The sequence below is a fragment of the Labrys sp. KB_33_2 genome (assembly GCF_052114505.1).
Classification (GTDB): domain Bacteria; phylum Pseudomonadota; class Alphaproteobacteria; order Rhizobiales; family Labraceae; genus Labrys.
Genome location: NZ_JBFREW010000014.1, coordinates 113,043 through 169,423 on the forward strand (window position 1 = coordinate 113,043; position 56,381 = coordinate 169,423).

Sequence of the window (56,381 nt, forward strand, 5' to 3'; positions counted from 1 at the left end):
ATGGGTACGCGGCAGGATGCCGGCTTCGGCGACGATGGTGCGGACCGTCTTCACGTCGCGGCCGTCGATGCGCACGCCCTTGTCGAGAATGTTCCAGCGCACGACCTTGGCCTGCAGGTCATGGAAGACCTCGGCGACGACCTGCTTGGAATAAGCCGGGTTCTCGGCGCCCTCAGGCAGGAAGTGGGCGAACACCTTGGCCTTGGCGGCATCCACGGCAGCATAACGCTGCTGCTTGGCGGTGATGGAATAGGCAGCGCGCAGCTCGGTCTCGATCACGGCGAGCATCGCCTTCTCGAGTTCCGAATTGTCGGCGGGCTGGAAGTCGCGCGGTTCCTTGGCGGCCTTCTCGGCCAGGCGGATGATCGCCTCGATCACCGGCTGGAAGCCCTTGTGGCCGAGCATGACGGCCTCGAGCATGGTCTGCTCGGAGAGTTCCTTGGCTTCCGATTCCACCATCAGCACGGCGTCGGCGGTACCGGCGACCACGAGCTCGAGGGAGGATTCCTTCATCTCGTCGAGGGTGGGGTTGAGCTTGAGCTCGCCATTGACGAAACCGACGCTGGCGGCGCCCACCGGACCCATGAAGGGCACGCCCGACAGGGTCAGCGCAGCGGAGGCGGCGACCATCGCGAGGACGTCGGTGTCGTTGATCAGGTCATGCGACAGCACGGTGACGACGACCTGGGTGTCATGGCGATAGCCATCTACGAAAAGCGGGCGGATCGGACGGTCGATCAGGCGGGAGATCAGGGTCTCGCGCTCGGACGGGCGGCCTTCACGCTTGAAGTAGCCACCAGGGATGCGACCGGCCGCAAAGGCCTTTTCCTGGTAGTTGACGGTGAGCGGGAAGAAATCGATGCCGGCTTTCGGCTCCTTGGCCGAAACCACCGTGGCCAGCACGGTCGAGTCGCCATAGGAAGCAAGCACGGCGCCGTCGGCTTGGCGGGCGATCTTGCCGGTTTCGAGGGTCAGCTTACGGCCGGCCCATTCCAGCTCTTCGCGATAAATTGTGAACATTAAGGATCAATCCTGTTGTGTGGATCGACCGGACGAGGCAGGGCGTCTACCAACGGCGCCTGAAACAAAAGCAGCCATCGCAAGATGGCGGGAAGCATCCTCACATACAACGTTCGAGGCTTGCTTCCTGCGATCCTGCCATGGCCTGCTGCCTATCCGGTCTGTGGGCTTTCGCGCCGGCCCCATGCCGCCGCGTCCCGGTCTTGAAATGGAACAGCCCGAAAGGCATGGAGCCTTCCGGGCTTGATCGGTCTTAGCGGCGGATGCCGAGACGCGCGATGATCGACTTGTAGCGCTCTTCGTCGCGCGACCTGATGTAGTCGAGCAGCGAGCGGCGCAGAGCCACCATCTTGAGAAGGCCACGACGGGAGTGGTTGTCCTTCACATGCGACTTGAAATGGCCGGTCAGATTGGTGATGCGCTCGGTGAGGATCGCGATCTGCACTTCCGAAGAACCGGTATCGCCGGCCTTGGCGCCATATTCCTTGATGAGCGCGGTCTTGCGCTCTTGCGAGATCGACATCGATAGTCCTTTCATAGGCCTTCGCGGCGCGAGGCGCGCGATTGCCGGTACCGTCTTGCGACGAAGGAGGCCTGTCTGGCCAGGATCGCCGTCCACCAAGGCCCGGCCGGGATGTCGTCCAGCGGGGTCGGCGGAGGCGGGTAAAATCCGGCACATCCGCGCCGGGATGCGGCCCTATAGTCGAAGCGCAGCCAAAAAGCCAGAAAAAAGCAATGGGACGTTGCCCGACCCGTGGACTTCTCAGCGAGATGCTTGCATGTCGCGATGTCCGCTCTTGGAAACACCGCGCTTGGTGAGTTGGCAAGAGGCGGACCGGAAGTCCGCGCTCCAAAGCCGCCCTCGCAAGCAGCCTCTGGCGAGCCTTGCCAAATTCCTTTAAGGCAATGGCGTGTCCAGTTCCTCTTCCATCAGCCCCCAGCCCGGCAACAGGCCCGGCCGTTTCGGACTGTCGGCCCGCCTGCTCGTCCTCACCATCCTCTTCGGCCTGCTGGCCGAAGTGCTGGTCTACCTGCCGGTGGTGGCCAATTATCGCCGAAACTGGCTCTCCAATCGCATCGCCTCCGCCATCACCGCGGCGCTGGTGCTGGAAGCGGCGCCCGACGGCATGGTTTCCGATGATCTCGCCCGGCAGATCCTCGCCTCGGTGGGCGCCAAGATGGTGGCGTTGAAGACCGACGACAGCAAGCGACTGCTCGCCTCCTCCGACATGCCGCCCACCGTCGCCATCGCCACGGACCTGCGCAGCCTCACGGCGATGGAGGCGATCAGCGACGCGCTCGATACGCTGCTGGCTCCCAGGGGGCGCTTCATCCGCGTGATCGGCGATGCCCCCATGCATGGGCAATATGTCGAGATCGTCGTCGACGAGACGCCGCTCCAACAGGGCATGTACGATTTCGCCCGGCGCTGGCTCGCCATCACGCTCGCCATTTCAACCATCACCGCCGGCCTGATCTATCTCACCCTCAGCCTGTTCATCGTGCGCCCGATGCGCCGGCTCACCGGCGCCATGATGCGCTTTGCCGCCGATCCCGAGGATGAAGCGGGCGTGATCCGCACCTCCGGCCGCAACGACGAAATCGGTGTGGCGGAGCGCGAATTCGCCACCATGCAGCGCCAACTCCATGGCATGCTGCAGCAAAAGAGCCGGCTGGCGGCGCTCGGCCTCGCCGTTTCCAAGATCAATCACGACCTGCGCAACATGCTGGCCGCCGCGCAGCTGTTTTCCGACCGCCTGACCGAGACCGACGATCCCATCGTGCAGCGGCTGGCGCCCAAACTGATTCAGACCATCGGCCGGGCCATCGCCTTCTGCCAGTCCTCGCTTTCCTATGGGCTCGCCTCCGAGCCCACCCCCGCACGCCGTCGGATGGCACTCGCGCCCGTCGTCTCCGATACCCGCGAACTCCTCGGCCTCGGCGAGGCGAACGACAAGCTGATCTGGACGGAGAAGCTCGAGCCCGGCCTGCAGATCGACGCTGACCCCGACCAGCTTTCGCGCATCCTGCTCAATCTTTGCCGCAACGCAGCGCAGGCCCTCGACGGCTATGCCGCGCCTGACGGCTCACCCAACACAATCGGCATCAGCGGATGGCGGGCCGGCACCGTCGTAACCATCGATGTCGCCGACAATGGTCCGGGCGTCTCGAAAAAGGCCGGCCTGAAGCTGTTCGAGGCTTTTTCCGGCTCGACGCGCCCCGGCGGTTCCGGCCTCGGCCTTGCGATTGCCGCCGAACTCGCCCGGGCGCATGGCGGCACGCTTACCTTGCTCGGCCAGGAGGCGGATCAAGGCGGCGCCACGTTCCGGATCACCATCCCCGACCGCCCGGCCTGAAGAGCATTGCGGCTTTTGCACGGCGTAGGACGTGGACGCAGGCGCTTGCGCGAAGTAGTGTCATGACATTCTCATGTCGAGAATCTTGCATTTGGCGTGATGCCGGGGCGCAGGTCCCACGCGGGCCGGCACCTCAATCGAGTGGCTACATGAACAATACAAAGGGCAGCGGCAATATCGGCAATGCCATCGACATCAATGCCGTGCAGACCATACGCCGGATCGTCCTCGGCTTGCTGGGCGTGCTCGGTTTCGCGGTGCTGCTGTTCACCGACTCCCTGTGGCAGGACGATGCCGGCCACGGCTTCCACGAAACCATCGAAAGCGTCGGGCTGGTCCTGATCGTGATCGCCATCGTCGGACGGACCTGGTGCTCCCTCTATATCGGCGGGCGCAAGAAGCAGCTCATCGTCGAGGACGGCCCCTATTCGATCTGCCGCAATCCGCTTTACGTTTTCTCCTTCATCGGCGCCGCTGGCGCCGGGGCCCAGTTCGGCACCATCACCACGGCAGCGTTGGTCTTCACCATCACCGTGGTGATCTTCAGCATCGTGACGCATAAGGAGGAGCAGTTCCTCCACGCCAAGTTCGGCGCCGTCTACGACGCCTATTGCGCCCGCGTGCCTCGTTTCCTGCCGAATTTCTCGCTCTGGCGCTCGGTGCCGACCCTGGAGATCCAGACCTCGCTGGTGACACGCACCTTCCTGGACGCCTGCCTGTTCCTGGCCGCCTTCCCGGTGGCCGAACTGGTCGAATTGCTGCAGGACAAGGGCTATCTGCCGATCTATCTGCTGGTCCCCTAAGCAGATTCTTCTTGGTCGAGCCACGGCCACGATCAAGAAGAATCTGCAAGATATCAAACGTTTGCAGCGTTTCCCGGCGAGGCCCATCGGTGCGCCTCGCCGGGAAACGCTGCTTGGAACAAGGCGCTTTAGGTCTGGCACAAAGAGCCATTCGGCCTCTTTATCGGATTGGGCGTTGCACAGGGGCCAAGTCCTGCGATATCGCTGGGATTTGGCGGCAGCCGGACGGTCCGGCCTCCCATAGGTGTTTTCCATGCGTATCCTGGCCATCGACACAGCCCTCGAAGCCTGCTCGGCCAGCGTGTTCGATTCCGATGATGGCGCCATCGCCTCGCAGACCTTGCCGATGGCGCGCGGCCAGGCCGAGGCGTTGATCCCGCTGGTGCGCGACGTCGTCGAGCGTTCCGGCGGCTTCTCCCTGATCGACCGTATCGCCACCACTGTCGGACCGGGTTCCTTCACCGGACTGCGCGTCGCCATCTCGGCCGCACGGGCCTTTGCCCTGTCGCTGCGGGTGCCCTGTGTCGGCATCTCCACGCTGGCGGCGATCGCCGCGCCTCATATCGACGAGAATGATGGCCAGCACGTCGCCGTCGCCATCGATGCCCGCCATGGCAACGTCTATTTCGAACTGTTCTCCAATCGCGGCCGCAGCATCGTCGAGGCCAGTTGCATCCCGCTGCGCGAGGCCGCGCGCGTCCTCGGGCCGACGACGGTGAAGATGGCGGGGCCGGCCGCGCCACTGTTGTTCGAGGAAGCCAAGGCCGCCGGCACGGCAGGTCATATCGTCGATGCGAGTCCCGCCCCGGACATCGACTGGGTGGCCAGGCTCGGCCTGCTCGCTGATCCCGCCGACTCGCCGCCCAAGCCGACCTATCTCAAGCCCGCCGACGCGACGCCGCAGCAGAACGGCCAGATCGCGCGGCAATGAGGGCGTGGGCATGAGCTGGTTCGGCCGCAAACAGCCTCCCGTAATCGCCGATGCAAAGGCCGGCGACGCGGTGGGCCTTGCCGCCATCCATGCTTCCGGCTTCGAACGGGGCTGGGATGCGCATGAATTCGAACGCATGCTGGCCGACCGCCTGACGATCGCCCATCTCGCCCGCCCGGGCGGCAAGGGAGCGCCGACGGGATTTGCCCTGTCCCGGGTGGTGGTCGATGAAGCCGAGATCCTCACCGTCGCCGTGGCGCCCGCGTCCCGCCGCGCCGGACTGGCGACATTGTTGCTGCAGCACCATCTCGGCCGTCTCGCCGCGGCAGGCGCCCACAAGGTCTTCCTGGAGGTCGCCGAGGACAATGTCGCGGCTATCAGCCTCTATCGGCGCCACGGTTTCAACGAGATCGCAAGACGCCAAGCCTATTATGCCCAGGCCAAGGGGGCGCCGGCGACGGCAATCATCATGGAGCGAGCGTTGCGGTAATACGAGGTGCGGCAGTCACGTCTGAGGCAGGGCCCATCCATGAACGGATGGGACGCCCAAAGGCACGAGGACAACGGTCGAGCGAGATGGTAGACGCAACGAAGGAGCGCGACGATAGGGCCCCTCGCCCTGCGAAGCGGGGGGAAGGGCTAGCTGTCGTTTCGCCATTCACACGATCCCAGTGCCTATGCCCGGACATTCGAGCGCCCGGCAGACAAGGAGTTCACCATGGCCGACATGCGGCTCGTCGTAGCAGGCGCCTCCGGGCGCATGGGGCAGACCCTGATCCGCATGATCGCGGAGACGCCGGGCGTCGTGCTCGCCGGTGCCGTCGAGCGGACCGGATCGTCAACCATTGGCCAGGACGCCGGCCGCCTTGCCGGCCTGGATGCCAATGGTGTCATCGTCACCGACGATCCTCTCAGCCTGCTGACCTCGGCTGAAGGCATCATCGACTTCACAGCGCCAGCCGCCACCGTCGAGCTGGCTGCTCTGGCCGCGCAGATGCGCATCGTGCATGTGATCGGCACCACCGGCCTGTCGAAGGAGGATTTCGCCCGCCTCCGGGCGGCGGCGCGCCATGCGGTGATCGTGCAGTCCGGCAATATGAGCCTGGGCGTCAACCTGCTGGCGGCCGTGGTCAAGCGCGTCGCCAAGAGCCTGGATGCGGATTTCGACATCGAGGTCCTGGAAATGCATCACAACCGCAAGGTCGACGCGCCCTCCGGCACCGCCCTGATGCTGGGCCAGGCCGCCGCCGCGGGCCGCGGCATCGATCTCGACGCCAATGCCGACCGGGTGCGCGACGGCCATCCCGGCGCTCGCGAGAAGGGCCATATCGGCTTTGCGACCTTGCGGGGCGGCACCGTGGTCGGGGAGCACAGCGTGATCTTCGCAGGGGAGAACGAGCGCCTGGAATTCTCGCACAAGGCCGAAAGCCGCACGATGTTCGCCAGGGGCGCCCTCAAGGCCGTGCTCTGGGGCTTCGGCCGCAAGCCGGGCTATTATTCCATGGCTGATGTATTGGGGCTTGGGGACTTCTGAGCCGGAGGCTGGCTACGCGGTGTGTCGGTCTTCAGACCGGCCATCGCCTCCCGACATAGGCCGAGGTCCCCTGCCGGTCCCGCTCCATCTCTCGATGGAGCTGAGAAGGCCGGCACACCGAGACCCTCAGGCGGCGTGTGACGCCGGCTCCTCGCACAGGATCGAATAGAGACCCGCCGCATCACTGGTCGCCCTCAGCTTCTGCACGATGCTGGGATCGCGCAGCATGCGGGCAATGCGCGACAAGGCTCGCAAATGGTCGGCGCCGGCACTTTCGGGCGCCAGCAGCAGGAAGATGACGTCGACCGGCTGGCCATCCAGGGCCTCGAAGTCGATCGGCCGCTCCAGGCGGGCAAACAAACCGAAGATCCGGTTGAACTTGGCAAGCTTGCCATGGGGGATGGCAATGCCGTTGCCGACGCCGGTCGATCCCAGGCGTTCTCTCTGAAGCAGCGTATCGAAGATTTCTCGCTCGCCCAGGCCGGTCAGTGCAGCGGCACGTTCGGCAATTTCCTGCAGAGCCTGCTTTTTCGAGTTTACTCTCAGCGCCGGAAGCACAGCATCCTGCGGCAGCAGATCACTCAAAGGCATCGCATTCCTCGTGGGGGTTCGAGCCGGGAGCCCATGCGAAAGGGCCGGCTCAATAGCTTGGCGCCCGCCCCTTCAGAAATGTTCTTGGGAGGCGGGCGCTCGATCTGGTGGGCCTGTCAGGTCGACTCTGCCGTTGTCTGCGGCAGGTCGATCCAGCCAATATGGCCGTCGGGGCGGCGGTAAACCACGTTCACGCGGCCATGTCCAGCGTGGCGAAAAACGAGGGCGGCCGCACCGGTCAAATCGAGGTCGACAACGGCCTCGCTCACCGAAAGGCGCTTCATCTTGGTGGTGTTCTCGGCCACGATCACCGGCGTGAACTCCTCGGGAGATCCCTCCTCCTCGTTCGGCGCCGTGATGACGTAGTCGGTCGACTCGGCCGCGGTCGCGGTGTCCGGGCCGGCGTGATAGTCCTTGATGCGATGCTTGTAGCGCTTGAGACGCTTGGTCAGGCGTTCCGTCGCCAGATCGACGCTGGCGTGCGGGTCATGCGCCATCGATTCGGTCTGCAGGGTAAGCCCGGTGGGAAGGTGGATACGGCAATCGGTTCGGAAACCGGTGCCTTCCTTCTTCACGGTGACTTGGCCGGTGTAGGATTGGTCAAAATATTTCGACAGGCTCTCGGCAACCCTCGCCTGAACGTGGGTCCGCAATGCATCGCCAATGTCGAGATTTTGTCCTGAGACACGCAGCGTCATGCTTCGCTCCGCTTCTTGAGACACGCAGGCCGAAGGGCCGGCATCCGGGTGGTACCCCCTTGGACGTGTCGTCAGTTATGGCTTCCGTCAAACCCGAAGCMATAACTGACGACACACCCTGAGGTCGCCCCCAATTAGGTAAGACCGTATGGCGGCGGCGTCAACGTTACATTATTTTCACGACGTCGCCCGCGAGCAGAAATGCCCTTCCGCAAATAAAGTTCCAATCTCCGAATTTTCCTAGCGATATGAGTGCGTTATGAAGAATCGGAGGCGGTTTGCGGATCAATAATGCCGGGCGGCGTCCACAGGTGCCTCGAAGGGCAGCCCTCGCTCGTGACGCTCGATCTGGCGCAGCACGAAACGTCCCACCGCGTCTTCATCCGATATCGCCGAGTTGTGGGGCGTAATCGTCACGCGCGGATGCTCCCAGAGCGGGTTATCCACCGGAAGAGGCTCGGTCTCGAAGACATCGAGCGTCGCGGCCCGCAACACACCCTCGTCGAGCGCCGAGATGATGTCGGCCTCCACCTGCAGGCCGCCGCGGCCGGCATTCATCAGGATGGGCGCGCCGAGCACGCCATCATGGGCGAGCTTCTCGAACAGGGCCCGGTTGAGAATACCCTTGGTGGCCGGTGTCAGCGGCAGCAGGCTGACCAGCAGGTCGGTGCGGCCCAGGAAGGCATCGAGTTCGTCGCCGGCATAGGTCTTCACGCCTTCGATATGCTTGGGCGTCCGGCTCCAGCCGGCGACGTCGAAGCCCATGGTCTTGAGCTTGCCGAGGGCATCGACACCGAGCACGCCCAGGCCCATCACGCCCACCCGCAATTCATGGGCGGCCGGCGAGGGCATCACCTCGCGCCACAGTTTCTGGCGCTGCAGCAGATAGTAATCGCTCTGGTTGCGCAGATGGATGAGGGCATGCATCACCACCCATTCACTCATCCGGCCGGTGAGATTGTCGTCCACCACGCGGCCGAGCGGCACATTGGGAAGGGTCGGATCGGACAGGACGTGATCGACTCCCGCACCGAGCGAAACGATGCCCTTCAGATTGGGCAGACCAGCCAGCAGGCCCGGAGGCTGCTTCCACACGGCCGCATAGGTGATGTCGGCGGGATTGCCGACATCGGGCCAAGCCCTGATGTCGCGATCCGGCGCCAGGCGGCGCAGCCGCTCGAGCCAGGGCTCGACCTCCCACTGGGTGATGCACAAAAGTAGGGCCATGGGAGCGAGTCTCCTGGAGCAAAGCGCGTGTTTGCGATTCTTGCCGTTTCCGGCAAATCCCAAAAACGCCTTGGAAGAAAGGGTCCGCCTCTCATTACAGAGCAAGCGAGGCCCTGCAAAGCCAAAGACTCGATACGTGTTTGGAGCGCCTCATGGAATGGTGCAACCCTTGTCATTGCGCGGCTTGATCCGGCAATCCTGCCTTCCCTTTCAACAGGGGCGCGACGAAGAGCTGGATGCCCGGGTCAAGCCCGGGCATGACACGGGTCGGTGCCTTTATCGTTTTCGATCAAGCGCGCGGTCACGCCGTCAATCATGAGGTGCTGCTCCAGGCGATCAGTTCCAGCGGCGCTCGTGCTCGATCAGCCAGCGCTTGCGCCAGATGCCGCCGCCATAGCCGGTGAGCGCGCCGTCGGAGCCGACCAGGCGGTGGCAGGGCACGACGATGGCGAACGGATTGGCGCCATTGGCCCGCGCCACGGCCCGGAAGGCGGAGGGTCGCTCCAATCGCCCGGCGAGGGCGGCATAGGAAAGGCAGATCCCGGCCGGAATCTGCCTCAGCTCCTGCCAGACCTGCCTGGTGAAGTCCGAACCATGCAAGGCGAGCGGCGTGGCGAAAACCGGCGAGCGGCCGGCGAAATAGTCGGCGAGCTCGGCCTCGATTTTGTCGATCGCCGCCGACCGCCCGAAGGCGATGGCCGAGCGGGCCGCCTTGCGCAGGCGCGCGAGCTCACCCGGCAGGGCCTTGCGGTCGAAGAACTCGACGAGATGCAGGGCATGGCGATCGCCGACCGCCAGCATGGCGCCGATGGGTGTGTCGATCCAGTCCGCCTTGAGCAGGTCGCGCCCCTTGAGTTGGGGAGGGGTCTCCTCCACTGCGCGAATCAAGGCTTCGCGCACCTCCTGTTGGCGCATCGAGCCCGCCTCGGCCCAGCCACCCTCCTCGCTCCACGCATGCATGCCAAACAGTCCTGCCTCGAAAGATGCGAGAATGGGTTGCCGGCCTGGTGCCGGCAACCCGATTCCTGCGGCGATTACAGGGACTGCCCGACATCGATGCGGTTGCCGTCCGGATCCTCGAAGACGAAGGCCCGCAGGCCGTAATCCTTGTCCTGCAGGCGCTTGACGATCCGCCGGCCGTCGGCCTCGCACAGGGCATGGAGGGCATCGGCATCATCGACCATCAGATGCGCCACGTTGAAGGGTGCCGCCTTGTGGCCCGGCTGCAGCGTCAGATGCAGCTCGGCGCCTTCCCGCTTGAGGATCATGAAGCCGACCGGATTGCCGTTTTCGAAGGTCTTGGCGAACCCGAGGACGCCGACATAGAAATCGTGGGCGCGCTGGATGTCCTTGACAGGCAAGGTGGCGGCGATCCGCCCGAAGCGAATGCCGTGTGGGGCGATGTCATTCATCGCTCAACCTCGATCTTTGGAGCGTGCGGAACCCTTCGCGGACGGTGCCGGAACGACCCCACGCTCCCATGTTGAAATCGGTGAGGCGGTGCCCACGCGCTCATCATAACGACGGCGTTCCCGACGTTGTAGAGCCTTCCTCGTCGTCACCGAGAAAACGTATCATCAGCGCCTCGTCGACATAGCCGTTCCCGGTCTTGAGCGCGCGTGGCTCGACGCCATAGATCTCGAAGCCGAGCCGGAGGTAGAGCGCCAGGGCATCGTCATTGCCTTGCACGACAGCCAGGAGCAATTGTTCCACCTCGCCACGCGCGGCCCCGATCACCGCCTGCATCAGCGCACCGGCAATGCCCTGCCCCCGCCACTGCGGCTCGACATAGACGCCCCAGACACTGCCCTTGTGCTTGTCCTTGAGGCCGTCATGGCGCCGATAGCCGGCCATGCCGACGATTTGACCATCCCTATGGGCTCCGAACACTGCGGCCTGGGACAGCCGTTCGGCGAAGGCCGCTGCCGGCCTGACGACCTCGGCCGCATAGGTGCTGCCGAAGGCATCCGGCGCCGTGGCAAGCGCGGCGAGGCGAATGGTGCGATAGTCGTCGCCATCGGCGGGGCCGAGACGTCGGATGATGACGGACATTCAGAGTGCTTCCTTCCAGATTGCTTCCTTCTCCGCCACTTCCAGGAAACGCCGCAAGGCCGGTGCGCGATCTTCGAGACGCCAGGCGAGCCCGGTCTCGATCACCGGCGCGGCATCCCGCAGGGCCAGATAGCGCACGCCCTGGCGCTGCAGGCGTTGCAGCGATCGCGGCACCAGCGCCAGCCCCATGCCGGCGGCGACGAGGCTGATGATCGTCTGCATCTGGATCGCCTCCTGCTTGACCGGCAGGGTCGCGCCATGCGCGGCATAATAACCGGAGACGATGTCATGGAAAGAAGGGGCGCTGCGTCGCGGAAACAGGATCAGGGGTGCCGCCACCAGGGCGTCGATCGGCAGCCCCTGCCCCGTAAAACCGGCTCGTCCCTGCTCGATCCAGGCCTCGGGCACGGCCGCGACCAGCGGTTCGCGCAGCAGCGGCCGGTAATCGAGTGCCCCGGGCAGGCTGGTGCGCGAAGAGGCGATCACCATGCCGACATCGACCTTGTCTTCCAGCAGCGCCTCGATCTGGAGGTCGCTGGTCATTTCCGTGAGTGCCAGTTCCACGGCCGGGTACCGTTCCCGGAACGCGCTGACCAGGCCCGGCAGCAGGCTGTAATCGGCGGTGCTGACGAAAGCGAGCCGCAACAGACCCGCTTCCCCGCGCGACAGGCGGCGGGCCATGTCGGGCAGGCCATTGGCGTCCTCCAGCACCCGCCGGGCATGAACCTGCCATGCACGCCCGACCGGTGTGAGCGCGACATGGCGCTTGGTGCGGGCGAACAGCTTGACTCCGAGCTCCGCCTCCAGCGCCTGGATGGCCTGACTGAGCGGCGGCTGCGTCATTGCCAGCCGCTCGGCGGCACGGCCGAAATGCAGCTCTTCCGCCACGGTCAGGAAATAGCGCAGCTGCCGCAGATCCATGCGGGCTCCTTCTATCGGTTTGGTCCCTTGCCCCCTTGCGGGATCTGGCACTTCCAAGGGAAGTGCCTTAGGTGGCGGCAGCCGGATGAGGGGTTTTCACCACGCCTATCCAAGAAGCGCCGACTCCCCTCATCCGCCCCATTCTCGTCGCTGCTTTTTCATATCTTTTACGACCTAATATAGCCAGAAACATATATTTTACCAACGATTGGAACGGCTCTAGCATGGGCGGGATTTTGAATGCGGGCCTTGCCCCGCCAATGGAGGATCCCATGCCGATCAACGAGCGCTCCCGGCACATCACGGAAGGCGTCGCCCGCTCCCCCAACCGGGCCATGTATTATGCTCTAGGCTACGAAAAGGCCGATTTCGACAAGCCGATGATTGGCATCGCCAACGGCCATTCCACCATCACGCCCTGCAATGCCGGCCTGCAGCCACTGGCCGATGCCGCTGTGGCCGCCATCAAGGCTGCCGGCGGCAATCCGCAGCTCTTTGGCACCCCAACCATCTCGGACGGCATGTCGATGGGCACCGAAGGCATGAAATATTCGCTGGTCTCGCGCGAGGTCATCGCCGATTGCGTCGAAACCTCGGTGCAGGGCCAGTGGATGGACGGCGTGCTGGTGCTCGGGGGCTGCGACAAGAACATGCCAGGCGGCATGATCGGCATCCTGCGTGCCAATGCCCCGGCGATCTATGTCTATGGCGGCACCATCAAGCCGGGCCGCTGGAAGGGCCAGGACCTTTCGATCGTCTCCGCCTTCGAGGCGGTGGGCTCCTTCATGGCGGGTACGATGAGCCAGGAGGATTTCGACGGCATCGAGCGCAATGCCTGCCCGTCCACGGGCTCCTGCGGCGGCATGTATACCGCCAACACCATGAGCTCGTCCTTCGAGGCGCTCGGCATGTCGCTGCTCAATTCGGCCAATATGGCCAACCCTGATCGGGAAAAGCTCGACAGCGCCGCCGAATCCGGCCGCGTGCTGGTCGAGGCGGTGAGAAAGGGCATCAAGCCGCGCGACATCGTCACGCGCAAGGCCATCGAGAACGCCGTGGCGCTGATCATGGCGACCGGCGGCTCGACCAATGCCGTGCTGCATTTTCTCGCCATCGCCCATGCCGCTGAAGTGGAATGGACGCTCGACGATTTCGAGCGCATGCGCCGCAAGGTGCCGGTGATCTGCGACCTCAAGCCCTCGGGCAAATATATGGCCGTCGATCTGCACAAGGCCGGCGGCGTGCCGCAGGTGCTCAAGCTCCTGCTCAATGCCGGTCTCATCCATGGCGACTGCCTCACCATCACCGGCCGTACCCTGGCCGAGGAATTGGCGCAGGTGCCGGACGCGCCGCGCGCCGACCAGGACGTCATCCGCCCGATCGACAAGGCGATCTATCGTGAAGGCCACCTCGCCATCCTCAAGGGCAATCTCGCGGAGGGCGGCGCCGTCGCCAAGATCACCGGCCTGAAGAGCCCCTATATCAGCGGGCCGGCGCGCGTGTTCGACGACGAGAAGTCGGCTATGGACGCGATTCTATCGGACGCGATCAAACCCGGCGATGTCGTGGTGCTGCGCTATCTCGGCCCCAAGGGCGGGCCCGGCATGCCGGAAATGCTGGCGCCGACCTCGGCCATCATCGGCCGTGGCCTCGGCGACAGCGTCGGCCTGATCACCGATGGCCGTTTTTCGGGAGGCACCTGGGGCATGGTGGTCGGTCATGTCACGCCGGAAGCCTATGAGGGCGGCACCATCGCCCTCGTCCAGGAAGGCGACACCATCACCATCGACGCCCGCCGCCAGAGCCTGGAACTGGAAGTCGACGACGCCGAACTCGCCAGGCGCCGCGCCGCCTGGCGCCAGCCCGCCCCCCGCTATACGCGCGGCGTGCTCGCCAAGTTCGCGGCACTCGCCCGGCCGGCCAGCGAAGGGGCGGTCACGGGCTGAAGCGGGAAGAGGCGGACTGGAAGTCCGCTCTTTTCATGAAATGACTTGATTAGGAAACGGTCATTTCCTAATCTCGCCGCATGTCCATTCCCCTTCCCGCTCCCCAGCGCCAGGCCGGCCGCCCCCGGGAGTTCGATCTCGAGGCCGCGCTCGACAAGGCCATTGTCGCCTTTCGCGAGCGTGGCTATCACGCCGCCTCGATCGCCGATCTCGGCAAGGCGATGGATCTGACCGCGGGCAGCCTCTACAAGGCCTTCAAGGACAAGCGCTCCCTCTTCGTGGCGGCGCTCGAACGCTATACCTCACTGCGCAATATCGGCCTGCGCGCCCGCATCGCGGGACTGGCCACCGGGCGCGAAAAGTTGCGTGCCGTGCTCGATTTCTATGTCGATTCCGCCCATGACCTCGAAGGGCGCCGCGGCTGCCTGGTCGTCGGCAGCGCCGTCGAACTGGTGACCCTCGACGAGGATCTCGCCGACCTGGTCTCGCTGGCCCTGCGCCGCAACGAGGCGCTGCTGATCGAGCTGATCCGGCAGGGGCAGGCGGATCGCTCCGTCAATCCGTATCTCGGCGCCCATCAGGCGGCTCGCACCATCCTGTGCATCCTGCTCGGCATGCGCGTGGTCGGCAAGACCGGCCGCCGGCATGGCGACATGGCGGATATCGTGGATCTCGCGCTGAAAGTGCTCGACTGATTTTTTTAGCCAATTCGGAAACGATCATTTCCAATTAAGGAGTTCTCGATCATGCAAGTCGGTTTTCTCGGTCTGGGTACCATGGGCTTCCCCATGGCCGCCAATCTGGTCAAGGCGGGCAACCGCGTGCGGGCATGGAATCGTTCGCAGGAGCCGGTTGCCCGCCTCGCGGCGCTGGGGGCCGAACGGGCCGCCTCGCCGGCCGATGCGGCTGATGGCGCCGAGGTGCTGATCGCCATGCTGGCCGATGACGAGGCGAGCCGGGACGTCCTGCTCGGCCAAGGCGCGCTGGACGCCCTCGGCAAGGGCGCCGTCGTCGTGAACATGGCGACCGTCTCCGTCGCCTTTACCCAAGACATCGCCGTCGAGCACGCAGCCCGCGGCCTCTCTTACATCGCCGCTCCGGTGCTCGGGCGCGTGAACGTGGCGGAGGCCGGCCAGCTCAACATCCTCGCGGCCGGCGATACCGACCAGCTCGACCGGGTCCAGCCCTTGTTCGACGTGCTGGGCCAGAAGACCTGGCGTTTCGGCGACCGGCCGGAACAGGCGGCCGCGGTAAAGCTGGCCGCCAATTTCATGATCGCCAGCGCCATCGAGACCATGGCCGAGGCGGCCACGCTGGCAACGGGGCACGGCGTCGCCAAGGCTGCCTTCCTGGAGATGCTGACCTCCACCATCTTCGCCGCGCCGCCCTATAAGGGCTATGGCGCCGCCATCGCGGAGGAGCGCTTCGAGCCCGCCGGCTTCAAGCTGTCGCTCGGCCTGAAGGATGTGCGTCTGGCCCTGGCGGCGGCTGATGCCGTCAACGTGCCGCTGCCCTTCGCCGGCGTGCTGCGCGACAACCATCTCGACGCCCTCGCCCATGGCGAAGGCCATCTCGACTGGGCCGCACTCTCACGCGTCGCCGAACGGCGTGCCGCGCAACGCTGACCCGCCTGCGATCAGGCCGCGGCGGCGGAAGTCAGCGCCGCCGCGGCCCGCTGCACGATCTCGGCCTTGAGTCCATCGGCGTCCGCCGCCTTGGCCCAGGCCTGCACCGCCACGTCGACGCCCTTGTCTGTGAAGCCGGACAGCACGATCGAGGCCGCGGGCAGCGGCAGCACGCGGCTGTCGCGGCTGAGGAAATCGCGGATCGCGCCCGAAACCGCCTCGGCATTGCCGCCATAGGGCACGGGCACCTTCACATTGACGCTGCGGGTGGGATAGGCCGAGACATTGGTGATCGGCGAGCCCCAGACCTGCCCGTTCGGAATGAGAACCTGCACATTGTCGCCGCTGGCGAGCTCGGTCATGAACAGATTGAGGTTCTTGACCGTGCCGGCCTTGCCGGCCACCTCGATGCTGTCGCCGAGCTGGAAGGGACGGAACAACAGCAGCATCACGCCGGCCGCCATGTTGGAGAGCGTGCCCTGCAGGGCCAGGCCGATGGCCAGCGAAGCAGCGCCCAGCACGGCCACCAGGCTGGTGGCCTGGATGCCGATAACCTGCAGGATCAGGATGAAGACCAGCAGCAGCACGCCATAGCGCACCAGGCTCGACAGGAAGGCCGTGACGATCGGATCCATGCGCGAGGTCGCCGTCAGGGTCCTGGCGGTCAGGCGCTCCAGCATGCCGGCGGCCCACCAGCCGATCAGCGTGATCACCAGCGCCCCCAGGCAGTTGATGCCATAGAGGATGAACAGGTTTCCTAATCCATTGAGATCGATCGGCAAGGATAGCCTCCTGGGGTGGGCAGCGGGGGCACCCCGATAGCACAACGGTGCGACAGGCCTAAAGCGTTTTGCGATTTACCGGCATCGGCCGTACTTACCAAGACCCGCCGAAACAAGGCTCGGAGCATGTATTCGGGCTCTCTTTGCGCCAGGCCGATGGTCATGGAATCATTGCAGTCACCGTCTCAACCGACATGCGGGCGAGGTCTGGAAACAAGGCCGTGATTCGGGTAGCAGGCCTCGCCGGGTCGTTTGGATACAACCACAGGTCGCAGACATCCTGACAACCTAATACCGTTGACTATCATGGCAATGCAAATCTCGGCGCCTGGATAACTAACAAGTATTAAGTCGCGGCTTTCATTCGCTAATCCGTCTGGTCAACTTCCAGAGGTAGGAAATTACGGAGTATGCTGCCGGACAGATAAGTTCGAATCATCTCTCAAGCTTACGGGGGAATACTATGCGTTTCCTGTTCCTTCCCCGAGTCACGAGAACACATTATCCGTTCCTCGAAGAATTATTGTCCTTGCATATACCTTATGCGGAGTGGCTGCGCCTGGTGGCTGACTGGCGGGAGGCAGGCAAGGCGCAAAGCTTTACCGTCCGCTACATGACGGTTAATCCCTATGAATTGCGCCGCTGGCTGCCGGCTGGCCCGGCACCCGCCACCCTCGCTCAATTGCTGCAATTCACCGACTGGGTCGGCAATGGCCGGCTGGGCGACCCCTTCGCCTCCGCAACGGTGCCCGGCAATCTGGACACGCGGCATCCCGGCGGCACGCCTCGATCGGGCGGCCCGTCCGGCCCTTCGTGGGAAGCTCGTGAGGAAAACCGGATCCCGCTGCGGGTCGCCACTCCCTGACGCACTGCGCTGCTGCATGCAAGCCGTCAGGCCTTGAGCCAAGCTGGCTCAGGCCCGGGGCTTTGCTTCGTCCAGAATCCAGTCCAGCACGGCCTGCTCATGCGGTGCAAGCGCCCGGCCGGCCGGGCTGGTAATGAAATGGCCGCGCTCGCCGGCGAGTTCGAGGTCCGACAGCGGCTGGAGCCGGCCTTCCGCAAGCGCCGTATCCGCCAGCGGCCGCGAGGCCAGCACCACGCCGGCACCGGCCTTGGCCGCCTCCAGCGCCACCACGAAACTGTCGAAGACCAGGGCGGGCCGACCGGGCGCCACGATGCCGGCTCGCGCGAACCAGTCCGACCACATTTCGCGGCCACCGGCGACCGAGAGCAGAGGCAGCTGTGGCCACTGCCCCGGGTCGGCCAGCCCGGCCAGCACAGCAGGTGCCGCCGCCGGCACCAGGCGTTCCCAAATCAGGCGATGGCTGTCGCGCCCTTCGAACGCGCCGATGCCGAAGCGGATGTCGAAGCCTTCGCGGTCATCCGCATAGTCGGCGGGGACATGCACCGTCGATAGGGCCAGGCGGATCTGCGGAAAAGCAGCGGCAAAGGCCGGAATGCGCGGCGCCAGCCAAAGCAGGGCAAAGGAGATCGGGCAGCGCAGGCCGACACTCTGCCCGGCTCGCCGCCCGAACAATTCGGTGGTGCTGCGGGCCAGCGAGCGAAAGACACCCTGGATATGGGGCAGGTAGGCACCGGCCTCCGCCGTCAGTTCCACGCCCCGCCGCTGGCGGATGAACAGCGCGGCGCCGAGTTCGGCCTCCAGATTGCGGATATGCTGGCTGACGGCGGCCTGGGTCAGGCCGAGCTCCTCGCCGGCCGCCGTGAAATTGAGATGGCGGGCGCAAGCCTCGAAGGTGCGCAGCCAGACGAGCGGCGGAAGACGAGACGATTCTGCCATAATTGAAACGATGTCAACTGCACAGTTTTCATTGTTTGTACGATGACAGAGGCTTTCGCACAATAGCCGCCATCGAGACGGGAGACCATGCGATGAAGGCGGAAACACTTGAGATCCTGGACGCGGGCCGTGCCCTGCGCGTCAATTGGGGCAATGGCGAAAGCCACCGCTTCCACGCGATCTGGCTGCGCGACAATGCCCTCGATCCGCGCACCCGCAGCAGTACCAATGGCCAGCGCCTGATCACGGTACTCGACATTCCGGCTGATACCGTGATCGCTTCCGCCGTGCTTGCCGCACAGGGCGATGTCAGCATCACCTTCGCGCCTGAGCAGCACGAGGCCGTCTTTCCGGGCAGTTGGCTTCACGAACGCCGCTACGACAAGCCGGCGCCCGGCGCACCGGGCTGGCTCGGCCCGCGAATCGAGCCCTGGGACGCCGCCCTGCAAGGCCAGGTTCCGACCGCCTCCTATGACCGCCTGCGCCAGGACCGGGCTGCGCTCGGCACTTGGCTCGGCGCGGTCGAGCGCCATGGCTTTGCCGTGGTCACGGGCATGCCCATCGATTCGGGCAGGCTGTGCGAGGTCGCCGAACTGTTCGGCTATGTGCGCGAGACCAATTACGGCCGCTTGTTCGAGGTGCGCGCCGAGGTCAACCCCACCAATCTCGCCTATACCAATCTCGGTCTGCAGGCCCATACCGACAATCCCTATCGCGATCCCGTGCCGACGCTGCAATTGCTGGCCTGCCTGGAGAACTCAGTCGAGGGTGGCGATTCCATCGTGGTCGACGGCTTTGCCGCTGCCAGGCGCCTGCAGGCCGAAGATCCGAAAGCCTTCGATCTCCTCAGCCGCCATGCCGTGCGCTTCGAATATGTCGGTTCGTCCGGGGTGTGCCTGCGCTCCAAGCGCCCCTTCATCGAACTGGGGCCGGATGGCGAGATGATCGCCATCCGGTTCAACAACCGCTCGGCAGCCGCCTTCACCGACGTGCCCTATGCGGAGATGGCCGCCTTCTATGCTGCCTATCGACGTTTTGCCGAAATCCTGGAGGATCCCGCCATGGAAGTGAGCTTCAAGCTCAAGCCTGGCGAGCTCTTCATCGTCGACAACACCCGGGTCATGCATGCGCGCAAAGCCTTTTCGGGCAGCGGCAAGCGCTGGCTCCAGGGCTGCTATGCCGACAAGGACGGCCTGCTTTCCACCCTTGCGGCCATTCGGACCGAAACCCGCCTGGAGGCCGCCGAATGACGACGCCAGTTCTCGACACTACCACCATCGTGCCCTTCCTCGCCGGCATCTTCGAACGGCGCGGTGCCGAGGAATATCTCGGCGAGCCCGTGACCATGGCCGAGCATATGCTGCAAGGCGCCTGGTTCGCCGAACAGGATGGCGCCAGTGACGAGTTGGTCGCCGCCGCTTTGCTGCACGATGTCGGCCATTTCACCAGCGAGTTCGGCGCCTACTCCCCCGACGACACCGAGGACAAGCATCACGACGATGCTGGCGCCGAGGTGCTGGCACCATTCTTCCCGCCGGTGATCACCGAATGCGTGCGGCTGCATGTGGCGGCCAAGCGCTATCTGTGCGCAACCGATCCGAGCTACGACGCCAAGCTCTCTCCCGCCTCGCGCCATACGCTGTCGCTGCAGGGCGGCCCGATGAACGAGGCGGAGATTGCGCAATTCCGTTCCAGCCCCTTCTACAAGGAGGCCGTGCGGGTCCGGCTCTGGGACGAGGCGGGCAAGGTCGCCGGTCTGAAGACCCGCAGCTTCGGCGACTATGCCCCGCTATTGCAGCGCGTGGTCGACCGCTTCCTGGCCGCATCCTGAGCTGCTCGGTTCTTCCAGATACGCTCGAATTGAGCGACGATGGAGAGGCGAGGCCGTGCATTTTGGGGCATGTCAGGTTCGATCGGGAGAAACTGCATAACGAGCTATCTCAAGCTCCTTCCGATCAGAGAAATCAGAAAGAACGACAAGATACAGTAGAGCAAAAAATAAGATGACAAGGTCATTCCTTACCCTCACTGGTTGTTATTCCTGATTGCCACGGCAATGCTGCCACGACAAAGCTTTGAGCCTATCAACCCGCATTCATTACCAAGACTTGAGATCAATCAAGGCCTCCTGCGAGCTGACCGAAGCACCCGGAATTACAAAGACATGTCGAAACGAAGAGTGAGGGCAATGGAGCGCTCAACTGTGAACGCTCATTGCTTCGAAGCACGCTTGTCTTTTACTCCGGGCGACACGGCATAAAGCCGCTCCGGGCGGCGCTTACCAGCGGTAACGCAAACCCGCGGTACCCTTGAGGGTGTAGTTGTCGCCCCCCTTGCCGGACAGGGCCATGGCATAGGAGGCCTCGCCATAGGCGCTCCAGTTCTTGCTCCAGGCATAGGTTGCGCCGGCGCCGACCTCGCCCCACAGGCGGCGATTGCTCTGCACCAGCGAGGCTCCGGACACCTTCACGCTCCTGCCCTTCAGGAACTCGTAGGTGAGGTTGGCGATGCCGTAGAACTGCAGGCGCGCCGTCTGGCCATTGGCATCCTGCCAGCTCGACAAATGTTCCAGCCGGATGCCGGCGCGGCCCTGGAGGCTGTCGCCCCGGCCGAGCGCGATGCGGTTGCCCAGATTGTCGGTGAAGCTGGAGAAATCGACATGGGTCCAGGCGAGCTGCGCCTGCGGCACCACTGCCCAGCCCGAGCCGAGCTCGTAGCGCTTGCCAACTTCCAGGCTCGCCGCACTCGACCAGCCCTGGTTGCGGCCGTTCTTGTTCGACAGGCTCGAATCGTACCAGGTGAACTGGCCGATGGCGTCGGCATAGAGACCGTCATGACCGAGCCAGGTCAGGTTGGCGCCGATGCCATAGCCGTGCGTGGTGATCCGGCCCTTGGCCCGGGCTGCGCCCGTCACCGGGTCGTTGCTTACATCGATGCGGGCCGTCGAGGTGCCGATGATCGCATAGGCGCCGATGGTGAGGTCGCCCGCCGCGGTCTCCTTGGCCACGCCTTCATAGCCGGCCTGCAGGAAGCCGATGCTCTGATTGTAGGCCGAGCCCGTCCTGGGCGCGAAGGAGGAATACTGCCCTCCCATCCGCCCCCAGGCACCCTGGCCGATCAGCGCCGGCCCGCCCTTGGCATAGGCCATGGCTCCAGCGGGCGGCAGATTGGCCGCAACCGCGGCCGTACCATCGGGCCAGATGCGGTTGCCGGTGCGCTGCTGCAGGGTGCCGAGCGTCGCCTGCGCGAAGTTCGACAGCACGTCCGCATAGGGCAGGGCCGTCTGGCTGTTGGGCGATAGCTTACCGGTCGAGCGCAGATACCAGTTCTGATTGCCCGCATCGGCGCCCACGCCGCCGAGATAGAGGTTGTAATCATAGGCGCCCGCCGCCACGGCAGCGCCGAGGCTGAAGGCGCCGGCCTGCGAGGTGCCGCCGACCTGGATGACCTCGATGCCGTTGGCCGTGGTCGCCGCGCCGGGGCCGGCGGGGCTGGTGGTGTTGTGGATATTGAGCGTCGTCGTCCCAGAGACATTGCCGTTGACGATCAATTTGTCGGTCGGGGAATTGTCCGAGGCCAGATAGGTGTTGAGCTCGAGCGTACCGCCATTGCCAACATAATCTCCGGCCACCGTCAGGGTTGTGCCTGCCAGACCGCCTTTCAGATTGGTAGCGACAATGCCGGCATTGGTCAGTGACTTCACGGTCTGGTTGAAGCCATTGGCATCCAGCGTGGCGGCCGTGACATTGACGTCGGAATTCGGGCTGAAGGCATTGGCGGCCCCCGCCTGCAGCATGCCGGCCGAAACGGTGGTCAGGCCGTAATAGCTGCTCTGCCCCGTCAGGACGGTGGTGCCGCTGTTCATCTGGTTGACGGCGAGCTTGTAGTCCGGCGAGGCGCTGGTCATCGCCGGCGTGAAGGTGATGTCGTCGGTGTGGTTGAAGTTGATCGTCGCGCCAGTCTGGGAATAGCTGGTGACCTTGCCGGCCGTCAGGTTCCCGGCGAGGCCGCCCGTGCCGATATTGATGGTGCCGGTGCCATTGGGCGAGAAGCCGCCGCCGACGCCGACCGTGCCCGTGACGGAGGCAAGACCGCCATCGGTGAGGTTGACGACGCCGGTGGCGCCGCTATTGCCGACCGACATGTCGCCGGTCACGGCCAGGGACGAGCCCGTGCCGGTGACGGTGACGGTACCGTCGGAGCCGTCAAAGCGGGCGATCGTGGTGTTGCCGCTGGTGACCTTGGCGCCGTCCTCGATCGTCAGGCCGGCCTTGCCATTGTCGCCGACGACGAGGGTGCCGGTATTCTCCCAGCTGGAGCCCGCGCCGGAGACCTTGACCGTGCCGTTGGAGGCGACGCCCGTGTTGCTGACCAACTGGCCAAGCGTCGCGGAGGCACTCTTCAGCTTGCCGCCATCCTCGACCGTGAGGCTTGCGGTGCCGAGGCGTCCGACGATCAACTCGCCGGTCGTCGTCCAGCTCGAGCCCGTGCCGCTCACCGTGGCGGTGGTGTCGGAGCCTTCGTAATAGCTCAGATGGGTGATGCCGCTCTCGATCGCGCCGCCCGCCGTCACATCGACGGTGGTTGTGCCGTACAAGATCGAGAGCTGGTTCGACGCCACGAGCTTGGAGCCCTCGCCCGTGACGTTGATCGCGCTCGGCCCGTAGCCATTGTAGCAATTGACACAGAAGAAGCCGGTTTCGGCCTGGCCACCATCCTCGAGGTTGAGTGTACTCGATTCCATCGTCAGGCCACTGGTGGCGGTCCATTTGGAGCCGGTGCCAGTGATGGTCACGAGCGAGGGCGTGCCGGCGTAGCCGATGGAGCCGGACGTGGTGTTGACCTGGCCGGCGTCTTCGATGAGGAGCGATGCCTGGCCGCCCGGCGGGCCATTGGGATTGTAGTATTCTCCGCCGACCGTCACGCTGTAGGAATCCCAGGCCGAACCCGCGCCGGTCACGACCATCGTCGAACCGGTGGCGCCGGGGCTGTTGGCGATCGTGACGAAGGAGGAACTCGAGGCCTTGGCGCCATTCTCGATGCGCAGCGAGCCCTGGCCGGCATCGCCGACGAACAGATAGGTACCGGCATCGAAGCTCGAGCCGCTTCCCGTCACCACCACCGAGCCGTTCGAACCGGCCTGCTGGCCTATGGTCGTCTGGGCAGGGGTATTCGGCGGATTAGCATTGGTGACGCTGCCGCCGTTTTCGATCCTCAGCGAGCCCGTGCCGGAGGCGCCAATCACCAGCGTGCCGTTCGATGTCAGGCTGGACCCGGTTCCCGACACGGTCGCGTTTCCGTTCGAGCCTGCAAAATTGCCAATGATAACGGTGCTGCCGGTGGCCTTGCCACCATCACTGACGTTGAGAGTGCCCTTGCCGGAGCCGCCGACGACGAGCGAGCCTGTCGACGTCATGGTGGAGCCCGTTCCGGTGACGGTCGCGATTCCCGTCGAGTTTGCGAGCTGACCTATAGTGGTCGAGCTGGCCTTGGTCTGGCCGCCGCCGCTGAGGTTGAGATTGCCGGTTCCGGAGCGGCCCACCGCCAGGACGCCGTTGACGTTGACGCTGCCGCCGGCAAGGACATTGACCGTTCCTGTATTGGGCATGCCAATGAAGAGGTTGCCCACATTCCACGGGCTCGGTTGCGTGCCGGGAACATCCACGGTCTGGTTGTTCACCACCGCGTTCTGAGCGTGCGCACCGTTCCAGGGAACCAGCGCGAGAAGGCAACTCGCCGCACCTGCGGCGAGCTTGATCGGTTGCTGTCTTCGCCCAGCAGGAGATGCGCTCGGAGAACCGAGAAGTTTCTTACGTCGAGTTGCCATTTTTTGAAGATTTGACCAGTTGGTGTAATCGCGCACATATCGAGGCTGGCGACATACGCGCATGTGCGATTCAGCACACGTCAGGGTTGCGTCACATCGATCTCAGGGGATGTTTAGCCTGCGCCGTCCGAAGTGCCTTGCCGTCCGCGTCCTGCTGCGTCGTTCAACATGCCGGATTGCAAGGGGGCAGCCTGAGAGGGCGCACTCGTGAACAAGCCGCATCCCTCGAAATGCCGATATCGAGTGAAGCCAGGTTCGACCGAATGGTCAAAGCACGCCAATACTTTTGACCCTCTGGCGGCACCGAGGGCGGCCTGATATCTACCATGAATCACCTTCTCGGCCCCTAGACCCATTGCTGCGACCACGCGCGTTACTTTACGCTGCTGTCGCGGGGCGAAGGCTGATGAGTACGGCCAGCTCCCTTGCGTCATAACGTAACGATATGCACTTATTCGCATAGGTTATGACAGGCCATATTCCAAGTTAGTTTCGGCCATAACACTAAAAAATAAATACTGAATGAAAATTCAAAATACAACACGCTGATATGGACATTAAAGTACATCACTCAGGATTCATATAGAGAAATTGATACAAAAATAGACAACCTGAGGACAAAATGCCAAATCTTTCTAAAGAAAATCTAATATACAGGACAAATCTTCTATTTGTTCTTCTTAATGTCCTCGAGAACGAAGGAATATCAAAAGAGCCTCTCTTGAGAGGAACGGGAATCAAACTGCACAACCCCTCCGGCCCTCAAGCCTATGTCTCGACGCCGCAGCTTCTCGATGTCATCCGAAGGGCCATGGCGATTTCGCCGCGCCGGCATCTCGGTTTGCGTTTCGGCCAGGCGGTAACGATGACCAATTATGGCCTCTACGGCCTGACGATGCTAAGCGCGCCTCGTTTGCGGGATCTCTTCGATTTCATGACACGGCATGATGCGGCTTCCGATGTGATCGTGAGATTCGCCTTCTCCGAAGGCCCCGCCATGGCTGCGATTTCCTTCCACCCTTCCTGCGACAGACATTTGGAGAGCGACCTCCATGTCTTTCTGGTCGAATACGCCCTGGGGGCTTGTCTCTCCTGCGGACGCGAGCTCTTGGGATCAGAATGGCCGATATCTGCCATCGAAATGACCGCGGCCAAGCCGGCGGCCTCCACCGTGTATGGCGACACGTTCGGCTGCCCGATCGAATATGGACGGCCGGTCGATCGCATCCTGTTCCATCCATCCCTGCTCGATTTCGTGCCGAAACAGGGTTTCGCGCCGACTTTCGCCCTCATGCAAGGGCTCTATGAGGGCCAGCTCGATCCAAGCCTCCCGTCTCCGGCCATTGAGGCCCGGCTCCAGGCGATAATGATGGAAAGAGGGGCGGGTTCAGTCTCGATCGAACAGGCCTCCGGCTGGCTGGGCATGAGCTCGCGCACGCTTCGACGCCGGCTCACCATGGAAGGCACCAACTTTCGGCTCGTCATGAACAAGGTGCGCATGGAGCAGGCCGCCAAACTCCTCCTGGAATCGGATTTGCCGATCGGCAAGATCGCCGAGCGCCTGGGGTATAGCGATACGTCCAATTTCAGGCATGCCTTCCGCATGGGAATGAAAATCTCGCCATCCGTCTATCGGGCAACAGCCCGCCGATGACGCGTCGAGACGGCGCAGGCCCGGCTCGACCTCACTCGGCGATGGCATCTGCTACTAAATGGCAGAGTTCGCCGACCGCGCAAAAGAAGGCCGGCTGCGCACTTCCTGGGAGGATGTTTCCGAAGCCCCCCATCAGCCCCCTCGCCCCCCATGCGCGAGGATGTTAACGAGGCGCCCGAGCGGATCACGGAGAAAAAAACGCCTGACGCCCCAGGGTTCGTTGGCTGGGCCGTAGACGGTCGCGTAGCCGGCAGCCACGGCGCGGGCATGGACCTCGTCGACGTTATCAACTTCAATGGAGAGGTCCGGCACCGGCGTGCCGGAGCCGCCCTCGCTGGCAAGGCTGAGTTGGGGCGCCTGATGGCCCCGGCCGGCGAAAGTGAGTATCCAGCCGTGGTCCATCACCACCTCCAGCCCGAGCAGATCCTGGTAGAAGGCACGGGCCGCCTGCGGGTCGGCGGCGGCGAGATTGGCGACGATGCGCAGCACGGCCATAATTCCTGTCCTTTCCGGCAGTCGATCGAAACGAAGCTGCAGGTTGCGGTAGCACCCCTCATCCCCCTGCCGGGACCTTCTCCCACAAGGGGAGAAGGGAGGAAACACCGACCTTCCCACCCCATCCGCTCTTAACTCGCCCACTGCGTCCGTGCTAGCGTCCCGCCACAATGATAAGACAATTGGGAGCGTAGGGATGGGCGGGTCGAGCGTCTATGTGGCTGGTACCTTCGACACCAAGGGAACCGAGCTCAATTTCGTGGCCGATTGCATCCGTTCCCATGGGCTCGACGTCACCCGGGTCGACCTTTCCACCAGCGGAACGGCCAGCGAAGTCGAGGTGCAGGCTGCGGCGGTGGCGGCCAACCATCCCGGCGGGGCCGAGGCGGTGTTCACCGGCGATCGCGGTTCGGCCGTCAGCGCCATGGCGCTCGCCTTCGCTCGCTTCATCGCCGGGCGGGACGACGTCGCCGGCCTGATCGGCCTCGGCGGCTCGGGCGGCACCGCCCTGGTGGCCCCCGCCATGCGCGAATTGCCGGTCGGCACGCCCAAGCTGATGGTTTCCACCGTCGCCTCGGGGAATGTCGCCGCCTATGTCGGCCCGAGCGACATCACCATGATGCATTCGGTGACCGACGTGGCCGGGCTCAACCGCATCTCGCGGGTGGTGATGACCAATGCCGCCAATGCCATTGCCGGCATGGCGCGGGGCCGGGCCGAGGCGGTCGCGGAGGCCGACGACAAGCCGGCCATCGGCCTCACCATGTTCGGGGTGACGACGCCCTGCGTGAACCAACTCGTGGCCGCTCTTTCCGCCGACTATGACTGCCTCGTCTTCCACGCCACCGGCACGGGCGGCCAGTCGATGGAGAAGCTGGTCGATTCCGGCCTGATCGCCGGCGTGCTCGACGTCACCACCACCGAGGTCTGCGACCTCCTGTTCGGCGGCGTGCTGGCGGCGACCGAGGACCGCTTCGGCGCCATCGCCCGCACGAAAGTGCCCTATGTCGGCTCCTGCGGCGCGCTCGACATGGTCAATTTCGGCGCGCTCGACAGCCTGCCGGAGCGCTATCGCGGCCGCAATCTCTATGTCCACAACCCGCAGGTCACGCTGATGCGCACCACGGCGGCGGAGAATGCCGAAATGGGCCGCTGGATCGGCGAAAAGCTCAACCAATGCGAGGGCGAGGTACGCTTCCTCATCCCCGAGGGTGGGGTTTCCCTGCTCGATGCGCCTGACATGCCCTTCCATGATCCTGAGGCCGATGCGGCCCTGTTCGCGGCGCTGGAAGCGACGGTGATCCAGACGCCGCGGCGCCAGCTCATCCGCGTACCGGCCGGGGTGAACGATCCCGCCTTCGCGCAGGCGCTCACGGCGAATTTCAAGAGCATTATTGGAGAGCATTGATATGGCGCACAGTGAGCGCGAGAGGATCCTGGCAAGGTTCCGCGGCATGATCGCCGAGGGACGGCCGATCATCGGCGGCGGCGCCGGCACCGGCCTCTCGGCCAAATGCGAGGAAGCCGGCGGTATCGACCTGATCGTGATCTACAATTCCGGCCGCTATCGCATGGCCGGCCGCGGTTCGCTGGCAGGGCTGCTCGCCTATGGCAACGCCAACGAGATCGTGGTCGACATGGCGCGCGAAGTGCTGCCGGTGGTCAAGCACACGCCGGTGCTTGCCGGCGTCAACGGCACCGATCCCTTCTGCCAGTTCGGCCCCTTCCTCGACCAGCTCAAGGCGATGGGCTTTGCCGGCATCCAGAATTTCCCGACCGTGGGCCTGATCGACGGCAAGTTCAGGGCCAATCTGGAGGAGACCGGCATGGGCTATGCCCTGGAGGTCGACCTCATCCGCCTGGCGCGCGAGAAGGACCTCCTCACCACGCCCTATGTCTTCAATGCGGACGATGCCCGCGCCATGGCCAAGGCGGGGGCCGACATCATCGTCGCCCATATGGGCCTGACCACGGGCGGCTCGATCGGCGCCGACACCGCGCTCACCCTGGAAGGCTGTATCGGCGAGATCAACGCCATCGCCGTCGCGGCGCGCGAGGCCTCACCCGATATCATCGTGCTCTGCCATGGCGGGCCGATCGCCGAGCCGGAGGATGCCCGTTTCATCCTGGCAAACTGCCCAGGTTGTCACGGCTTCTACGGCGCCTCCAGCATGGAACGCCTGCCGGTGGAAAAGGCGCTGGTCGCCCAGACCCAGGCCTTCAAGAACCTCAACATCAAAAAATAGGGAGCCCCCCATGGCCAAGGCCTATGCGAGCGCCGTGATCGATGCGCCGATCGAAACCGTCTGGACGATCGTGCGCGACTTCAACGCCCTGCCGGACTGGCACCCGGCCATCGCCAGGAGCGAGATCGAGGATGGTCGCAGTGCCGATGCCGTCGGCTCCATCCGCTCCTTCCATCTCGCGGACGGCGCCCATGTGCGCGAGCGCCTGCTGGCGCTCGACGATGCCGGACACACGCTCAGCTACAATTTCGTCAAGCCGGCCTTTCCGGTCGAAAATTATGTGGCTGTTATCCGCCTCATCCCCATCACCGACGGCAATCGCACCTTCGCTGAATGGAGCGCCAGCTTCGACGAGGCGCCCGCCGACGCCGGCAAATATGTCGAGATCGTTTCCAAGCACGTCTTCGCCGCTGGCTGGACGGCATTGCAGGCGAAGTTGAGGTGATCGGGGGGCTGGTCTTCAGACCAGCCTTCCCGGGCGACCTCGACATTGCCTGTCTGGTCTGATGGGCCTGACCGAAAAGTCTCGGGAACCTCGACCTTTGTCATCACCGGGCTTCGACCCGGTGATCCAGCGCTACAAGCCTCGATAGGTTGCGATGTCTGGATGCCCGGGACAAGCCCGGGCATGACAAGAATTGAGCTTTTCTTGGCCTCGTTGCGGGTTTCAAGTCAGTCTCTAAAGACCGGCCTCCAAAATTACTGCCCCACCACGTCCTCTGGCGCGGCCGCCATGGCAAAGGCGGCGGCAAGCAAAGCCTTGGTATAGTCCTCCCGCGGGCGCTCGAAGATCTGGCTGGCCGGACCGTGCTCGATGATCTTACCGCCCTGCATCACCATCACCTCGTTGGCCAGCGCCCGCACCACCTTCAGATCGTGGCTGATGAAGAGATAGGCCAGCTTGTGGCGCTGCTGCAGCTCGCGCAGGAGGTCGACGATCTGGGCCTGGACCGACATGTCGAGGGCCGAGGTCGGCTCGTCCAGCACCAGGAATTTCGGCTGCAACACCATGGCGCGGGCAATGGCGATGCGCTGGCGCTGCCCACCCGAGAATTCATGCGGATAGCGGTCCATCGCCTTGGGTTCGAGGCCGACATCGGCAAGCGCCCGGGCGACCGCCGCCCGTCGCCCGGCGGCGTCGAGCCCCCCGCCCAGCACCTGCAACCCCTCTTCGACGATCTCGCCCACCGACAGGCGTGGCGAGAGCGAACCATAGGGATCCTGGAAGACGATCTGCATCTGCTTGCGCAATGGCATCATCGCCCGCCGGTCGAGGCCCTGGATCGGCTTGCCCAGATAGGCGATCGGCCCCGTCGAGGAGATCAGCCGCAACAAAGCAAGGCCGAGCGTGGTCTTGCCCGAGCCGGATTCGCCGACGACGCCGAGGGTCTGGCCTTCCTTCACGGCGAGGCTGACACCGTCGACCGCCTTGACGTGGCCGACCGTACTGCGCATCAGCCCCGCCCGGATCGGGAACCAGACCTTGAGATCGTCGGCCGAGACGATGGTGCGGGCCTGCGCATCGAAAGGCGTCGCCCTGCCCTTGGGCTCGGCCGCCAGCAGCCGCCTGGTATAGTCGCTGGTGGGGTTGGCGAAGACTTGCCCCGTCGGGCCGGCATCGACGATCCGTCCCTTCAGCATCACGCAGACCCGGTCGGCCAGCTTGCGCACGATCGACAGGTCATGGGTGATGAACAGCATGGCCATGCCGGTCCTGGCCTGCATCTCCTTCAGGAGAGCGAGGATCTGGGCCTGGACGGTGACGTCGAGCGCCGTGGTCGGCTCGTCGGCGATCAAGAGGTCGGGGTCGTTGGCGAGCGCCATGGCGATCATCACGCGCTGGCGCTGGCCGCCGGAAAGCTGATGGGGATAGGCGTCGAGGCGTTTTTCCGGCTCGCGGATGCCGACCTGGGTCAAGAGTTCCAGCGAACGGGCGCGCGCCGCCCGCTTCGACAGGCCGCGATGCACGCTGAGGATCTCGCCAACCTGCCGCTCGATGGTGTGGAGCGGGTTGAGCGAGGTCATCGGCTCCTGGAACACCATGGTGATGTCGGCCCCACGCACGCGCTGCAGGGTCTTTTCCGGCGCGCCCAGGAGATTCTCACCGCGAAACAGCACTTCGCCCGAGGGGTGGGAAGCGGCGGGATAATTGAGAAGCTGCACGATCGACAGGGCCGTGACCGATTTGCCCGAGCCCGATTCCCCCACCAGCGCCAGGGTCTCGCCCTTGTCGAGACTGAAGGAAACCTTGTCGACCGCCAGTTCCGGCTGCCCCTCCGTCCGGAAAGCCACGGAGAGGTCGCGAACCTGAAGGAGCGGTGCAGAAGAAGCCATGGCCAAGGCCTAGCGCAGAATCAGGGCGGATTGAATCGGATTTTGCACCGGGCTGCGCTCGCATACTGCCCTCGTGCAAATGCAGCGCGCGGGAGACGGCAAGAGCGGACGGGACGTTCGCTCTTGCCCCCGGGAAATCAGCCCCCCTTGCCATCCTTGGCGAGGGCGTAGGCCACCAGGGCATTGGCGTGGCCATGGCCAAGCTTGAATTCGTCCTTCAGCCAGCCGACGATTTCCATATGCTTGGAGCCGCGCTTGCCCTCGATCAGCGCCAGCCAATGCGCGATCGGCTGGCCATATTTCTTCTCGATGGAGGGAAAATAGGAGGCCGGTCCTTTGACCGGCTGCCGGTCGGGCGTTTCAAGGCTCATAGTCGGTCTCCACGAATCGACGGGCGTTCAGAAGTGATATGCCCTGCTCCACATTGCAAGACAGGCCCCGATCATCAGCTCTGGCCGGCTTGTCCGAGCCTGGAGCGGGCACGCCGGGCCATCGCCTCGGAGATGATCAGCGCACCGAAGGCGAGCACCACCGAGACCAGGGTCAGGCGGATCACGGTATTGTCGCCATTGGGATCCTGCAGCGCCGTATAGATCGCCGCCGACAGGGTCTGCGTTTCGCCGGGTATGTTGGAGACGAAGGTGATGGTGGCGCCGAACTCGCCCAGGGCCTTGGCGAAGGCCAGCACCATACCGGCGATGATACCGGGAATGGCGAGAGGCAGCGTTACTGTGAGGAAGGAAAAGAAGGGATTGGCGCCGAGCGTGCCGGCCGCCGATTCGAGCCTGGGATCCACCGCCTCGACGGCGAGGCGGATGGCGCGCACCATCAGGGGAAAGCCCATCACGGCGCAGGCGATGGCCGCGCCGGTCCAGCGGAAGGCGAAGACAATGCCGAGCTTCGACGCGAGGAAAGAGCCGATCAGGCCGTTGCGCCCAAGCAAAATCAGGAGGACATAGCCGGTGACCACCGGCGGCAGCACCAGCGGCAGATGGACAAGAGCGTCGAACAGCGCCTTGCCGGGAAAGGCCCGGCGAGCGAGGACCCAGGCGGCGGCGACCGCAAAGGGCACCGAAATCAGCGTGGCCAAGCCGGCAATCTCGAGGCTGAGCCACAGGGCCGTCCATTCTTCAGGCGAAAGCACGCCCCCATTCCTCCGCCTAAAGCATTTTTTGAGAAAATGCGTCGAAACAAAGAGTTAGGGTGAAAGCGCGACTTTGATGAATCGCACTTTCACTCTATGGCACGCGGCCCATCGACATCAGGCCAACCGATGTCAGACCTTGGGCCTGCGCCCGAATACGCTATATTCTCCTGAATAGGGCGGTTCGCCCGTAATCGCAATGACACCTGCTTGAGAGCCAAGCGCGCTTTGCTCCCGCCCTGTGCTTGAGGAGACCGATCATGTCCGGCCCACCCGCGATCCGCCTCAAGATCAGCTTCGGCGAGGACGCCCGGCTCGGCCCGGGCAAAATGGACCTGCTGGAGGCGGTGAAACGGGCCGGCTCGATCTCGGCGGCGGGCCGCGAACTCGGTATGTCCTATCGCCGAGCCTGGCTGCTTCTCGATGCGGTCAACACCATGTTCGGCCAGCCCGCCATCGAGACCTCGGCCGGCGGCAGCCATGGCGGCGGCGCCCGCCTCACCGCCTTCGGCGAAAACCTGCTCGCCGCCTACCGCTCGGTGGAGACCGAGACCGCCAGGCTGGCCGAACAGGCCTTCGCCGATCTGGTGCCGGCAATCAGGGCGCAGGCGCGGGCCTGACCGGCAAGAGGCTGGTTCTCCGCCTCCGCGTCTCAGCGCGCCGCGGCGGCTCCGGCCGGCAGCACCGTCAGCTTCCAGACATTGCCGGGCTTGAAATAGGTCTGGGCGAAAGCGCGGATATCGGCTGGGCCGACCTTGTCGTAACCGTCCCGGCCGGCGCGGATCAGCTCGAGGCGCCGCGGATCGGTCTGGCTGCCGCTTACCTTGCCGAGCCAATAGTCGTTTTCCTGCTGCCGGCGCCTGATCGTCTCGATCTTGGGCGCACGGGCACGAGCAAGTTCGTCGGGCGAAACGTCCTTCTCGATGAGATCAGCCGCGATCTTGTCCACCAGGGCATAGAAGGAGGCGACCTTGGCCGGCGTGGTCTCGACCATGGCATAGACATAGCCGAAGCCCGGCAGGGAAGAGGACAGATCGACTGAGCCCTGGGGAGAATAGGTCGCCCCTTCGGCAATGCGGAACTCGTCGATCAGGCGATTGACCAGGATCGAGCTGGCAAGGTCGGCCGTGAAGCTGCGCGGAATGTCCGACAGCATATCGCCCACCGGCATGGCGACCAGGACGGCGGCATTGTCCGGGCGCCCGGAATGGCTCTGCACGACCGGCTCGGCCTTGATGGCCGGAAAGGCCGCAGCAGCGTCGGCGGCCGGCGTCTGCGGCACCGGGCGGGGCGGCAGGGCACCGAAGGTCGCGGCGACCTGACGGATGGCCTCATCCACGCCGACATCACCGACAATGGTGATGTCGAGAGCGCCCTCAGCGAAGACCGGCGCGAACAGGGCCTGAAAATCGCCGGCCTTGGCCGCCAGCAATTGCGGGCGGTCCGGGAAGGTCCAGCGCGGATCGCCGGAGTGGATCAGCCCCTGGAAGTCCCGGCTGACCACCACGCCGGCCGTCGCCTCATATTGCGGCAGATTGGCGAGATAGAGCTGCCGGATACGCTCGAAGACCTCCGGCCGCCAGGCGGGATCGGAGGCATAGGCGGCGAAGATCTGCAATTGGGTGGCAAGATCGGCCGGACGCGTCGTGCCCTCGAACTTGAAGGCACGGTCCTCCAGGGAGAAGCCGACGCTGGCGATCTTCGACGCCAGCACCTTCTGCATATCGTCATAGTCGATCGCCTTCAGGCCCGAGAGCTCAACCGCCTGGGCGGTCCAGGTCGGGATCGGGCGGTCATGCGGCAGATCGAGCCGGCCCCGGCCGATATCGACACGGACCTGGATCTCGTCGGCCCTGAACTTCGTGGGCTTGACGGTGAGGCGCACGCCATTGGCAAAGCGCACCATGGTCAGGCCGAGATCCTCCACGGCACGGCGCTCGGCGACGTCGCCCGGCGTGCCGAATTTGGTGTAGGGCCAGACCACCTCGGCGGCATCGGCCGGCGCGGTCACGGGAACGGCCTGCGAGCGTGCATAAGCCTTCTCGACCGCGGCCGGCTCCGGCGGCTCGGCGCCCTGCAGCACAAGGCGCGGACCGCTGCCGGAGAGCACCGCCTGAACAGCCTTGTCGACCTCGGCGGCCGTCAATCCCTTCACCATGCGCTCAAAAAGAACGAGATCGTCGGCAGGCGAGGTGAAGACCTTGCTCTCGTCGACGCTGCTGGCGAGCATCGCGGCGAGATCCGGGCTGGTGCGCGTCGCCGCACCATCGGTCAATGATTGCAGGGCGGAACGATATTCCGCCACCTCGCGGTCGACCTCGGCCTGGCTTGTGCCGAACTGCACGAGACGGCGCTGTTCCTGATCGAGCGCGGCCAGGCCCTTGTCCCAGGCACCGGTTTCGACATCGGCGGACAACAGGCCGGCGCGGGCCGATTCGTAGAGATCCTGCAGGCCGACATCAGCCGCGATGAAGGGCGCATTGGCCTTGCGCGACAGGGCCTGGAGACGGCGCTTGAGCACCGACAGGCCAACATATTCGATCGCGCTCTGGCGCCGCTTGGCATAGCTGTCCGGCGCGGCGTCGAAGGGGCGGATCCAGGCCAGGTAGATCTTGGTGTTCGCGCCCGGAACCTTGACGACGTCGGCACCGACGCCGCGCTTGAGAGGCTGGCCGAGGTCGGGCTCGGCCACGGCCGGGCCGACGGGCTTCCAGTCCTCGAAGCGCCGGCGGATCTCCGCCTCCATGGCGGCGGGGTCGATGTCGCCGACCACGAGCAAAGTGGCACGGTCCGGACGGTAATTGGCCTGGTAATAGGCGCGCAGCCGCTCGATGGGGGCGGTGCGGATGATCTCGGTCTTGCCGATTGGCGCGCGCTCCGGCACGCGCTGTCCGGCGAGGAGGACGTTGAACAGGCCCATGATGCTGCGATAGCCTGGCGTGTCGCGCAGGCGCTCCTCGGAAAGGACGACGCCGCGTTCGCGATCGAGGGCGGAGGCGCTGAGCGTGAGTTCGCTCGCCGTCTCGCGCATCAGCATCAGGCCGGTGGAGACGGTATCGGCATCGACCTCCGGCAGGTCGAGCGCATAGGTTGTCTCGTCATAGCTGGTATGGGCGTTGGTGTCGGCTCCGAAGGCCAGCCCCTTGCGCTGCAGGATGCGCACCATCTCCCCTTCCGGCACCCGGGTCGAGCCCTTGAAGGCCATGTGCTCCAGCATATGGGCGAGACCCCGCTGGTCGTCGGCCTCCTGCAGCGAGCCGGATCCGATACGCAACCGGATGGCGGCCTGCCCCGCCGGCGTGGTGTTGCGCATCACCGCAAAGCGCATGCCGTTGCCGAGCACACCGAAGCGGATGCCGGCTTCGGGCTTCAGGTCGCTATCGGCCTGAGGCCAAACAGCGATCTTGGCTGCAGTCTCGGCTCGGACGGGAAAGGGGGCGACGGACAGGCAAAGCAGGGCCGCCGCGATCAGGTGGCGGGCGGGCCGGAGGCGCAAGATGGAATGGGGCAAGCAGGATCTCTATGGGGGAGGAACAGATTTCGCCCGCGCACCATAGAGCAAAACGCGTTTAGACGGAAACGCTTGTTTGCTCTAACTCCTTGTTTCGACGCGTCTTTGCGATTCTTGGCGTAACCGCCAAATCGCAAAACGCTCTAGCGTCATTCCCCAAGGTTGCGGCAACCCGGCGGGTCGGCGCGATAGCCAGCTGCCAGCCTCACCATCGGCCACGGGAATATTTCATCAGGCAGACATGCTTGGCGTATTTGCTGGGCGCGATGACGACTGGCGGCGTGCTGCCGTAGGCCTTCCCAGTTTCGATGTCCGGATCGTCCTTATAGAAGCCGCTCTTATAGCTCGTGGTGCAATCACCGAATTTGTTGCAAACCTCGAGCTTGGTACAGATGATCGCCTCGCTCTGCTCGTAAATGTAATAGGTCGCCTCGGAATAGGGCGGGCGCGGATAATTTTCGGTGCGGATGGTTACCTGCCCCGCGTCCCTGCCGAAATCCTGTGCGGCGGCGGCCGGAATGCCACCAGCAAGGCAAGACGAGACCATCAAAACAAAGCCCGTCAGATTGCGCATGGACCACCCGCCTCCCTTTTTGATCCTTCCAGCCCTATGGCCTTGGCGGACAGCCGTCAACGGACTGGTACACCGGCACGAAGCCCCAGAGGTGGGAAAGCGAAGACGATGCTCGAACACGTTCCGGGCAAGCGCAGAAACAGGTGTTCATAGGCACCAGCCCTGTGGACGGAATTCCGGATACCTTACCCTCCCCTGGAGGGGTGGGTAAGGTCAGCGCCTGTGCACGAGGACGTTCGCACTCGCTGGCAATCTTGTGCGGTGATGCGATCAGACCGAGACCGGCCTCACCGGGCCCTTGCCGCGCTTGGAATCCAGCGGAATCGGATCGTTGGCACCGCCCGGGCTCGGCTTGTGCGGCGCCAGATTGGAGCGGATGAAGTCGGAAATGCGCGGAGCGATCTCGGAGCGGAAGCGCGAGCCGTTGAAGACGCCATAGTGCCCGACGTTCATCTGGGTGTAGTGGGCGCGCTTGTCGGCCGGCAGGTTCACGCACAGGCCATGCGCCGCATGGGTCTGGCCGTGGCCAGTGATGTCGTCGTTCTCACCCTCGATGGTGAAGAGCGCGGTGTTGCGGATGGCGCCCGGATCCACCGGCTTGCCGCGATGGGTCATCTCGCCCTTAGCCAAGGCATATTTGATGAACACGGTATCGACCGTCTGCAGATAGAACTCCGCCGTCAGGTCCATCACCGAGAGATATTCGTCATAGAATTCGCGATGCTTCTGGGCGCTGTCGCCGTCGCCGCGCACCAGATCGAAATAGAGCGTCTTGTGGGCGTCGAAATGGCGGCTGAGATTCATGGTCATGAAGCCGGTCAGTTGCAGGAAGCCGGGATAGACGTCGCGCATGAAGCCGGCATTGGGGAACGGCACCTTGGTGATGACGTTCGAACGGAACCAATCGACGCCCTTCTCCACGGCGACGTCGTTGACCTTGGTCGGCGAGAGGCGGGTGTCGATCGGGCCGCCCATCAGCGTCATGGTCAGCGGCGCATAGGGGTCGTTCTCCGCTTCCATGCGGGAAACGGCGGCCATCACCGGTACCGAAGGCTGGCAGACGCCGATCACATGGGTGTCGGAGCCGAGCACATGCAGCATCGAGATGACATAGTCGATATAATCGTCGAGATCGAAACGCCCCTCCGACACCGGCACCAGCCGGGCATCGATCCAATCGGTGATGTAGACCTCGTGATTGGGCAGGAAGGCCTCGACCGTGCCGCGCAGCAGCGTGGCGTAATGGCCCGACATCGGCGCCACGATCAGGAGTTTGGGATCCGGACGGCGATTGCCGCGGATGGCGCGGGAAAAACGCAGGAGATTGCAGAAGGGCCGCCGCCAGACGACTTCCTCATGCACGGCCACGCGCTCGCCGCCCACCAGCACGTCCTTGATGTCGAAGGCCGGCTTGCCGTAGCGGCGCGTCACGCGCTCGAAGACCTCGCAGGCTGCCGCAACCGACTTGCCCCAGGTGGTCATAGAAAAAGGATTGCCCGGATTTTCAAAAAACGCCCGGGTCGCGTCGGAAAAAGCTCTAGTCGGGCCCAGCGCCGCATGCGTCGCTTCGTAGATGGTGTAGACGGGCGCAGAAATCGCGCCCAACCCCATCATGCCCCTAAGTTCTTCAAACATAGCACCACCAAACTACAGGATTGCAGGTCCGTCGCCGAATGCTCGTCACGGATTTGTCATAGCAGCATTATTGCGACGCAACAAATATTCCGGAGTGTAAAAGCGATATCGTCAACAATCTGATACCGGCAGCGATCAGGAAGCCTATGCTGCTTCGACACCATCAAAGGAGACTGAAATGCCCACCCAGCCTGCTGTCGGCCTGACCTCGCGCGAGGGCCAGCCGGATCTGTCCGGCCTCGCCGCCACGCTGGACGAGGTTACCGATCTCGGCCTCGCTTTTGTCGAGCTGCCGGCCTACCACTACGACCTCGTGCTGGCCGGGCGCCCGATCGGCTCGCGCGTCGCCGAATTCGAAGCCATATGCCGCGACCGTCCCTTCGGCTTCACCGTGCACGGCCCGCTGCCGATCAACTTCATGGCACCGCCCGCGCTGCTGCCGCGCTTCCTGGAGACGACCAAGGCTTTCATCGAGATCGCGGCCCGCATCGGCGCGCCGCATCTGGTCATCCATGCCGGCATGATGCAGGCCGACGAGCGCCACGACGCCGAGAATGCGGCTGCCCGCCAGCGCGACTACCTCCATCGCGCCGGCGAGGCGGCGGCCGCGCATAATGTCGTGCTGTGTGTCGAAAACCTGTTCGATTTCGGCCCCTATGCGGCGACGCCCAGCATTGCGCGCCTGGCCGAGGAACTCGCCCTGATCGACCACCCGCATGTCCGGGCCACCTTCGATTTCAGCCATGGCTACATCCATGCCAGCCAATATGGTTATGACTTTCTGGAGGAGGCCAAGGCGCTGGCCCCCTTCGCCAAGCACCTCCATTTGCACGATTCCTTCGGCCAGCCCGACCTGCCCTGGGTTTATGACAGCGCCGAGGCCAATGCCTTCGGCCTGGGCGACCTGCATCTGCCGCTGGGCTGGGGCAGCCTGCCCTGGAACGCTCTCGCCGAGCAGTGCAGCTTCCCCGCCGACGTCATCGCCATCCATGAACTCAATGAGCGTTTCTGGCGAGACCGGCGCGAGGCGCTCGACAATGCGCGGGGGTTTCTGGGACAAATTCGCACTGCGGGATAGGCTCCCCGGGACCGTTCTCGTCCCGCCTATCCTGGAAGCATTACGTTTGTCGGATAGGAAAGGCGGACGAGACGTCCGCGGTCCCAGCGTTGGCGTCTCTTGCGCAAACCTTGGCGGCGTCGCGCAGGAAGCGGTGCGGCTGGGATCGCGGACAACAGCCACATTGAGCGGCGCTCTATGTGGCGGCGACGTCCGCTCTTGGAACTCCCGTGCAAAGCAGGCACAGCGCCCCTGTCGCATTCTGCATCGTGCCTGTCGCGACAGGTCACGTCCGTAAACGGGGCTGGCCTAACATCCCCGCGACAGGGAGGAAGCACCGTGAATACCGACGTCATCATATCCTGCGCGATCACCGGGGCCGGCGACACCGTCGGCAAGCATCCGGCCATTCCGGTCACGCCCAAGCAGATCGCCGACTCGGCCATCGAGGCGGCCAAGGCGGGCGCCGCCATCGCCCATCTGCATGTCCGCGATGTCGACACCGGCAAGGCCGGCCGCAAGCTCGAACATTATCGCGAGGCCGTCCAGCGCATCCGCGATTCGGGCGTGGATGTGGTGATCAACCTCACCGCCGGCATGGGCGGCGACTTCTTCTTCGACCCCGCCAATCCGCGCACCGGGGGCACGGGCACCGACATCGCCAATGCGGCCGAGCGCGTCGCCCATGTCGAGGAACTGAGGCCCGAGATCTGCACGCTGGATTGCGGGTCGGTGAATTTCAGCGACGGCCTGTTCATGGCCACCGGCGAGACCTTGCGCGAGATGGCCGAGCGCATCCAGGCCGTCGGGGTAAAGCCCGAGATCGAGTGCTTCGAACTCGGCCATATCTGGCAGGCCAAGGATCTGATCAAGCGCGGCCTGATCGACGCGCCGCCGATGTTCCAGCTCTGCCTCGGCATCCCCTGGGGCGCGGAGGCCACCACCGAGACCATGGTCGCCATGCGCAACCATCTGCCGCCGGGCGCCAATTGGGCCGCCTTCGCCATCGGCCGCATGCAGATGCCCTTCGTGGCCCAGTCCATGCTGCTGGGCGGCAATGTCCGCGTCGGCCTGGAAGACAATATCTGGCTCGACCGCGGCGTACATGCGACCAACCAGTCGCTCACCACCCGCGCCAAGGAAGTGATCGAGCGTCTGGGCGGGCGGGCGCTCACGCCAGCGGAAGCGCGCGACAAGCTCGGCCTGAAGAAGCAGAAATGAGCCGGGTCACTACCCCCAACGAGGGCAAGCCCTTTGCGGGCTGGGATTGGGCCAAGCCGATCCCGGCCCCGCTGGCCCTGCACCGCACGCCGGTGGTCGAGGCGTGGACCGACTATAACGACCACATGACGGAGAGCGCCTTCCTCTTGGTGTTCGGGGATTCCTCGGATGTCTTCTTCCGCATGATCGGCGTCGACGAGGCCTATCGCGCCGCGGGTTCCTCGATCTACACCATGGAAACCCGCATCCACAATCGGCGCGAGGCCCATATCGGCGATCCGCTGGCACTGACGCTCCAACTCATCGACCACGACGCCAAGCGCCTGCACGTCTTCCATGCCATGACCAACGAGGCTGATGGCGCAGTGCTCGCCACGGCCGAGCAGATCCTGGTGCATGTCGACATGCAGGCCGGGCGTTCCTCCCCCTTCCCGCCAGAGATCGCCGAGCGCATCGCGGCGATCGCCGGGGCCCACGCAGACCTGCCGGTGCCTCCGACGGTAGGCGTGCCGCTCGGGATCAGGCGGCGATAGGGGCGCAGCTCTCGCGATACCATCCCACTATGGCATAACAGCCTTCTCCACGAAGTGGGGAAGTCCGCCACATCTTCGAAACGAAGATGTGGCTGTTCATTGCGAAGCAATGACGGATGGGGTGTGGCGGGCAGTGCGCCATGCATGACGCGATAGCGGGACGGGCCGCGCAAGCTTGCTTGGGACATAGCGCTGCCCGCCACACCCGACCCGACTTCGTCGGGCCACCCTCCCCACTTCGTGGAGAGGGCTTGTCGCGCCTTATTCGGAAAAGTTGCAGATCACGCGACAGCAAAAAGCCGGGCGATGAGCCCGGCTTTGGCAGATTCTGGCAAGAGCGCCGCTGCTTACTTCGGCAGATCGATCGGCTTTTCGCTCTTCGAATTGAGATAGGCCAGGATGTCGGCGCGGTCCTGCGGCTTGGGCAGACCGGCGAAGGACATCTTGGTGCCCTTGGCGAAAGCCTGCGGGCTCTTGATGAAGTGATAGAAATCGTCGGGCGTCCAGGTCTCGCCCTTGTCGTGCAGCGCCTTGATGGCATCGGAATAGGCGAAGTCCGTCTTGTGGCCCTTCGGCCCGCCGATCACACCGAACAGGTTCGGACCCACGCCGTTCTTGCCGGTCTGGTCGTCGGTATGGCAGGCAGCGCACTTCTTGAAGATGGCGGCGCCCTTCTCGACCGAGGCCTTGGCGACCAGCTCGGCCAGCGGCGGATCCTGGGAGGCAGCAGGCGCCTCGGCAGTGGTGGCCGGCGCGGCGTCGGTGAGCTCATAGCCCGCCTTCTCCGGTTTTTCCTGCTTGAAGATTTCCTCGGCGACAATGCCCAGACCCAAGGTCAGCATCAGCGTGCCCAGGACTGCGCCGGCAATCTTGTTCAGTTCAAACGATGACGACGAACTCATCCCCGGCTCCGACTCGAGATAGACTTAGCGAAATAGACGCGACCAAAGGCAAAAGATGCCCCCGCACCTGATTGCCCCAAACACAAACTCCGGCAGCCACTCTGTCAAGCGGCAAACCGCATGGGACCCTCTATCCGGTTTGACCCGTAGTTTGCAACTCGTATAAATCGCGCGCGCTTGCTACTTTTCGCCGCCCCGCTCCGGAAGCGGCCGTTCAGAGGCTGTTGTGAACCATGGATAGGATTTTGACGTGAGCGATTTTGTTCGAGGTGAAGGAGTTCGAGGACGCAAGCCTTGCGGCTTGCTACGTCTGCCACAGGCAAAGCCCGTGGCTGGAACGACGCACTCGTCGAGCAAAAGCGACACTGCAGGTGGCCAGCCTTGACCTCATCAAAACCCTATCCATGGTTCACAACGGCCTCTAGGTGAATTTCCTTGTCTCATCCCCTCATCCTGATTCCCGCTCGCATGGCCTCGACCCGCCTGCCGGGCAAGCCACTCGCCCCGATCGCAGGGGAAGCGATGATCGTGCATGTCTGGCGCCGGGCGTGCGAATCGCGCCTGGGCCGGGCGGTGGTGGCGACGGATACGGCCGAGGTCGCCGACGCCGTGCGTGCCGCAGGCGGCGAAGCGGTGATGACGCGGCCCGACCACCCCACCGGCTCGGATCGCATCTACGAGGCTTTGAGCGCTATCGACCCCGAGGGCCGGCACGACACCATCATCAATGTCCAGGGCGACCTGCCGACCATCGAGCCGGAATCGATCCGCGCCGTGTTCGGGCCGCTCGCCAACGAGGCTGTGGATATCGCCACCCTCGCCGCCGTGATCACGCGCGAGGAGGAGAAGACCAATTCCAGCGTGGTGAAGGTGGTGGGCACGCCGATCGAGCCCGGCGTGTTGCGGGCGCTCTATTTTACCCGCGCCACCGCCCCCTGGGGCGAGGGCGACCTCTATCACCATATCGGCCTCTACGCCTATCGCCGCGCCGCGCTGGAGCGCTTCGTCACGCTGCCACCGGCACCGTTGGAGCAGCGCGAGCGCCTCGAGCAATTGCGGGCGCTGGAAGCGGGAATGCGCATCGATGTTGCGATCGTTCCCGCCGTGCCGCTAGGTGTCGATACACAGGAAGATCTCGAACGCGCCCGCGCGATTCTCGAAAGACATTAAACTGATGACCGAGTCCAAACTGAAAGTTTCGTTCCAGGGCGAGCCTGGTGCCAATTCTCATATCGCCTGCATCAACGTCTATCCCGACGCCGAACCCTTGCCCTGCCCGACCTTCGAGGACGCCTTCAATGCGGTGTCTTCCGGCGAGGCGGAGCTTGCCATGATCCCGATCGAGAATTCGGTGGCGGGGCGCGTCGCCGACATCCATCATCTCTTGCCGACCTCGGACCTGCATATCATCGGCGAATATTTCCTGCCGATCCACCATCAGCTCATGGCGGTCCCGGGCGCGAGCCTCGACACCATCCGCACGGTCCACAGCCATCCCCAGGCCCTCGGCCAATGCCGCATCACCATGCGCGGCCTCGGCCTCACGCCGGTGACCGAGAGCGACACCGCCGGCGCCGCCCGGCTGGTGCGCGACTGGCAGGACCCGAGCAAATCAGCCCTCGCTTCCACGCTGGCAGCGGAAATCTATGGCCTCGAGGTCCTCAAGCCCGACGTCGAGGACGAGCCCTACAACACCACCCGCTTCGTGGTGCTGTCGCGCGAGCCGGATTGGGTGCCCATGGGCAAGGGGCCGACGGTGACGTCGCTGATCTTCACGGTACGCAACCTGCCGGCCGCGCTCTACAAGGCGATGGGCGGCTTTGCCACCAACGGCATCAACATGACCAAGCTGGAAAGCTATATGGTCGGCGGGCATTTCTCCGCCACCCAGTTCTATGCCGAGGTCGACGGCCACCCCGAGGAGAAGAACCTCAAGCGCGCTTTGGAAGAACTCGGCTTCTTCTCGACCAAGATGCGCATCTTCGGCGTGTTCCCGGCCGATCCGGCCCGCGACGACCACGCGCCACCGGCGGAGTGAACGGAGCGCGGACATCCTGTCCGCCTCTTGCTCTCCATCACGCGCAGCGCTTCCAAGAGGCGGACAGGATGTCCGCGCTCCAACCTCACGGCACCACCGCGCCGCCCTTCTCCGCGAATTCCTTCAGGAGGTGATGGGCGATCGCCATCGGCCTGGGCGCGCTGAAGCCCTGCGGATGCTCGTCGATCAGCATCTGGACCACCTCTTCGCGCGTAAACCAGCGCGCATCCTCGAGTTCCTTGATGTCGACATTGATGTCGCGGCCGACCGCCCGGGCAAAGCAGCCCACCATCAGGGAGGAGGGGAAGGGCCAGGGTTGCGAGGCGAAATAGCGCACATGCGAGCAGGCGATGCCCGATTCCTCCAGGACCTCGCGCCGCACGGCATCCTCGATGGTCTCGCCGGGCTCCAGGAAGCCAGCCAGCGCCGAATACATCTTTTCCGGAAAGCGGGTCTGGCGACCCATCAGGCAGCGATCGCCATCGATAGCCAGCATGATCACCACCGGATCGACGCGGGGAAAATGCTGGGTGCTGCAATTGGCACAGTCGCGCCGCCAGCCACTGGACGTGATCCGGGTCTCCTGGCCGCAATTGGCACAGAAACGATGACGCTGGTGCCAGTCCAGCACTTCCTTGGCCGTGGACAGCTCGCCGAGAATGCCCGGCGCCACCAGGCCCCGCATGGCAAGGGAGCGCAGGTCCATCGCCTCGACATCCGTGCGCCAGGCGAGTTCGTCGGCCAGCCCCTTGTCGAAAGCCTGTGCGAACACGGCACTGCCATCGGACTGCAGGCCGAGGAAGACAATTTGCCGGCTATCTTTGAAAGATTCGATCTCCTCGCGATCGAACAGAGCCTCATGGGCGCCGTCGCGAATGCGCAGAAGCGGGATGTCGCCCGAGAAGGCAAAGAACCGGCATGAGGAATGGGCCAGCTTGTCCGCGATGAAGGCTTCGTCCTCGCGCTGACCCGAGGCGCGATCGAGTGGATTGACCGAATAGGCGATGGCGGCGGAACGATCGAACAGAGTATGCAGTGTCATGGCAAATTTTTCCGGCAAGATCTTCATGAAATCGACAGCAGCCTGCGAAGCTGGCTAATCAAATCGGCGGCGACAGCTTCCGCATAAGGCCGTGCAGGCACCTGCCCCCAGACGGGTTTCGGCCAGGCGGGGTCGCCCTTGAAACGGGCGATGACGTGGATATGAAGCTGCGGCACCATATTGCCAAGGGCGGCGACATTGAGCTTGTCGCAGCCCGTGAGAGCCTTCAGCGCCTGAGAGACCGCGGCGATCTCCTGCATCAGCACGGTTCTATCAGCCTCGTCGAGCTCGATGATCTCGCTGATATCGGGATGTTTGGGGATGAGGAGAAGCCAGGGGAAGCTGGCATCGTTCAACAGGCGCAGATGCGACACGGCAAGGTCGCCGATGGCGATCGAATCGCCTGCAAGCTGGGGATGGAGGGTGAAGGCGGGGGACATGGGCTTTCCGGGTGCGCGGACGTCTCGTCCGCTCTTCCTAACCCGCAAATGCGCCGGTTCCAAGGGTCGGCGGAAAGAGCGCGCTGGAAGCCCGCGCACCCGGAAGTTACCCCATCACCATCAAGAGGTCCTTGGCATCGATCTGGGCCCCGGGCGAGACCAGCACTTCGGCGATCTTGCCGTCCTTCGGAGCGTGGAGCGCGGTCTCCATCTTCATCGCCTCGATGGTCAGGAGCACGTCGCCCGCCTTGACCGCCTGCCCCGCCTTCACCGCCACGGTGGAGATGGCGCCCGGCATCGGTGCGGCGATATGGGCCTCGTTGCCGTCCTCCGCCTTGCGGCGCGCCTTGACGCTGCCGGCAGCCAGGCGGTTGGGCACCTTGATGATACGCGGCTGGCCGTTGAGCTCGAAGAAGACTCGAACCTGCCCTTCCTCGTCGGTCTCGCCCATCGTCTGCAGGCGGATCACCAGGGCCTTGCCGCGCTCGATTTCGATGGTGAGTTCGTCGCCCGGCGCCATGCCGTAGAAATAGGTCGCGGTCGGCAGCACCGAAACGGGCCCGTATTTGCGGGCGGTGACGGCATAGTCGGTGAAGACCTTGGGATACATCAGATAGGAGGAGATCTCGTTGCCCTCCACGGCGCGGCCGATCTTCTTCTCCACCTCCGCCTTCAACGCCGGAATGTCGGCCGGCGGCAGCAGCGAGCCGGGGCGCACGGTGATCGGCGCTGCATCCTTGAGGATCTTCTTCTGCAGGGCGGAAGGCCAGCCGCCCTCGGGCTGGCCGAGATCGCCGTGCATCATCTCGACGACGGAGGCCGGGAAGGCGACCTCGCGGGCGGGATCGGCGACATCCTCCGGGGTGAGGCCCTGCGCCACCATCATCAGCGCCATGTCGCCGACCACCTTGGAAGACGGCGTCACCTTGACGATGTCGCCGAACAGATCGTTGGCGGCGCGATAGGCTTTGGCCACCTCGTGCCAGCGCGTCTCCAGGCCGAGGGAGCGGGCCTGCTCCTTGAGATTGGTGAACTGGCCGCCCGGCATCTCGTGCAGATAGACCTCCGACGCACCGGCCTTCAGGTCACTCTCGAAGGCGGTGTATTGCGTACGCACCGCCTCCCAATAGAAGGAGATCTGGCGGATCGCCTCCGGATCGAGGCCGGGATCGCGCTCGGAATGCCTGAGCGCCTCGACGATGGAGCCGAGGCAGGCCTGGGACGTCGTGCCAGACATCGCATCCATGGCGGCATCGACCGCATCGACGCCAGCCTCGATCGCCGCCAGCACGGTGGCGCCGGCAATGCCCGAAGTGTCGTGGGTGTGCAGGTGGATCGGCAGGCCGATCTCCTGCTTGAGTTCGCTCACCAGCTTGCGGGCCTGGGCCGGCTTGAGCAGACCCGCCATGTCCTTGATCGCCAGGATATGGCAGCCGGCCTTTTCAAGCTCGCGCGCCATGCGGACGTAATAGGCCAGGTCGTATTTCGAGCGCGAGGCGTCGAAAAGGTCGGCCGTATAGCAGATCGCGCCCTCGGCCAGCTTGCCGGCCTCCAGCACGGCGTCAATAGACACCCGCATATTCTCGACCCAGTTCAGGCAGTCGAAGATGCGGAAGAGATCCATGCCGGCATCGGCCGCCTGCTTGACGAAGAGCCGTACGACATTGTCGGGATAATTGGTGTAGCCGACGCCATTGGCCCCGCGCAGCAGCATCTGGGTGAGGATGTTGGGCGCGCGTTCGCGGATCAAAGCGAGACGCTCCCAGGGATCCTCGGTGAGGAAGCGCATAGCGACGTCGAAGGTGGCACCGCCCCAGCATTCGAGCGAAAGCAGCTGCGGCAGGCCGGCGGCATAGGCCGAGGCGACGCCGGCGATGTCGTAGGTGCGCATGCGCGTGGCCAGCAGCGACTGGTGGGCGTCGCGCATGGTGGTGTCGGTGACGAGGACGCGCTTTTCCTCCTTCATCCAGCTCGCGAACTTCTCCGGGCCCAGCGTGTCGAGCAACTGCTTGGTGCCGGAGGCAGGCCTCACCTTGAATTCGGGCGCATGCGGCGTGCGCGCCTCGGCGGGCGGCCGCGCTCGGCCGCGCGCCTCGGGATGGCCGTTGACGGTGACGTCAGCGATATAGGTCAGGAGCTTGGTGGCGCGGTCGCGGCGCTTGGCGAACTGGAACAGCTCGGGCGTCTCGTCGATGAAGCGCGTGGTGTACTGGTTGGAGCGGAACTTCTCGTGCGCCAGCACCGCCTCCAGGAAGGGCAGGTTGGTGGCGACGCCCCGGATACGGTATTCGCGCAAGGCGCGGGTCATGCGGGCGATGGCTTCCTGCGGGGTGGAGGCCCAGGCCGTGACCTTTTCGAGCAGCGGATCGTACCAGCGTGTCACCACCGCGCCGGAATAGGCGGTGCCGCCGTCGATGCGGATGCCGAAGCCCATGGCACCGCGATAGGCGGTGATGCGGCCATAGTCCGGGATGAAATTGTTCTCGGGATTCTCCGTGGTCAGCCGGCACTGCAGCGCATGGCCGCGCATGAAGATGTCGTCCTGGGCGGGAATGCCGGTCTCCAGCTCGCCATCGGCACCGATGACGCCGATGCGCCCGCCCTCGGCGATGCGGATCTGGGCCTTGACGATGTCGAGATCGGTGACGACCTCGGTGACGGTGTGCTCGACCTGGACGCGCGGATTGACCTCGATGAAATAGAACTTGCCGGTATCGGCATCCATCAGGAACTCGACGGTGCCGGCGCCGGCATAATCGGTGCCGCGCCCGATCTTGAGCGCCGATTCGCACAGGCCCTGGCGCGTCTCCTCGTCGAGATAGGGCGCGGGCGCGCGCTCGATCACCTTCTGGTTGCGGCGCTGGATCGAGCAGTCACGCTCGAACAGATGCACCAGCGTGCCGTTGCCGTCACCGAGGATCTGCACCTCGACATGGCGGGCGCGGCGCACCAGCTTTTCCAGATAGACCTCGTCCTTGCCGAAGGCAGCCTTGGCCTCGCGCTTGGCGGTGAAGACGGCATCGAGCAGCTTGTCCTCGCTCTCGATCGGGCGCATGCCACGCCCGCCGCCACCCCAGGAGGCCTTGAGCATCACAGGATAGCCCACGGCCTGGGCCGCCGCCTTGATCGCTTCGGGATCGTCGGGAAGCGGGTCGGTCGCCGGCATCACCGGCACGCCGACCGAAATGGCAAGGTTGCGCGCATCGACCTTGTTGCCGAGCGTGCGCAGGGTCTTGGGGCTGGGACCGATGAAGACGATGCCGGCGGCGGCACAGGCTTCGGCGAATTCCGGGCTCTCCGACAGCAGGCCGTAGCCTGGATGGATCGCATCGGCCCTGGCTTCCTTGGCGACGCGGATCACCTCGTCGATGGAGAGATAGGCCTCCACCGGTCCCAGATTCCTTTCAGAACCCTTGCCCTTGCCGATCTGGTAGGCTTCATCAGCCTTGAAGCGGTGCAGCGAAAGTTTGTCCTCCTCCGCATAGACGGCAATGGTGGAGATGCCGAGTTCCGTGGCGGCCCGGAACACGCGGATGGCGATCTCGGAACGATTGGCGACGAGCAGGCGGCGGAAGGACGGTCGCATGAGCACTCGCGGTCTGGAGGGGAGTTGGGAATTTATGTTGCAATGCGAAGAGTGATGCACATTCTTTCCCACATCGGCAAATCCTACTCGCTCCACCAGCGATGAAATGTCGACGTTCGCCGTTTTGTTCGCTTATTTGTTCACGAGGACGAACGAGCCTGCCCTTCGTTCGTGATGGAGCAAACGTCGATGGCCTACTTGACCCCATGGCGCGGCATCAGGATCGACGCGACACCCCAGGGAGAAGCTCCCATCGCCATCAGGCAGGCCTGGATCGGCCTGACCCTGCCGCTGCTGGAAACGGCGCCGTCGGAGCCGGAGACGATGATCGTCGAAATCGGGTTTCGCAATCCGGCCGGCGTCCTCAGCCTTCTGAAGCAGCGTTTGGGTTTCAAGCCGCCGACGGCAATTTGGCAGGCCTATTCAGTGCAGGCCGCGAGCGCCTTGCGCCTGCTCGAGAACCATTCCCCGCAAGCCGCTCGATGGTGGCAAAGAAACACGCCCTGGCTGTTCGAGCCGGCCCAGGTCCTGGCGTTCAACGCGGATTGTTGCGAACTGGTCTTTGTGGACAGGCTCCCCGCCAACGAGCCGTGACGGCCTGCAGGCCATCATCCCTTACCGCAAAAAGGCGGAAGCCCCACCGGGGGCGGGGCTTCCTACGGGCTACCGGGCTGGTGTTGGGGTGCAGGGTCCGATAACCCGAATTCGGGCTCAGTAGCAGACCCTCACGCGCTTCCAGAAGCCGCCGTAATAGCCGTCGACCCAGCGCTTCTCGATGTGGCAGCGGCGATAGTAGACGGGGCGGTAATCGTCGTAATAGCCGCCGCCATAATAGCTGTTGTTATAGGCGGAGCCGGCGAGCAGGCCACCCAGCAGGCCGATACCGGCACCAGCGGCGAAGGCGCCACCACGGCCATAGCGGGCTTCGGCGGTGCCGGTGGTGGCAATGGCGGTGCCTGCCAGTGTTGCGGCAACCAGGGCGCCGGTCAGGATTTTCTTCAACATCGTCTCGTTCCCATTCTTGTCTTGCGCGGGCTGCGCTTGCTTTGATGGGATGACAATGCCACCGCCGCCCCGGCCTCTCCGTGCGATTCGTCACGGGATGCAACCGATGCGTGTTCGGGCGTGCGGGGGATCTTGCAGGCGCTGATTGCCCTTCATCGGCGGCAACGACATAGTAGCGGGCATGAGCAGAGAATCGAACTTACGGGCGCCCCGATCTTCAATCCTCGATTGGAAGGATGGGCCATGATCGACAAGCTCGAATTCCTGATCGCTCTCTCCCGCGAGCACCATTTCGGCCGGGCCGCCGAGATCTGCGGGGTGACCCAGCCCACCCTCTCGGCCGGCATCAAGCAGCTCGAAGGCGAACTCGGCGTCCTGCTGGTGGCGCGCGGCTCGCGCTTCCAGGGCTTCACCCCGGAGGGTGACAGGGTGCTGGAATGGGCCCGGCGCATCGTCAGCGACAGCCGCGCCATGCGCCAGGAGGTCGAGGCGCTCAAGCGCGGCCTCAACGGTCACCTCACCATCTCGGTGATCCCGACGGCGCTCTCCATGGTTGCCTCGATCACCACGCCCTTTCGCGCCCGCCACCCCAACGTGACCTTCACCATCCTCTCGCGCCCCTCGACCAGTGTGCTGCAGGAGTTGGAGGACCTGGCCATCGATGCCGGCATCACCTATCTCGACAACGAGCCGCTGGGGAAGGTCTCGACGGTGGAGCTCTATCGCGAAAGCTATTGCCTGCTCACCGACGTCAATGGCGAATTCGCCGGCCGCAACACGGTGAGCTGGGAGGAGCTCGGCCATGTGCCGCTCTGCCTGCTGACGCCCGACATGCAGAACCGGCGCATCGTCGACCACCTCCTGCGCAATGCCGAGACGCCGGTGGCGCCGACCCTGGTTTCCAACTCGATGCAGGTGCTGCTCTCGCATGTGCGCACGGGGCGCTGGTCGAGCGTAATGCCGGCCATCCTGGTCGAGATGCTGGGCGCCGGCGACCATGTGCGCTCGATCCCCATCGTCGAGCCGCAGGCGCATCACAAGGTCGGCCTGATCACACCCAAGCGCGAAACCCAGACACCCCTGGTCGCCGCCCTGATCGCCGAAGCCAAGCGCTACGCCATGCAAATGGGATGAAGATCATGCGCTTCGCCGCGCCGTTATCGTGTATCCGTGCCGCTTGATGTTCAGAGGTCACCACGACCGTAACGGTGCGGCGCAAATAGGTTACCCTGCAAGCCTGACCCTCGCTGCACTGGCCAAATACCCGCTACGGGTTTCGCCGCGTGCCTTGGCCGCTCGATCGATACGATCAAGCAATCCCTCATCGATCGAGATGTTGATGCGGACGGGTTTGGACGGCAAGTCGACAGGAACCAGGACCAGCACTGCATCCTTGCTCCACTCCACGAATTCGGGATCCACCCGAAGTTCGGAGAGCTCACGGAGCAGAGGAAGCGCCTCGCCATCCTCGACCATACCCTCGACATGCAGAGCCAATGCCTGCCGCCCTTTGGCAATCGCCTCTTCCGCCGAGCCTCCACCCGATACGGCGCCGGGGAAATCAGGGAACGAGATGCCATAAATTCCATTCTCTTCATGGATCAATGCGTATGCCAATGCCCTCATCACACCCTCCTTGGTGATCCGAAGAAGGAGTGGGAGTTCACCACTCCCACCCCGCCTGCTTGAATATCGACCGGAGCGTCCCGGTTGGGATCTCCCTTACTCCCATGTCAACCGTCACTCTTCCGGGCCGGCCGGACCGGGTGAATTGTTGGTGGTCACCCGGCCCTTTCCGTTTCAGCTCCCAACCTTCCTTTTTGAGGCGGCTGACAACCTCTCTCGGTGTCATCGGGGAGCGCTTCACATTCATGTCGTCGCGCCTCATCTGAGGATTGTGTATTGATACACACAATTTAGGCCAACGTCAACGATAAATGTGTATTTGTGTGTATTTCTTGCTGACCGTATCGAGGCAATTGCAGAAAAACATGCCGGATTGCCCCCATGGGGTGTTTCATTCACGATACCAGGGCCGAAATTGGAAGATGACTCTATCGATCGTTGGCGGCGTCAGCTTTGAAGCACAACGCCAAACCAACGGGATGAAATCCCGCCAGAACCCCGCTTCGGTCGCGCTCGGGTATCCCACAACATCGCGCGTTTTCGCTTTCAACCGGGATTTCTTTGCATCTTCCTGCCCGACGCGCTATCGGCATGGCCAAATCGATTGGACTAGGCTGCCCGCAATGAAGTTCACGCTTTCCTGGCTCAAGGATCACCTCGAAACCTCAGCCACGCTCGACGAGATCGTCGCGACCCTCACCCGCATCGGCCTCGAGGTCGAGGGGGTGGAGGACCCTGCCAAGAAGCTCTCCGGCTTCTCGATCGCCTATGTCGTCTCGGCCGAGCAGCATCCCAATGCCGACAAGCTCCGGGTCTGCATGGTCGATACCGGCAAGGGCGATCCGGTGCAGGTGGTCTGCGGCGCCCCCAATGCCCGCACCGGCATGAAATCGGTATTCTCGCCGCCCGGCACCTATATCCCGGCCAAGAACATCACGCTCGCCATCGCGCCGGTACGCGGGGTCGAGAGCCGCGGCATGTTGTGCTCGGAATTCGAGCTCGAAATCTCCGACGAGCATGACGGCATCATCGACCTGCCTGCCGACGCGCCTGTCGGCATGCCCTTTGCCGAATATGCCGGCCTCAACGACCCGGTGATCGACGTGAACCTCACGCCGAACCGGCCCGACTGCACCGGCGTCGCCGGCATTGCCCGTGATCTCGCCGCCGCCGGCCTCGGCAGGTTGAAAACGCCCGCGGTGCCCTCCATCGCCGGCGAAGGCCCCTGCCCCGTTACGGTGACGCTCGATTTCGGCGACACGCCCTCGCTATGCCCCGGCTTTGCGCTTCGCTTGGTGCGCGGCGTCAAGAACGGCCGCTCGCCCGTGTGGATGCAGCGCCGGCTCAACGCCATTGGCCTGCGCCCGATCAGTGCGCTGGTCGACATCACCAACTATGTCACCTTCGACCGCGGCCGGCCGCTGCACGTCTTCGATGCTGCCAAGATCGAAGGCAACCTCACCGTCCGGCGCGCCCGCGAGGGCGAAAACATCGTCGCGCTCGACAGCAAGACCTATGTGCTCAATGACAGCATCTGCGTGATCGCCGACGACAAGGGCCTGGAGTCGATCGCCGGCATCATGGGCGGCGAGCATTCGGGCTGCGACGAGAACACCACCGATGTGCTGATCGAATCGGCGCTGTGGGAGCCACTCAACATCGCCCGCACCGGACGTGCGCTCGGCATCAACACTGATGCGCGCTATCGCTTCGAGCGCGGTGTCGATCCCGCCTTCATGGTACCGGGCGTCGACCTCGCCACTCAGCTCGTGATTGAATTGTGCGGCGGCAAGCCGACCGAGACCCTCGTGGTGGGCGGCGTCACCCCCGCACCCGAGGTGTTGGATCTGCCGGCCCACGAGGTTGCACGCCTGACGGGGCTCGCGACCAGCCTCGCCGAAAGCGCCGACATCCTCGAGCGCCTCGGCTTCGGCGTCATCCGCAAGCCGGACGCGCTGGCGGTGACAGCGCCGAGCTGGCGCCCCGACATCGAAGGCAAGGCGGACCTCGTCGAGGAGGTGATGCGCATCGTCGGCGTCGATTCCATTCCGGTGACGCCGCTGCCGCGCGAGGCCCACGTGCCGCAGCCCGTGCTCACCGTGCTGCAGAAGCGCACCCGCCTGGCCAAACGGAGCCTCGCCGCGCGCGGCCTGATGGAGGCCGTGACCTGGTCCTTCATCGCCAAGGCCCAGGCCGAACGCTTCGGCGGCGGCCAGCCGACGCTGTCGCTCGCCAACCCGATCGCCGCTGATCTTTCCGACATGCGCCCCAGCCTGCTGCCCGGCCTGATCGCGGCGGGCCAGCGCAATGCCGATCGCGGCACCAGCGACGTCGCCCTGTTCGAGGTCGGCCAGATCTTCCGCGGAGATCGGCCGGAAGACCAGAAGATCGCCGCCAGCGGCATCCGCCGCAACCAAGCTCGTCCCGACGGCTTCGGCCGCCACTGGTCGGGGCCGGCAAGCGCGGTGAGCGTGTTCGACGCCAAGGAGGATGCCCTCACTTTGCTGGCCGCCCTCGGCGCGCCGGTCGCGAGCTTCCAGATCGTGTCGGGAGCGCCGTCCTGGTACCATCCCGGCCGTTCGGGCACGATCCAGCTCGGCCCGCAGAACATCATTGGCTGGTTCGGCGAACTGCATCCCTCGGCCTTGGAGGCGCTCGACGCCGATGGGCCGGTGGTCGGCTTCGAGATCATCCTCGACGCCCTCCCGGTGCCCAAGCCCAAGGCGACCAAGACGCGCGGCGTCCTGGCCCTCTCGCCCTTCCAGCCGGTCACCCGCGACTTCGCCTTCCTGGTCGCACGCAAGGTCAGGGCCGCCGACATCGTCAAGGCGACGCAGGGCGTCGACAAGAAGCTGATTTCAGGCGTGTCGATCTTCGACATCTATGAGGGCAAGGGCATCGCCGAGGATCAGAAATCGGTCGCCGTCGAGGTGGTGCTGCAGCCGCAGGACCGCACGCTGACCGACGTCGAAATCGATGCCGTTGCCGCCAAGATCATCGCCGAAGTCGGCAAGAAGACCGGGGCAACGCTGCGCGGGTAAGGCAGGCGCCACGAAGGCAGCCTCCAAGGTGTTGTGAAAGAGAAAAAGGCGGACCCAATTGGGCCCGCCTTTTGTTCGAACTGCATGCCAGCGCGTTCCGGATCAAAGCGTGTTCAGCCACCAAGGCTTGCACCCTGCAAGCAGGGCCCGACGCTTGCAAATTATTGTTGTCGCATCGTTTTTACCGAAAACCGCGTCCACTTTTCGGTATGATCGGTCAGGCTTTGCCACCGGCATACAGAACCGCCTGCAGAAACAGCGCCATCTGCAGGGCGATGAACTTGTCGACGAGTTCGAACAGGCTCCCATGGATCTCGATCGCCCGCCCGCCGGGGGCATGCAAGGTGACATAGCCCTCCTCGGCCGCATCCTCGAGCAGGCGGCGGACATGGACACGCGAGACGCCGAAGCAGTCGGCAACGGCGCCATAATGGAAATGGACGGTACGGTCCTTCAGGATCTCTCCCGGCATTTCCGTCGCAATCAGCTTGAGCAGGATTTCGAACCCGGCATCGCGCGCCATGAACAGCCGCATCTCGGGCACGAGATCGACCAAGGTGCCATGCATCAGGAAATAATTGCTGCAATAGCGAGCCAGCGCGCCGAGGAAGGCATCGTCGATCTCCACCCGCCTGACGGCGTGGTCGACACGTTGCAATTGCGCGAGTGCCTGCAGATAGGGCGTGATGATCTGCTTAGCGATCGTGATACCGGCGCGGGTCGCCTCCAGCCGCTTGATGCGCTTGTCGCGCAGATCCTTGGTCTGACGCAGATAGCCCGCCTGGCGCAACAGGTTCAGCATGGCCCCGATGCGGTTGTGCCCCGCCAAGGCGTGCACGGTGCAGAAAGTCTGGACATCCGCCACCGTGACGCCCGCGGGCGGATCATTGGGCGAGGCGGCAAAGTGGCGGCTCAGCACATAGGCGCCCACGATCAGGCGGATTTCATCCGTCGCCATATGGATGAGCGGCAGATTGGTCCTGAGAATGGAAACGTAGCGACGCGCGAACGCGCTCCGCGCAGCCTTGAAGCCGGTATGCGCTCTCAGGGCCTGGGCGTCTGCAAGGACGGCCGACTGGTAGTTCGGCAGCGGAACGCTGACAGGGTTCTGCAAACCGAAATGGCTGACATTATGAATCTTGGCGCACTCCGATAGAGATCCTGCGCTTCTCCAAGACAACTCGCTCAATCACCACCCCTTTTTGCATGGGATTTTGGCGTCACAACTGAGGACAAGCAAGAAGACGCCCCGGATCGGCTGGGCGTTCACTCACGCCGCGACAACACCGTTACAGCTGCATAGTTCCTATCATGTCGGTAGAAATTTAAAAGATATTTTCTTCTAAGTGTTTGACTACGAATACCTAATGCCTTGTCATTGCGACCTATACCTAACTGGGAGGGATGTCTAATACTTAAGTACTACGCACAGTGCAAATAGGAAACGCTTTCACAAGACGGAAAATATTTCTTCCAATACACCTCTCAAGACACCAAGATAAACTGATGTCTAAATAAATTTATTTGAACAAAATCATATTCCAAAACAGCATTTCCTTCAAAGACGCGCATGACTTAGGTGTCTTCCCAGAAGCTTCCCCCCGCCTTCCCGAGAGGCAGTTTGATTTCAACGTCATGAAAATCATACTGCGAAAGGCTTGCAGAGGCCGGGACAACGACGTCACCATGAATTAGACGTTCTCGAAGGCTGCGACTTCGTCGTGGCCGCTCGCCTCATCGCCGCATGGAAGACCGTGCGGCTGCATCATGGTTACTGTTTGGTTATAACTCGCGCCTAGAATCACCACGATTCCGGCCTGTATCTCGCGTCAGCGAGGTCCAGGGCCGCTCCCATTCATCCCGCACGGGTGCCATGCGGCCGCATCGGCGCCCGATTCTCGCGAAGGCATCCCATGACCCTGGCCAATATTCTGGAAGCGATCATCCTAGGTGTGGTCGAAGGCCTGACCGAGTTCATCCCGGTTTCCTCGACCGGTCATCTCCTGCTTGCAGCCCGCTACCTGAAATTCGAGGGTGACGATTCCTTCGTGATCCTCATTCAGCTCGGCGCCATCCTCGCCTTGCTCGCCGTCTATGCCGAGAGGCTGTGGCGCATCGCCACCGCTTTGCCGAAGGACCGGGAGGCCCAGCATTTCGTCCTCGGCGTGCTGGTTGCCTTCCT

At 64.1% G+C, this 56,381-nt stretch carries 52 protein-coding genes (2 of these 52 cut by a window edge); 25 read left to right on the forward strand and 27 right to left on the reverse strand.

The features are described from left to right. Window positions 1-1,020 carry the 5' portion of a polyribonucleotide nucleotidyltransferase gene (pnp, locus tag AB4037_RS24090; RefSeq protein WP_434958218.1) on the reverse strand. 1,128 nt of this gene lie to the left of the window's left edge, so 1,020 of the gene's 2,148 nt are visible here — the first part of the coding sequence; the start codon lies at window positions 1,018-1,020; its stop codon lies beyond the left edge, outside the window. A gap of 253 nt (window positions 1,021-1,273) precedes the next feature. Continuing rightward, window positions 1,274-1,543 carry a 30S ribosomal protein S15 gene (gene rpsO, locus AB4037_RS24095; RefSeq protein ID WP_434958219.1) on the reverse strand — a complete coding sequence of 90 codons (270 nt, stop codon included), beginning with the start codon at window positions 1,541-1,543 and terminating at the stop codon, window positions 1,274-1,276. A gap of 388 nt (window positions 1,544-1,931) precedes the next feature. On the opposite strand from rpsO, the gene AB4037_RS24100 reads away from it, so the two are divergent. The 5 genes from AB4037_RS24100 to dapB all read left to right on the forward strand — a co-directional run bounded on the left by AB4037_RS24100 (window position 1,932) and on the right by dapB (window position 6,645). Further along, window positions 1,932-3,377: a sensor histidine kinase gene (locus AB4037_RS24100; RefSeq protein WP_441773231.1), complete on the forward strand. Its 1,446-nt coding sequence runs from the start codon at window positions 1,932-1,934 to the stop codon at window positions 3,375-3,377. Between the two features lie 149 nt (window positions 3,378-3,526). Next, entirely contained in the window at window positions 3,527-4,180 is a 654-nt protein-coding gene (locus tag AB4037_RS24105) for a methyltransferase family protein (RefSeq protein WP_441773232.1), read from the forward strand. 253 nt (window positions 4,181-4,433) lie between these two features. After that, entirely contained in the window at window positions 4,434-5,111 is a 678-nt protein-coding gene (tsaB, locus tag AB4037_RS24110) for a tRNA (adenosine(37)-N6)-threonylcarbamoyltransferase complex dimerization subunit type 1 TsaB (protein ID WP_434958222.1), read from the forward strand. A 10-nt stretch (window positions 5,112-5,121) separates the two neighbouring features. Continuing rightward, window positions 5,122-5,601 (forward strand): ribosomal protein S18-alanine N-acetyltransferase, encoded by a 480-nt coding sequence (rimI, locus tag AB4037_RS24115; protein WP_441773233.1) that lies wholly within the window; start codon window positions 5,122-5,124, stop codon window positions 5,599-5,601. A 228-nt stretch (window positions 5,602-5,829) separates the two neighbouring features. Then, a complete protein-coding gene (gene dapB, locus AB4037_RS24120; RefSeq protein WP_434959702.1) occupies window positions 5,830-6,645 on the forward strand; it encodes a 4-hydroxy-tetrahydrodipicolinate reductase in 816 nt (271 codons plus the stop codon). A gap of 126 nt (window positions 6,646-6,771) precedes the next feature. On the opposite strand, the gene ptsN is transcribed toward dapB, so the two are convergent. The 7 genes from ptsN to AB4037_RS24155 form a co-directional block, all read right to left on the reverse strand. After that, the gene (gene ptsN, locus AB4037_RS24125; protein ID WP_149253567.1) at window positions 6,772-7,236 is read right to left on the reverse strand and encodes a PTS IIA-like nitrogen regulatory protein PtsN; all 465 of its coding nucleotides are present in this window, start codon (window positions 7,234-7,236) and stop codon (window positions 6,772-6,774) included. Window positions 7,237-7,352: 116 nt separating this feature from the next. Beyond that, window positions 7,353-7,934 (reverse strand): ribosome hibernation-promoting factor, HPF/YfiA family, encoded by a 582-nt coding sequence (gene hpf / locus AB4037_RS24130; protein WP_434958224.1) that lies wholly within the window; start codon window positions 7,932-7,934, stop codon window positions 7,353-7,355. Between the two features lie 285 nt (window positions 7,935-8,219). Further along, window positions 8,220-9,161 (reverse strand): 2-hydroxyacid dehydrogenase, encoded by a 942-nt coding sequence (locus tag AB4037_RS24135; RefSeq protein WP_441773234.1) that lies wholly within the window; start codon window positions 9,159-9,161, stop codon window positions 8,220-8,222. A 336-nt stretch (window positions 9,162-9,497) separates the two neighbouring features. Continuing rightward, complete coding sequence (locus AB4037_RS24140) at window positions 9,498-10,121, reverse strand: methylated-DNA--[protein]-cysteine S-methyltransferase (protein ID WP_441773235.1); 624 nt, start codon at window positions 10,119-10,121, stop codon at window positions 9,498-9,500. Between the two features lie 74 nt (window positions 10,122-10,195). After that, window positions 10,196-10,573, reverse strand: a complete 378-nt coding sequence (locus AB4037_RS24145) for a glyoxalase superfamily protein (RefSeq protein WP_441773236.1) — start codon at window positions 10,571-10,573, stop codon at window positions 10,196-10,198. 103 nt (window positions 10,574-10,676) lie between these two features. Then, complete coding sequence (locus AB4037_RS24150) at window positions 10,677-11,213, reverse strand: GNAT family N-acetyltransferase (protein WP_441773237.1); 537 nt, start codon at window positions 11,211-11,213, stop codon at window positions 10,677-10,679. Beyond that, window positions 11,214-12,134 (reverse strand): LysR substrate-binding domain-containing protein, encoded by a 921-nt coding sequence (locus AB4037_RS24155; protein ID WP_434958229.1) that lies wholly within the window; start codon window positions 12,132-12,134, stop codon window positions 11,214-11,216. Between the two features lie 272 nt (window positions 12,135-12,406). Here AB4037_RS24155 and ilvD point away from each other — a divergent pair, with 272 nt between their 5' ends. The 3 genes from ilvD (at window position 12,407) to AB4037_RS24170 (ending at window position 15,705) form a co-directional block, all read left to right on the forward strand. Then, a complete protein-coding gene (gene ilvD / locus AB4037_RS24160; protein WP_434958230.1) occupies window positions 12,407-14,080 on the forward strand; it encodes a dihydroxy-acid dehydratase in 1,674 nt (557 codons plus the stop codon). 80 nt (window positions 14,081-14,160) lie between these two features. Next, window positions 14,161-14,775: a TetR/AcrR family transcriptional regulator gene (locus tag AB4037_RS24165; protein ID WP_441773238.1), complete on the forward strand. Its 615-nt coding sequence runs from the start codon at window positions 14,161-14,163 to the stop codon at window positions 14,773-14,775. Window positions 14,776-14,787: 12 nt separating this feature from the next. Further along, window positions 14,788-15,705 carry an NAD(P)-dependent oxidoreductase gene (locus AB4037_RS24170; protein WP_434959703.1) on the forward strand — a complete coding sequence of 306 codons (918 nt, stop codon included), beginning with the start codon at window positions 14,788-14,790 and terminating at the stop codon, window positions 15,703-15,705. Window positions 15,706-15,716: 11 nt separating this feature from the next. On the opposite strand, the gene AB4037_RS24175 is transcribed toward AB4037_RS24170, so the two are convergent. Further along, the gene (locus tag AB4037_RS24175) at window positions 15,717-16,487 is read right to left on the reverse strand and encodes a mechanosensitive ion channel family protein (RefSeq protein ID WP_434958232.1); all 771 of its coding nucleotides are present in this window, start codon (window positions 16,485-16,487) and stop codon (window positions 15,717-15,719) included. A gap of 529 nt (window positions 16,488-17,016) precedes the next feature. On the opposite strand from AB4037_RS24175, the gene AB4037_RS24180 reads away from it, so the two are divergent. Continuing rightward, window positions 17,017-17,352 (forward strand): hypothetical protein, encoded by a 336-nt coding sequence (locus AB4037_RS24180; protein ID WP_434958233.1) that lies wholly within the window; start codon window positions 17,017-17,019, stop codon window positions 17,350-17,352. 48 nt (window positions 17,353-17,400) lie between these two features. On the opposite strand, the gene AB4037_RS24185 is transcribed toward AB4037_RS24180, so the two are convergent. Continuing rightward, entirely contained in the window at window positions 17,401-18,288 is an 888-nt protein-coding gene (locus AB4037_RS24185) for a LysR family transcriptional regulator (RefSeq protein ID WP_434958234.1), read from the reverse strand. Between the two features lie 92 nt (window positions 18,289-18,380). Between AB4037_RS24185 and tmpA the strand changes: the two genes are divergently transcribed. Together tmpA and tmpB are read left to right on the forward strand one after the other, a co-directional pair. Then, window positions 18,381-19,538, forward strand: a complete 1,158-nt coding sequence (gene tmpA, locus AB4037_RS24190) for a 2-trimethylaminoethylphosphonate dioxygenase (RefSeq protein WP_441773239.1) — start codon at window positions 18,381-18,383, stop codon at window positions 19,536-19,538. Further along, on the forward strand, window positions 19,535-20,119 hold the full coding sequence (gene tmpB / locus AB4037_RS24195; protein WP_434958236.1) for a (R)-1-hydroxy-2-trimethylaminoethylphosphonate oxygenase: 585 nt from the start codon (window positions 19,535-19,537) through the stop codon (window positions 20,117-20,119). The genes tmpA and tmpB overlap by 4 nt, the downstream gene beginning before the upstream one ends. Window positions 20,120-20,566: 447 nt before the next feature. Here the strand turns inward: tmpB and AB4037_RS24200 are convergent, their stop codons facing one another. Next, entirely contained in the window at window positions 20,567-23,968 is a 3,402-nt protein-coding gene (locus AB4037_RS24200) for an autotransporter outer membrane beta-barrel domain-containing protein (protein WP_441773240.1), read from the reverse strand. A 769-nt stretch (window positions 23,969-24,737) separates the two neighbouring features. Here AB4037_RS24200 and AB4037_RS24205 point away from each other — a divergent pair. Next, window positions 24,738-25,769 (forward strand): AraC family transcriptional regulator, encoded by a 1,032-nt coding sequence (locus AB4037_RS24205; RefSeq protein ID WP_441773241.1) that lies wholly within the window; start codon window positions 24,738-24,740, stop codon window positions 25,767-25,769. Window positions 25,770-25,901: 132 nt separating this feature from the next. Here the strand turns inward: AB4037_RS24205 and AB4037_RS24210 are convergent, their stop codons facing one another. Continuing rightward, complete coding sequence (locus AB4037_RS24210) at window positions 25,902-26,264, reverse strand: VOC family protein (protein ID WP_434958239.1); 363 nt, start codon at window positions 26,262-26,264, stop codon at window positions 25,902-25,904. A gap of 196 nt (window positions 26,265-26,460) precedes the next feature. Between AB4037_RS24210 and AB4037_RS24215 the strand changes: the two genes are divergently transcribed. From AB4037_RS24215 to AB4037_RS24225, 3 genes are read left to right on the forward strand one after another with little or no spacing between them, the layout of a single operon-like run. Further along, on the forward strand, window positions 26,461-27,672 hold the full coding sequence (locus AB4037_RS24215; protein WP_441773242.1) for a Tm-1-like ATP-binding domain-containing protein: 1,212 nt from the start codon (window positions 26,461-26,463) through the stop codon (window positions 27,670-27,672). Window position 27,673: 1 nt separating this feature from the next. Beyond that, the gene (locus AB4037_RS24220) at window positions 27,674-28,510 is read left to right on the forward strand and encodes a phosphoenolpyruvate hydrolase family protein (protein ID WP_441773243.1); all 837 of its coding nucleotides are present in this window, start codon (window positions 27,674-27,676) and stop codon (window positions 28,508-28,510) included. Between the two features lie 10 nt (window positions 28,511-28,520). Continuing rightward, window positions 28,521-28,955: an SRPBCC family protein gene (locus AB4037_RS24225; RefSeq protein WP_441773244.1), complete on the forward strand. Its 435-nt coding sequence runs from the start codon at window positions 28,521-28,523 to the stop codon at window positions 28,953-28,955. Between the two features lie 254 nt (window positions 28,956-29,209). Here the strand turns inward: AB4037_RS24225 and AB4037_RS24230 are convergent, their stop codons facing one another. The 3 genes from AB4037_RS24230 to modB form a co-directional block, all read right to left on the reverse strand. Further along, a complete protein-coding gene (locus tag AB4037_RS24230) occupies window positions 29,210-30,844 on the reverse strand; it encodes an ABC transporter ATP-binding protein (RefSeq protein WP_441773245.1) in 1,635 nt (544 codons plus the stop codon). 137 nt (window positions 30,845-30,981) lie between these two features. After that, the gene (locus AB4037_RS24235) at window positions 30,982-31,215 is read right to left on the reverse strand and encodes a DUF4287 domain-containing protein (RefSeq protein ID WP_434958244.1); all 234 of its coding nucleotides are present in this window, start codon (window positions 31,213-31,215) and stop codon (window positions 30,982-30,984) included. Window positions 31,216-31,289: 74 nt separating this feature from the next. Continuing rightward, window positions 31,290-31,988 (reverse strand): molybdate ABC transporter permease subunit, encoded by a 699-nt coding sequence (gene modB / locus AB4037_RS24240; protein WP_434958245.1) that lies wholly within the window; start codon window positions 31,986-31,988, stop codon window positions 31,290-31,292. A 260-nt stretch (window positions 31,989-32,248) separates the two neighbouring features. On the opposite strand from modB, the gene AB4037_RS24245 reads away from it, so the two are divergent. After that, entirely contained in the window at window positions 32,249-32,608 is a 360-nt protein-coding gene (locus tag AB4037_RS24245) for a winged helix-turn-helix domain-containing protein (protein ID WP_441773246.1), read from the forward strand. Window positions 32,609-32,640: 32 nt separating this feature from the next. Here AB4037_RS24245 and AB4037_RS24250 read toward each other — a convergent pair whose 3' ends face one another. The 3 genes from AB4037_RS24250 to AB4037_RS24260 form a co-directional block, all read right to left on the reverse strand. After that, window positions 32,641-35,499 carry a M16 family metallopeptidase gene (locus tag AB4037_RS24250; RefSeq protein WP_434958247.1) on the reverse strand — a complete coding sequence of 953 codons (2,859 nt, stop codon included), beginning with the start codon at window positions 35,497-35,499 and terminating at the stop codon, window positions 32,641-32,643. 205 nt (window positions 35,500-35,704) lie between these two features. Next, complete coding sequence (locus tag AB4037_RS24255; protein ID WP_434958248.1) at window positions 35,705-36,073, reverse strand: hypothetical protein; 369 nt, start codon at window positions 36,071-36,073, stop codon at window positions 35,705-35,707. A 270-nt stretch (window positions 36,074-36,343) separates the two neighbouring features. Then, window positions 36,344-37,708, reverse strand: a complete 1,365-nt coding sequence (locus tag AB4037_RS24260) for a polyhydroxyalkanoate depolymerase (protein ID WP_441773247.1) — start codon at window positions 37,706-37,708, stop codon at window positions 36,344-36,346. Window positions 37,709-37,886: 178 nt separating this feature from the next. On the opposite strand from AB4037_RS24260, the gene AB4037_RS24265 reads away from it, so the two are divergent. From AB4037_RS24265 to AB4037_RS24275, 3 genes are all read left to right on the forward strand, one after another. Continuing rightward, a complete protein-coding gene (locus tag AB4037_RS24265) occupies window positions 37,887-38,786 on the forward strand; it encodes a sugar phosphate isomerase/epimerase family protein (RefSeq protein WP_441773248.1) in 900 nt (299 codons plus the stop codon). 318 nt (window positions 38,787-39,104) lie between these two features. Further along, complete coding sequence (locus AB4037_RS24270) at window positions 39,105-39,986, forward strand: 3-keto-5-aminohexanoate cleavage protein (protein WP_441773249.1); 882 nt, start codon at window positions 39,105-39,107, stop codon at window positions 39,984-39,986. Beyond that, window positions 39,983-40,519, forward strand: coding sequence for a thioesterase family protein (locus AB4037_RS24275; RefSeq protein ID WP_434958252.1), 537 nt, complete (start codon window positions 39,983-39,985; stop codon window positions 40,517-40,519). The genes AB4037_RS24270 and AB4037_RS24275 overlap by 4 nt, the downstream gene beginning before the upstream one ends. 347 nt (window positions 40,520-40,866) lie before the next feature. Here the strand turns inward: AB4037_RS24275 and AB4037_RS24280 are convergent, their stop codons facing one another. Beyond that, complete coding sequence (locus AB4037_RS24280) at window positions 40,867-41,421, reverse strand: c-type cytochrome (RefSeq protein WP_434958253.1); 555 nt, start codon at window positions 41,419-41,421, stop codon at window positions 40,867-40,869. A 435-nt stretch (window positions 41,422-41,856) separates the two neighbouring features. Here AB4037_RS24280 and AB4037_RS24285 point away from each other — a divergent pair, with 435 nt between their 5' ends. Together AB4037_RS24285 and AB4037_RS24290 are read left to right on the forward strand one after the other, a co-directional pair. Continuing rightward, entirely contained in the window at window positions 41,857-42,591 is a 735-nt protein-coding gene (locus AB4037_RS24285) for a 3-deoxy-manno-octulosonate cytidylyltransferase (RefSeq protein WP_434958254.1), read from the forward strand. A 4-nt stretch (window positions 42,592-42,595) separates the two neighbouring features. Beyond that, window positions 42,596-43,459 (forward strand): prephenate dehydratase, encoded by an 864-nt coding sequence (locus AB4037_RS24290; protein WP_434958255.1) that lies wholly within the window; start codon window positions 42,596-42,598, stop codon window positions 43,457-43,459. A gap of 85 nt (window positions 43,460-43,544) precedes the next feature. On the opposite strand, the gene nudC is transcribed toward AB4037_RS24290, so the two are convergent. From nudC to pyc, 3 genes are all read right to left on the reverse strand, one after another. Beyond that, on the reverse strand, window positions 43,545-44,501 hold the full coding sequence (gene nudC, locus AB4037_RS24295) for an NAD(+) diphosphatase (RefSeq protein ID WP_441773250.1): 957 nt from the start codon (window positions 44,499-44,501) through the stop codon (window positions 43,545-43,547). Window positions 44,502-44,524: 23 nt separating this feature from the next. After that, window positions 44,525-44,941: an HIT family protein gene (locus tag AB4037_RS24300; RefSeq protein ID WP_441773251.1), complete on the reverse strand. Its 417-nt coding sequence runs from the start codon at window positions 44,939-44,941 to the stop codon at window positions 44,525-44,527. A 106-nt stretch (window positions 44,942-45,047) separates the two neighbouring features. Further along, complete coding sequence (gene pyc / locus AB4037_RS24305) at window positions 45,048-48,527, reverse strand: pyruvate carboxylase (protein WP_441773252.1); 3,480 nt, start codon at window positions 48,525-48,527, stop codon at window positions 45,048-45,050. 189 nt (window positions 48,528-48,716) lie between these two features. Here pyc and AB4037_RS24310 point away from each other — a divergent pair, with 189 nt between their 5' ends. Then, a complete protein-coding gene (locus AB4037_RS24310) occupies window positions 48,717-49,121 on the forward strand; it encodes a hypothetical protein (protein ID WP_441773253.1) in 405 nt (134 codons plus the stop codon). A gap of 117 nt (window positions 49,122-49,238) precedes the next feature. Here the strand turns inward: AB4037_RS24310 and AB4037_RS24315 are convergent, their stop codons facing one another. Beyond that, the gene (locus AB4037_RS24315) at window positions 49,239-49,532 is read right to left on the reverse strand and encodes a hypothetical protein (protein ID WP_434958260.1); all 294 of its coding nucleotides are present in this window, start codon (window positions 49,530-49,532) and stop codon (window positions 49,239-49,241) included. Between the two features lie 243 nt (window positions 49,533-49,775). Here AB4037_RS24315 and AB4037_RS24320 point away from each other — a divergent pair, with 243 nt between their 5' ends. Next, window positions 49,776-50,666 carry a LysR family transcriptional regulator gene (locus tag AB4037_RS24320; protein ID WP_441773254.1) on the forward strand — a complete coding sequence of 297 codons (891 nt, stop codon included), beginning with the start codon at window positions 49,776-49,778 and terminating at the stop codon, window positions 50,664-50,666. A gap of 90 nt (window positions 50,667-50,756) precedes the next feature. On the opposite strand, the gene AB4037_RS24325 is transcribed toward AB4037_RS24320, so the two are convergent. Together AB4037_RS24325 and AB4037_RS24330 are read right to left on the reverse strand one after the other, a co-directional pair. Next, window positions 50,757-51,158: a type II toxin-antitoxin system HicB family antitoxin gene (locus AB4037_RS24325; RefSeq protein WP_434958262.1), complete on the reverse strand. Its 402-nt coding sequence runs from the start codon at window positions 51,156-51,158 to the stop codon at window positions 50,757-50,759. 37 nt (window positions 51,159-51,195) lie between these two features. Beyond that, complete coding sequence (locus tag AB4037_RS24330; RefSeq protein ID WP_441773255.1) at window positions 51,196-51,420, reverse strand: type II toxin-antitoxin system HicA family toxin; 225 nt, start codon at window positions 51,418-51,420, stop codon at window positions 51,196-51,198. Between the two features lie 361 nt (window positions 51,421-51,781). Here AB4037_RS24330 and pheT point away from each other — a divergent pair, with 361 nt between their 5' ends. After that, complete coding sequence (pheT, locus tag AB4037_RS24335; protein ID WP_441773256.1) at window positions 51,782-54,199, forward strand: phenylalanine--tRNA ligase subunit beta; 2,418 nt, start codon at window positions 51,782-51,784, stop codon at window positions 54,197-54,199. Window positions 54,200-54,416: 217 nt separating this feature from the next. Here the strand turns inward: pheT and AB4037_RS24340 are convergent, their stop codons facing one another. After that, window positions 54,417-55,388, reverse strand: a complete 972-nt coding sequence (locus AB4037_RS24340; protein ID WP_441773257.1) for a hypothetical protein — start codon at window positions 55,386-55,388, stop codon at window positions 54,417-54,419. A 724-nt stretch (window positions 55,389-56,112) separates the two neighbouring features. Between AB4037_RS24340 and AB4037_RS24345 the strand changes: the two genes are divergently transcribed. Then, window positions 56,113-56,381 carry the 5' end (the start) of an undecaprenyl-diphosphate phosphatase gene (locus AB4037_RS24345; RefSeq protein WP_434958266.1) on the forward strand. Its footprint extends 532 nt past the window's final position, so only the first 269 of its 801 coding nucleotides appear in the window; it begins with the start codon at window positions 56,113-56,115; its stop codon lies off the right edge, out of view.

What these genes read in the sequence shown, in the direction of transcription:
- AB4037_RS24245 (WP_441773246.1), top strand. Translation starts at nt 32,249, where the DNA reads ATGTCCGGCCCACCCGCGATCCGCCTCAAGATCAGCTTCGGCGAGGAC.
- rpsO (WP_434958219.1), bottom strand. Translation starts at nt 1,543, where the DNA reads ATGTCGATCTCGCAAGAGCGCAAGACCGCGCTCATCAAGGAATATGGC.
- AB4037_RS24265 (WP_441773248.1), top strand. Translation starts at nt 37,887, where the DNA reads ATGCCCACCCAGCCTGCTGTCGGCCTGACCTCGCGCGAGGGCCAGCCG.
- pyc (WP_441773252.1), bottom strand. Translation starts at nt 48,527, where the DNA reads ATGCGACCGTCCTTCCGCCGCCTGCTCGTCGCCAATCGTTCCGAGATC.
- ilvD (WP_434958230.1), top strand. Translation starts at nt 12,407, where the DNA reads ATGCCGATCAACGAGCGCTCCCGGCACATCACGGAAGGCGTCGCCCGC.
- tmpA (WP_441773239.1), top strand. Translation starts at nt 18,381, where the DNA reads ATGAAGGCGGAAACACTTGAGATCCTGGACGCGGGCCGTGCCCTGCGC.
- dapB (WP_434959702.1), top strand. Translation starts at nt 5,830, where the DNA reads ATGGCCGACATGCGGCTCGTCGTAGCAGGCGCCTCCGGGCGCATGGGG.
- AB4037_RS24330 (WP_441773255.1), bottom strand. Translation starts at nt 51,420, where the DNA reads ATGAGGCGCGACGACATGAATGTGAAGCGCTCCCCGATGACACCGAGA.
- AB4037_RS24145 (WP_441773236.1), bottom strand. Translation starts at nt 10,573, where the DNA reads ATGAATGACATCGCCCCACACGGCATTCGCTTCGGGCGGATCGCCGCC.
- AB4037_RS24260 (WP_441773247.1), bottom strand. Translation starts at nt 37,708, where the DNA reads ATGTTTGAAGAACTTAGGGGCATGATGGGGTTGGGCGCGATTTCTGCG.
- AB4037_RS24255 (WP_434958248.1), bottom strand. Translation starts at nt 36,073, where the DNA reads ATGCGCAATCTGACGGGCTTTGTTTTGATGGTCTCGTCTTGCCTTGCT.
- AB4037_RS24165 (WP_441773238.1), top strand. Translation starts at nt 14,161, where the DNA reads ATGTCCATTCCCCTTCCCGCTCCCCAGCGCCAGGCCGGCCGCCCCCGG.
- AB4037_RS24150 (WP_441773237.1), bottom strand. Translation starts at nt 11,213, where the DNA reads ATGTCCGTCATCATCCGACGTCTCGGCCCCGCCGATGGCGACGACTAT.
- AB4037_RS24155 (WP_434958229.1), bottom strand. Translation starts at nt 12,134, where the DNA reads ATGGATCTGCGGCAGCTGCGCTATTTCCTGACCGTGGCGGAAGAGCTG.
- AB4037_RS24230 (WP_441773245.1), bottom strand. Translation starts at nt 30,844, where the DNA reads ATGGCTTCTTCTGCACCGCTCCTTCAGGTTCGCGACCTCTCCGTGGCT.
- tmpB (WP_434958236.1), top strand. Translation starts at nt 19,535, where the DNA reads ATGACGACGCCAGTTCTCGACACTACCACCATCGTGCCCTTCCTCGCC.
- AB4037_RS24320 (WP_441773254.1), top strand. Translation starts at nt 49,776, where the DNA reads ATGATCGACAAGCTCGAATTCCTGATCGCTCTCTCCCGCGAGCACCAT.
- AB4037_RS24135 (WP_441773234.1), bottom strand. Translation starts at nt 9,161, where the DNA reads ATGGCCCTACTTTTGTGCATCACCCAGTGGGAGGTCGAGCCCTGGCTC.
- AB4037_RS24225 (WP_441773244.1), top strand. Translation starts at nt 28,521, where the DNA reads ATGGCCAAGGCCTATGCGAGCGCCGTGATCGATGCGCCGATCGAAACC.
- rimI (WP_441773233.1), top strand. Translation starts at nt 5,122, where the DNA reads ATGAGCTGGTTCGGCCGCAAACAGCCTCCCGTAATCGCCGATGCAAAG.
- nudC (WP_441773250.1), bottom strand. Translation starts at nt 44,501, where the DNA reads ATGACACTGCATACTCTGTTCGATCGTTCCGCCGCCATCGCCTATTCG.
- AB4037_RS24300 (WP_441773251.1), bottom strand. Translation starts at nt 44,941, where the DNA reads ATGTCCCCCGCCTTCACCCTCCATCCCCAGCTTGCAGGCGATTCGATC.
- AB4037_RS24185 (WP_434958234.1), bottom strand. Translation starts at nt 18,288, where the DNA reads ATGGCAGAATCGTCTCGTCTTCCGCCGCTCGTCTGGCTGCGCACCTTC.
- AB4037_RS24140 (WP_441773235.1), bottom strand. Translation starts at nt 10,121, where the DNA reads ATGCATGCGTGGAGCGAGGAGGGTGGCTGGGCCGAGGCGGGCTCGATG.
- AB4037_RS24220 (WP_441773243.1), top strand. Translation starts at nt 27,674, where the DNA reads ATGGCGCACAGTGAGCGCGAGAGGATCCTGGCAAGGTTCCGCGGCATG.
- tsaB (WP_434958222.1), top strand. Translation starts at nt 4,434, where the DNA reads ATGCGTATCCTGGCCATCGACACAGCCCTCGAAGCCTGCTCGGCCAGC.
- AB4037_RS24105 (WP_441773232.1), top strand. Translation starts at nt 3,527, where the DNA reads ATGAACAATACAAAGGGCAGCGGCAATATCGGCAATGCCATCGACATC.
- AB4037_RS24215 (WP_441773242.1), top strand. Translation starts at nt 26,461, where the DNA reads ATGGGCGGGTCGAGCGTCTATGTGGCTGGTACCTTCGACACCAAGGGA.
- AB4037_RS24290 (WP_434958255.1), top strand. Translation starts at nt 42,596, where the DNA reads ATGACCGAGTCCAAACTGAAAGTTTCGTTCCAGGGCGAGCCTGGTGCC.
- AB4037_RS24205 (WP_441773241.1), top strand. Translation starts at nt 24,738, where the DNA reads ATGCCAAATCTTTCTAAAGAAAATCTAATATACAGGACAAATCTTCTA.
- AB4037_RS24235 (WP_434958244.1), bottom strand. Translation starts at nt 31,215, where the DNA reads ATGAGCCTTGAAACGCCCGACCGGCAGCCGGTCAAAGGACCGGCCTCC.
- AB4037_RS24275 (WP_434958252.1), top strand. Translation starts at nt 39,983, where the DNA reads ATGAGCCGGGTCACTACCCCCAACGAGGGCAAGCCCTTTGCGGGCTGG.
- hpf (WP_434958224.1), bottom strand. Translation starts at nt 7,934, where the DNA reads ATGACGCTGCGTGTCTCAGGACAAAATCTCGACATTGGCGATGCATTG.
- AB4037_RS24315 (WP_434958260.1), bottom strand. Translation starts at nt 49,532, where the DNA reads ATGTTGAAGAAAATCCTGACCGGCGCCCTGGTTGCCGCAACACTGGCA.
- AB4037_RS24280 (WP_434958253.1), bottom strand. Translation starts at nt 41,421, where the DNA reads ATGAGTTCGTCGTCATCGTTTGAACTGAACAAGATTGCCGGCGCAGTC.
- pheT (WP_441773256.1), top strand. Translation starts at nt 51,782, where the DNA reads ATGAAGTTCACGCTTTCCTGGCTCAAGGATCACCTCGAAACCTCAGCC.
- AB4037_RS24325 (WP_434958262.1), bottom strand. Translation starts at nt 51,158, where the DNA reads ATGAGGGCATTGGCATACGCATTGATCCATGAAGAGAATGGAATTTAT.
- ptsN (WP_149253567.1), bottom strand. Translation starts at nt 7,236, where the DNA reads ATGCCTTTGAGTGATCTGCTGCCGCAGGATGCTGTGCTTCCGGCGCTG.
- AB4037_RS24210 (WP_434958239.1), bottom strand. Translation starts at nt 26,264, where the DNA reads ATGGCCGTGCTGCGCATCGTCGCCAATCTCGCCGCCGCCGACCCGCAG.
- AB4037_RS24310 (WP_441773253.1), top strand. Translation starts at nt 48,717, where the DNA reads ATGGCCTACTTGACCCCATGGCGCGGCATCAGGATCGACGCGACACCC.